This window comes from Streptomyces sp. NPDC002671, from assembly GCF_053592475.1.
On the sequence record NZ_JBSFVU010000008.1, the window covers coordinates 56,399 to 111,895 of the forward strand.

Here is a 55,497-nt window from a genome sequence, read left to right on the forward strand (position 1 = left end):
CCTAGATCTCGCCCCGCAGTTTGGCGAGCGCCTCGGCGAGGATCGCCTCGCCGTCCGCGTCGCTGCGCCGCTCCCGTACGTACGCGAGGTGCGTCTTGTACGGCTCGGTGCGCGGCGGGTCCGGCGGGTTGTCCTGGTCCTGACCGGCCGGGAAGCCGCAGCGCGGGCAGTCCCAGGTGTCGGGGACCTGCGCGTCGCTGGCGAAGCTCGGCTGCGTCTCGTGCCCGTTGGAGCACCAGAAGGAGACGCGCAGCCGGGGCGCGGACTCGCCGCGCTCGGCCTCGCCCATCGGCCCCGCCCCGACCCGGCTTCCTCGGATCGCGTTGCCACTTGCCACGGTGTAACTCCCTGCGTGATGGTGCCGCGAAGCGAGTCGGCGTTTCGCTTCGTTGCGAGCGCCTCAGTCTACGTAAGGCCCAACGCGCGTCCAGTGATTGGAGTTACAGGCCCCATACCTAGACGCAAGCCCCATGATAGGCCGCGCTCAGGAGCGCGTACCGAACATGGGGCCTTACGTACGGAATGTATGTGCTTGTGCGACGCAGTTCAGCTGTTCGTCTTCATCAGCAGGCCGAGGATGACGATGCAGGCGAACCAGAGCAGACCGATCACGATGGTGATCCGGTCGAGGTTACGCTCGGCGACAGAGGAGCCGCCGACGGACGACTGCATGCCGCCGCCGAACATGTCGGAGAGGCCGCCGCCCTTCCCCTTGTGCATCAGCACCAGCAGCATCAGCAGCAGGCTGAAGACGATCAGGGCGATCGAGAACCCCAAAACCACGGCTGGACCAACTTCCTCGGATTCGGATGGACGACGGGGGCACAGCACCACGGCTGTGCCCCCGCAAGGGTACGACGTATCGCCGCTACCGCCTACTCACGGACGGGTTCACTGATCGCGGAAACGCACGATCTTGACGAACTCGTCGGCGTCGAGCGAGGCACCGCCGACCAGAGCGCCGTCGATGTCGGCCTGTGCCATGATCTCGGCGACGTTGCCGGCCTTGACGGAGCCGCCGTACTGGACGCGGACCTTGTCGGCCACGTCCTGCGAGTACAGCTCGGCGATCTTGCCGCGGATGGCGGCGCAGACCTCCTGGGCCTCCGCGGCGCCGCAGACCTCGCCGGTGCCGATGGCCCACACGGGCTCGTAGGCGATCACGAGTGTCTCGACCTGCTCGGCCGGGACGTCCTTCAGGGCGCCCTCGACCTGGGCGAGGCTGTGGGCGACGTGGTTGCCCGCCTGGCGGACGTGCAGCTCCTCGCCGACGCACAGGATCGGGGTGAGGCCGTGCTTGTAGGCGGCCTTGACCTTGGCGTTGACGAGTTCGTCGGTCTCGTCGTGGTACTGGCGGCGCTCGGAGTGGCCGATGGCCACGTACGTGCACCGCAGCTTGGCCAGCATCAGGCCGGAGATCTCTCCGGTGTAGGCGCCGGAGTCGTACGCCGAGAGGTCCTGGGCGCCGTACTTGATCTTGAGCTTGTCGCCGTCGACCAGGGTCTGCACGGAGCGCAGGTCGGTGAAGGGCGGCAGGACGGCGACCTCGACGGCCTCGTAGTCCTTGTCGGCCAGGGCGAAGGCGAGCTTCTGGACGTGCGCGATGGCCTCGAGGTGGTTGAGGTTCATCTTCCAGTTGCCCGCCATCAGCGGCGTGCGCGTGCTCATCTAGGTCAGTCCTCCAGTGCGGCGAGGCCGGGGAGCGTCTTGCCCTCGAGGTATTCGAGGGAGGCGCCACCGCCGGTCGAGATGTGGCCGAACGCGTTCTCGTCGAAACCGAGCGTACGCACGGCCGCGGCGGAGTCACCGCCGCCGACGACGGTGAAACCGTTCGAGTCGACGAGGGCCTGGGCGATCGCCTTGGTGCCCTCGGCGTAGTCGGGGTGTTCGAAGACGCCCATGGGACCGTTCCAGAAGACGGTCTCGGCGTCCGCGAGCTTCGAGGCGTAGAGCTTGCGGGTCTCCGGGCCGATGTCCAGGCCCTCCTGGTCGGCAGGGATGGCGTCCGCGGCGACGGTGGTGGGGTTCGCCGGGGTCTTCCCCTTGAGGTCCGGGAACTCCGCGGAGACCAGGACGTCGACGGGGAGGAGCAGCTCCACACCGCTCTTCTCGGCGCGCTCCATGTACTCGGTGACGGTCGGGATCTGGTCCTCCTGGAGGAGGGAGATGCCGACCTCGTAGCCCTTGGCCTTGAGGAAGGTGTAGGCCATGCCGCCGCCGATGAGGAGGCGGTCGGCCTTGCCGAGCAGCTGGTCGATGACGGCGAGCTTGTCGGAGACCTTGGCGCCGCCGAGCGCGACGACGTAGGGGCGCTTGACGTCCTCGGTGAGCTTCTTCAGGACGCCGACCTCGGTGGCGATGAGGTATCCGGCGTAGTGCGGCAGGCGGGCCGGGAGGTCGTAGACGGAGGCGTGCTTGCGGTGCACCGCGCCGAAGCCGTCGCCGACGTAGACGTCCGCGAGGGCGGCCAGCTGGTCGGCGAACTCGCCGCGCTCGGTGTCGTCCTTGGAGGTCTCGCCGGGGTTGAAGCGCAGGTTCTCGACGACCGCGACCTGGCCGGGCTGGAGGCCGTTGACGGCGTCGTGGGCGGCGGGGCCGACGGTGTCCTGGGCGAACGCGACCGGCGCGCCGAGGAGCTCGCCGAGCCGCTCGGCGGCGGGCAGCAGCGAGAAGGACGGGTCCGGTGCACCGTTGGGACGGCCCAGGTGCGAGGCGACGACCACCTTGGCGCCCGCGTCGGCGAGGGCCTTCACGGTCGGCAGGACGGCGCGGATGCGGCCGTCGTCGGTAATGACGCCGTCGGCGAGCGGGACGTTGAGGTCGGCACGGACGAAGACCCGCTTGCCGTCCACGCCCGCGGAGAGAAGTTCGTCGATGGTCTTCATGTCAGGGGACTCCTGTGGAGGGCTCTTGATCCTACGGGGCCTGATCTTCGCAGGTCGGCCGGGGGGGTCTGTACGCACGTCAGGGCCCGGACAGCGCGACGTTGCGCTGCCCGAGCCCTGCATTCACGCATCAGCCGGCCTGCTGCGGCCGATCAGAGCTGGTTGCCGACGAAGACCGTCAGGTCCACGAGGCGGTTGGAGTAGCCCCACTCGTTGTCGTACCAGCCGATGACCTTCACGTTCTTGCCCTCCTGGACCATGGTCAGGGAGGAGTCGAAGGTGCAGGACGCCGGGGCGTTGACGATGTCGGAGGAGACGATCGGGTCCTCGGTGTAGTCGAGGAGGCCCTTGAGCTCGCCCTCGGCGGCCTTCTGGAAGGCGGCGTTGACCTCTTCCTTGGTGACCTCGCGACCGAGCTCGACGACGAGGTCGGTGACCGAGCCGGTCGGGACCGGCACGCGCATGGCGAGGCCGTCCAGCTTGCCCTTGAGCTGCGGCAGGACCAGGGCGGTGGCCTTGGCGGCACCGGTGGTGGTCGGGATGATGTTCTCGGCGGCGGCACGGGCGCGGCGCAGGTCCTTGTGCGGGAAGTCAAGGATGCGCTGGTCGTTCGTGTACGCGTGCACCGTGGTCATCAGACCCTTGACGATGCCGAAGTTCTCGTCCAGGACCTTCGCCATCGGCGCCACGCAGTTGGTGGTGCAGGAGGCGTTGGAGATGACGTGGTGGTTCGCCGGGTCGTACTTGTCCTGGTTGACGCCCATCACGATGGTGATGTCCTCGTCCTTGGCCGGAGCCGAGATGAGGACCTTCTTGGCGCCGCCGGCGATGTGCTTCGCGGCGTCGGCCTTGTTGGTGAAGATGCCGGTCGACTCGATGACGATGTCGACGCCCAGCTCGCCCCAGGGGATGTCGGCCGGGTTGCGCTCGGAGAGCACCTTGATGGTGTGGCCGTCGACGGTGATGGTGTCGGCGGTGTGGGAGACCTCCTGCTTCAGGCGGCCCAGGATCGTGTCGTACTTGAGCAGGTGAGCCGTGGTCGCGGTGTCACCCAGGTCGTTGACAGCCACAACCTCGATGTCCGCACCCTGCTCCAAGAGCGCCCGGAAGTAGTTACGCCCGATGCGGCCGAAGCCGTTGATGCCTACGCGGATCGTCACGAACCGATCTCCTCGTTGGTACGCCGGCCATGCGGTGCCGGCGAGCTCTATTTGGGATGTCCCCGACCACCCACGACCCTACCTCTCTGGGGCCCCCTTGGTGACATCCAGATGCCGCATACAAGGGCAGGGGGTCCGTACCCGCCGGTAGGGGTACGGACCCCCTCGGATCGGGGGTTGTTTCACTCGCTTTTGTCAGGAAATGACGGGCGTCGTTGACCGTCTTTTCACTCGTTCGTGAGCGGGTCGGCTCACCTGATCAGTGCCCTTTCCGCGCACCGTTGAGAGGGGGTTGCGCTCACCTGTCGAGTGAGGCGAGCGCCTTCCTCATCAGGGCGGCCCGATCGGCCGCCGACGGCACCTGTTCCAGGCCAAAACCGAGCAGCACGGTGTCGTCCGTGGTGACCGCTCCGTAGGTCCGGAAGAGGGTTCCGGTGCGCGTCCAGTCCTTCAGTACGGCCGGGCTGCCCGCGGGCGGTCCGGCGACGCTCCAGGGGCCCAGGGACGTCTCGAAGCCCTCGGTCTCCTTCGCGGCGGCGCCGACGACGAGCGAGGCGTCGTCGGCGAGGACGCCGTGCCCGCCGGTGCCCGGGTCGGTGATGTAGCTGATCGAGAGCTCGACGGACTTCCCGGCGTACGCGCTCAGGTCGAAGCTCACCTGCTGCCAGCCGCCGGAGCTGCCGGTGAGGCTGTTCCACGAGCCGGTGGTGCCGGTCGCGGTGCAGGCGTTGCCCGCGAGCGTCAGGTAGTGCTTGAGCCAGGGGTGTTCGCCGATCAGGAACCCGGCCCCGCAATCCTCCGGTACGGCCGTCCGGGTGGCGCCGCCGGCCTCCGGGAGGGTCGTCCAGTCGTCGGCGCCCACGGTGTGTGCCTCGATCACCGCGTGGTCGTAGCCCGGCTCGGTGTCCCACAGCAGCCGTGTGCTCAGGGCGGGCCTGTCGGCGGCGCTGACACCGGTGAGGTCGATGGTGCGGGTGAGGCGCTTGTAGGCGTCGTCGGTGTGCACGGCCGCGGCCATGTAGGAGCCGGTGTAGGGCCCGTACGGGTTGACCGTCCCGGCGAACTGTCCCGCGCCCGCGCTCTTGAACTGCGGGTACGTGGCCGCGGGCAGCGCCTCGGAGGTGACGCCGTAGGTGCCGGCCCGGTCCAGCGGGTTGCCGGGCGCGTCGCCGAGGGCGCCGGTGTAGCCGTCAAGGTTGCCGGAGCCGGTGAAGCCGGTGGCTCCCTTGGTCGACGTGCGGGAGTAGGCGCCCAGGTAGTACTGGCTGAAGTCGTCCGACAGGGTGCCGCCGCCGAGGTCGACGCTGCCGCCGGCCAGCTCGCCGGCCTCGATCAGCCGGCCGCCCTCGTTGAGGAAGGCGCGCAGCTGGAGCTGGGTGGTGTTGCCCGGGCCGTTCGCGCCCGAGTAGTGCACGACGGTGGTGAAGTGCTTCAGCACGCCGAGCGCGTCCGGGGCGCCCTGGGTGGCGACGTCCCACACGATGGCCTTGCGGCCCGACGCCCTGAGCGCGTCCACGTACGCCTGCGCCTGCGTGGCCGCCGCGCCCTCCTCGGCGACGACGAGGGTGTCGGCCTTCGGCCGCTCGGCGACGGTGTACGTGAAGTGGGAACTGGCGAGCTTCCTGCCGCTCCTGGTCTCCCCGGTGAACCACACCTCGACCTTGTCGCCGGGTGCGCCGCCTTGGACCTTGGCGCGGTACTCGTCGAAGTAGAGGTTGTCCTTGCCGCCGTAGGTCTCGCCGCCCTTCCAGTGCCTGAGGGCCTGGTCGTGCGTACGGCCGCCGTTGACGCGGTACCTGAGCTCCTTGTCGCGGACCGCCTTGCGGACGACGACGGAGACCTCCTGGTCGGCACCCCGGGAGTACGAGGTGGAGAACGTGGCCGGGGTGAAGTCGGCGGCGCTCAGGCCGACCGAGGAGACCGGCCGGTCGGGGTGGGCGGCGCTCTCGGCGACGGACAGCGCGAACGGGATGTTCTTCTCGAACTCCTGCTGGATCAGCTTCTCGTCGTCGGGGAAGTTGAAGACCGACTGGCAGTCGTCGGCGTTCCAGGCGTCGTTCGGGTCGAGGTCCGACGCGGTCTCGCAGGTCGACATCTCGGGGGTGAACATCGCCATGCCGTTGACGTTCGAGGCATGGCCGTCCGCCTCGCCGTTGGTGGTGTACAGCTCCGACGAGACCTGCGAACGGTAGCCGGGGATGGCCGGGTTGTCGGGGGTGCCGGCGAGCGCCTTGTAGAGCACGTCGTCGGGGGTCGGGGTGGCCACCTGCCAGCCGACTCCGTAGAGGAGGAGTTCGGCGGCGGAGTGGTAGTTGACGCCGTACCGGAAGCCGATGCGCTTCTCGAAGCTGTCGAGAGCCTGCGTCTCGGGCTCGGACTCGGGGCTCGCGCCGCGGTAGGTCTGGCTGGTGGGGTTGGGGGACGAACCCTCGTCGTCGTAGCCCCACTTGTAGGCGAAGTTGCGGTTGAGGTCGACGCCGTCACCCGTGCCGATGACACCGTCGCCGTTGACGTCGCGCAGGTTCTTGCGCCACAGGCGGGTGGTGGAGTCCTTGAACGTGTAGTCGTAGCCGTCCGGGTTGGCCGAGATGACGAACCACAGCTCGGTCGAGTCGACGATCTGCTTGATCCGCCGGTCCGTCGTGTAGTGGTCCAGGTAGTGGTGCATCAGCCGCCGGGTCATCTCCGGCGTGATCCACTCGCGCGCGTGCTGGTTGGACACGTACAGCACGGAAGGCTTGGAGCCGTCCCTCGACCTCTTCGCGCCCCTGGTCACCTTGAGCGCGAGGATGTCCTGGCCGTTGACGGTCTTTCCGATGGACTCGACCTTGGTGAGGCCGGGGTGGGCCTGGGCGGTCGCGAGGATCTCCTGTTCGAGTCCGCCGCTTCCGCTGTAGGGCCGGAACACGCCCTGGGAGGCGCCCTCGACGCGCGCCGCGGCCTTCGCCGAGAGGGTGTGCTCGGTGAGGCCGACGCCCTGCTTCCTGAGCTGCTCGGCCTGCCGGTCGGTCAGATAGACCTCGACGGTGGTCTTTTTACCCGCGGCCACCTGCTCGCCGAGTTCCTGGCCGTCCTGCCCGGCCTTGAGGAGCAGCGGTAGCTGCTTCTGGGTGATGTCGGCGCGGAAGACCTTGACCTCGGCTCCGTCGTCACCGGCGGACCTGGCCGGACTTCCGTTCTGCGCCTGGGCGATGGGTGCAAGGCTCGCTCCGCCGAGCAGGAGCGCGCCGACAGCGAGGATCGATCTCGCTCTGTGTCTCATGAACCCCCCTAGCCGTGGTCCGCCGCAGCGGCGAACTTCTGCCAGGCTCATGACAGTTCATGATCGAGTCAAGAGCGCCTCATTGAGACGCAAACGGGAGTTCGCCCGGCTATGCGAACGCCGGTGCCGACGTCCCAAGTGGGCGTCGGCACCGGCGTGTTGAGAGAGTGCGGGTCAGCCGGCCAGGTTGTCCGCCAGCTCCTCCGAGAGGTTGGCCTCCGTGCCCGGGATGCCCAGGTCGGCGGCGCGCTTGTCGGCCATGGCCAGCAGCCGGCGGATCCGGCCCGCGACCGCGTCCTTGGTGAGCGGCGGGTCGGCGAGCGCGCCCAGCTCCTCCAGGGAGGCCTGCTTGTGCTCCATGCGCAGCCGGCCGGCGGCGGCGAGGTGCTCGGGCACCTCGTCGCCGAGGATCTCCAGGGCCCGCTGCACCCGGGCACCGGCGGCCACGGCGGCACGGGCCGAACGGCGCAGGTTGGCGTCGTCGAAGTTGGCGAGCCGGTTGGCGGTGGCCCGCACCTCGCGGCGCATCCGGCGCTCCTCCCAGGCCAGCACGGACTCGTGCGCGCCGAGCCGGGTGAGCAGCGCGCCGATCGCGTCGCCGTCGCGGACGACCACCCGGTCCACGGTGCGCACCTCGCGGGCCTTCGCGGCGATGGACAGCCGACGGGCGGCACCGACCAGCGCGAGCGCGGCCTCCGGGCCGGGGCAGGTCACCTCCAGCGAGGAGGAGCGGCCCGGCTCGGTCAGCGAGCCGTGCGCCAGGAAGGCGCCCCGCCAGGCCGCCTCCGCGTCACAGGTGGCCCCCGAGACCACCTGCGGGGGCAGACCGCGGATCGGGCGTCCCCGGCCGTCGACCAGACCGGTCTGCCGGGCCAGCTGGTCACCGCCCGCGACCACACGCACGACATAGCGCGAGCCGCGGCGCAGCCCGCCGGGCGCCATCACGATCAGCTCCGAGCTGTGGCCGAAGATCTCCAGGATGTCCCGCTTGAGGCGGCGGGCCGCCATCGCAGTGTCCAGCTCCGCCTCGATCACGATGCGCCCGCTGACCAGGTGAAGGCCGCCGGCGAACCGCAGAATGGCGGAGACCTCCGCCTTCCTGCAGCAGGTCCGGGTGACGGGGAGCCGGGAGATCTCATCCTTCACCGCTGCCGTCATCGCCATGGGCCGATCCTTCCATGCATCCGAAAAATACGGTCGTACGCGGCGGCCAACAGCTCCGGGTCGTGCCGGGGTGAACCGTCGGGCCGGGCCACCGGGGCCAGCTCGACCGCGGCTTCGAGCCGCTTGGCGGCCTCGGTGAGCGAATCGCGGTCGGGCACGGCAGCCTCGTCGGCCAGCACCACGTCCAGGGCGAGTTTAGGGGCGTGTCGCCCCAAAACCTCCAAATGACGCTGCGGGGAGAAGCCCTCGGTTTCTCCCGGCTGCGGCGCGAGGTTCAGGGAGAGGACCTTGCGTGCCTTGGTCTGGGTGAGGGCGTCCAGCAGCTCGGGTACGAGCAGGTGCGGGATCACGGAGGAGAACCAGGAGCCGGGGCCGAGCACCACCCAGTCCGCGTCCAGGACCGCGGCGACGGCCTCCGGGACGGCGGGCGGGTCGTTCGGGACCAGGTGCACCGACTGCACCTCGCCGGGCGTGAGCGCCACGGTCGCCTGCCCGCGCACCGTGTCGACGTCGTCCGGGCGCTCCGGGTCGTGCCCCCTGACCAAGGCCTGCAGCTCCAGGGGCACGGCGGACATGGGCAGCACCCGCCCGTGCGCGCCGAGCAGCTTGCCGACCAGGTCCAGGGCCTGGACGTGGTCGCCGAGCTGCTCCCACAGGGCGACGATCAGCAGGTTGCCGACCGCGTGCCCGTTGATCTCGCCCTGGGACTGGAAGCGGTGCTGGATGACCCGGGCCCAGGTCTGGCCCCAGTCGTCGTCGCCGCACAGCGCGGCCAGCGCCTTGCGCAGGTCGCCGGGCGGCAGCACGCCCAGCTCGTCGCGCAGGCGCCCGCTGGAGCCGCCGTCGTCGGCCACGGTGACGACGGCGGTGAGGTCGCCGGTGATCCGGCGCAGCGCGGCGAGCGAGGCGGACAGGCCCATGCCGCCGCCGAGGGCGACGACCTTGGGCTGTGCGCCGCGGCGGCGCGGCCGGGCGCCGCGGGGCTCGGCCGCGGCGCGGCCCGCGCGCCCCTCCGGCACAACTCGGCGCAGCCGGCTCAGCCGCCGTGTACGTTCCGTCATTCCCGTCCCATGTCCCGGTGCACGATCACCGTCTCCACGCCTTCGGCCGCGAGGCGCGCGGCGAGCTTCTCCGACACCGCGACCGAGCGGTGCTTGCCACCCGTGCAGCCGATGGCGATGGTCACATACCGCTTGCCCTCACGCCGGTAGCCGGCCGCGACGAGCCTGAGCAGCTCGGCGTACCGGTCGAGGAACTCCTTGGCGCCGGGCTGGTTGAAGACGTAGGCGGAGACCTCCTCGTTGAGCCCGGTGAACGGGCGCAGCTCCGGCACCCAGTGCGGGTTGGGCAGGAACCGCATGTCCGCGACCAGGTCGGCGTCGACCGGCAGGCCGTACTTGAAGCCGAAGGACATCACGGTGGCCCGCAGCTCGGGCTCCTCCTCGCCAGCGAACTGGGCGTCCATCTTCGCGCGCAGCTCGTGCACGTTGAGGCTGGAGGTGTCGATCACCAGGTCGGCGTCGCCGCGCAGCTCCCGCAGCAGCTCGCGCTCGGCGGCGATGCCGTCCACGATGCGGCCGTCGCCCTGGAGCGGGTGCGGGCGGCGCACCGACTCGAAGCGGCGCACCAGGGCCTCGTCGGAGGACTCCAGGAAGACGATGCGCCGGGTGACGCCCCGGGTGTCGAGGTCGGCGAGGGACTCGCGCAGGTTGTCGAAGAACCGCCGGCCGCGTACGTCGACGACGACCGCGATCCGCGCCACGTTGCCCTGGGAGCGGGCGCCCAGCTCCACCATGGTGGGGATGAGGGCGGGCGGGAGGTTGTCCACGACGAACCAGCCGAGGTCCTCCAGGCACTTCGCGGCCGTCGACCGGCCCGCTCCGGACATGCCGGAGATGATCACCAGTTCGGGGATGGCCGCCTCGGGGGCGCCGGCCGGTGTGGTGTCCGTACTCACCTGTGCTCCGTCTTCCTGGGGCGCCTGCTCCGGCGTCCCCACGACCGCCTGTTCTCGGTCCGCTGTCGGCTGTGCGTCGTGCTCGGTCATGTCTCCTGCCCCCGTCGTTCGTCCGGGTGGCCCGCAGTCACGGGCTCCCCCGAGGAATCCCCCGTCGTATCGGGTTCCTCGTCTTCAATGATCTCTCCGGTCGCCGTGTTCACGGCGGGTGCGGCCGGGACCGCCCGGGCGAGGGCCGCGGCGATGGTCTCGGCCGTCTTCCTGCCTATCCCGGGCACTTCCTGGATCTGCTCGATTGTGGCGGACCGGAGCTTCTTCACCGAACCGAAATGCTTGACGAGCGCCTGTTTGCGGGTCTCGCCGAGGCCGGGCACGTCGTCCAGGGGACTGGCACGGAAGCGCTTGGCCCGCTTCGTGCGCTGGTAGGTGATCGCGAAGCGGTGGGCCTCGTCACGGACGCGCTGGAGCAGGTACAGGCCCTCGCTGGTGCGGGGCAGCACCACCGGGTCGTCCTCCCCTGGCACCCAGACCTCCTCCAGGCGCTTGGCGAGGCCGCAGACGGCGATGTCGTCGATCCCCAGTTCGTCCAGGGCTCGCTGGGCGGCAGCGACCTGCGGCTGGCCGCCGTCGACCACGACGAGCTGGGGCGGATACGCGAACTTCCTGGGGCGGCCGTCGTCGTCCTTGAGGCCGTTCCCGAGGCCGCCCTCGGTCTCGGCCTCGTCCTCGACCCACTCGCCGGTCTTCTCCTTCTCGGCCAGGTAGCGCCGGAAGCGGCGGGTGATCACCTCGTGCATGGAGCGCACGTCGTCCTGCCCCGCGAAGCCCCGGATCTGGAAGCGGCGGTACTCGCTCTTGCGCTGCAGCCCGTCCTCGAAGACGACCATGGAGGCGACCACGTCGTCACCCTGGAGGTGCGAGATGTCGTAGCACTCGATCCTGAGCGGGGCACTGTCCAGGTCGAGGGCTTCGGCGATCTCCTCCAGGGCGCGCGAGCGCGTGGTCAGGTCGGAGGCACGCTTGGTCTTGTGCAGGGCGAGCGCCTGCTGGGCGTTGCGCTGCACGGTCTCCATGAGCGCCTTCTTGTCGCCGCGCTGCGGGATGCGCAGCGACACGTTCGCGCCGCGGCGGTCGGTCAGCCACTCCTGCACCGGCAGGGCCGGCTCGGGCAGCGCCGGGACCAGGACCTCCTTGGGCACCGCGTCCCCGGTCTCCTCGCCGTACAGCTGCTGCAGCGCGTGCTCGACCAGGGCGCCGGTGGTGACCTCCTCGACCTTGTCGGTCACCCAGCCGCGCTGGCCGCGCACCCGGCCGCCGCGCACATGGAAGATCTGCACGGCCGCCTCCAGCTCGTCCTCGGCGACGGCGATGAGGTCGGCGTCGGTCGCGTCGGCGAGCACGACCGCGTTCTTCTCCATGGCCTTCCTCAGGGCCTCGATGTCGTCCCGCAGGCGCGCGGCCCGCTCGTACTCCATCTCCTCGGCCGACTCCATCATCTGCTTCTCCAGACGGCGGAGGTACGTGCCGGTGCGCCCGGCCATGAAGTCGCAGAACTCCTCGGCCAGATCCCGGTGGTCCTCGGGGGAGATCCGGCCGACGCAGGGGGCGGAGCACTTGCCGATGTAGCCCAGCAGGCAGGGCCGGCCGGTGCGGGCGGCGTTCTTGAAGACACCGGCCGAGCAGGTGCGCACCGGGAAGACGCGCAGCAGCAGGTCCACGGTGTCCCGGATGGCCCACGCGTGCCCGTACGGCCCGAAGTACCGGACGCCCTTCTTCTTGTGACCGCGCATCACCTGCACGCGCGGGAACTCCTCGTTCATCGTCACCGCGAGGTACGGGTAGCTCTTGTCGTCGCGGTACTTGACGTTGAACCGGGGGTCGTACTCCTTGATCCAGGAGTACTCCAGCTGGAGCGCCTCGACCTCCGTGGACACCACGGTCCACTCCACGGACGCGGCGGTGGTCACCATCGTCCGGGTGCGCGGGTGCAGGTTCGCCAGGTCCTGGAAGTAGTTCGCCAGGCGCTGGCGCAGGCTTTTCGCCTTTCCGACGTAGATCACCCGGCGGTGCTCGTCACGGAACCTGTACACCCCGGGAGAGTCCGGGATCTCTCCCGGCCTGGGGCGGTAGCTGGAGGGGTCGGCCATGTCTCACACCCTACTGGCGAGCACCGACACCGCGTCGGGCCTGTGGACAACGCCCGCACCCGTACGGCTCAGGACCCCCGTGCCCTGCGGGATCCGCCCGCGGCACACCGCGCCCGGCGGGCGGGCGCCGACCCCGGCGATCATGGTCGCTGCTCGGCCACGCGCGCGCCGCGGCCGAGTCCGAGGTGTTGTCGGGGTCTGGTCAACACGCTTCAATGCGGGGGAACTCGAGGCCGTGCACACGGCGTACGCCTACCGCGTGCGTCCGCACGGGCGCTGCCGGCGCCGACGGGGAGGCCCCGGGGGACCCGCGCCGAACGGTCTGACCAGCCGTTGTGACAACTCACAGAAAGGCCCCTGTGCATGCTGCACGCCACAGAGCACGCGGACGTCCCCACCGCGGATCTGGACACGGTTCTGCGGGGCGGCCCCTTCCACGTGGCGCTGCGCGCCGCGATCGCCGCCCGCGGACTGCCCCTCCAGCGCGTGCAGCACCATCTGTCGCGCCACGGGGTCAAGGTCGGCGTGACCAGCCTGAGTTACTGGCAGCAGGGCGCCCGCCGCCCGCAGCGCCCCGAGTCGCTGCGGGCCGTCCGGGCGCTGGAGGAGATCCTCCAGCTGCCGGACGAGTCACTGATCCGCCTGCTCGCCGAGTCCGGCAGCCGCGCCTCCGACGGCCACCCGGCGGCCCACTCGTACCGCTCGGTGATCGAGGCCTCCGACGTCCTGAACCGGCTCCAGACCGAGCTGGGCTGGTCCCTCGACGGCGGTCTGCACACCCTGGGGCAGCACGAACTCGTCCGGATCGGCGCGCGGCGCCGGCTGATGGGCCGCGAGTCCCACCACATCGTGCGGGCCCACCACGACGGCGTCGACCGCTTCGTCGCCGTCCACCACGGCGACCCCGGCTGCAGCCCGCGCGACATGCGCGTCCGGGCCCTGGAGAACTGCCGCACCGGCCGTGTCCGCTGGGACCAGGACACAGGTGTACTGGTGGCCGAGCTGCTCTTCGGCACCCGGCTGCGCGCCGGCGACACCTTCCTCTTCCGGTACGCCGTCGAGGACGGCACCGCCGGGGACTCGCGCGAGTACGTCCACCGGTGCGGATCCCCCGGCGGCCAGTACGCGCTCCAGGTGTGCTTCGACGCGACGGCTTTGCCGGCGCGCTGCCACCGCTTCACCCAGCACTCGCCGGCGGCTCCGCGCAGCGGCCGGCAGGAACTGCCCGTCAGCGGGCCGCACCACAGCGTCCACGTGGTCGAGCCGCGGATCCGGCCGGGCGTCGTCGGTATCACCTGGGACTGGGAGTAAGCCACCTGGGACTGGGAGCGAGGGTCCCTCGGCACCGCCCGCCGGTCGGCTTCCCCGCCCGCCGAGCGGTGCGGTCGGGCGCGTCAGGCGCCGGGTCCGGCGATGATCCTGCCGTTCGCGGCCTTCACCGGAAGCGCGTTCAACGGCTCGGTGGCCGGCGCCTGCACCACCTTGCCGGTCACGGCGTCGAACTGACTGCCGTGGCAGGGGCAGATCAGGGTCGTCCCGTCGAGCTTGTTGATGGCACACCCCGCGTGCGTGCAGATCGTGCTGTACGCCTTGAGCGCACCGCTCCCGTCCCGGCTGACCACCACGTTGTGGTCCCGGAAGAGCTTGGCGCCGCCCTTCCCGACCTCGCTCTCGGCCCCGAGGTCGACGGGCGCGGTCGGGGTCGGCGCGGCCTGGCCGCCGTAGCCCGGCCCCGCACAGGCGGCCAGGCCGAGCCCGGCCACCGGCACCACGGCGGCTCCTCGAAGAACGGTACGGCGGCTCGCGGACGCGGGGGCGGACATCTGGATCTCCACTGGTCAGGGGACGTGCAGGCCGACGATACCCGGGCAGGAGGTCGGCGCCTGGAGGGGGGCGGCCGGGCTCCCAAGGAAAGGCCGCTCGGGCGCGTGAACGCTTGCGCAGGCGTTTGCGCGGGTTCCGTGGATGGGATACCTTCCCGGCCCGCCCGGACGGTGCGTCTGCCGTGCGCGTTCGTGCACCGCACGTCCTGTGGCCGCCCGGCGCGAACCGGACCGTCCACGCTGCCCGAGAAGGGAACCGTCCCGTGATCGTCGTCGCCGGTGAGGCACTGATCGACCTGGTACCGCAGGGCCCCGGTGCCCTGGCCGGCCTGAAACCAGCGCTCGGCGGCGGCCCGTACAACACCGCCGTGGCTCTCGGCCGTCTCGGCTCTCCCACCTCCTTCCGCTCCCGCACCTCGTACGACGCCTTCGGTGAGGCGCTGCTGGACGGGCTGCGGCGGGCGGGGGTGGACGTGTCGCGCGTGCAGCGCGGCCCGGAGCCGACCACTCTCGCCGTCGCCACCCTCGACGCCGGGGGTTCGGCCGCCTACTCCTTCTATGTCGACGGCACCGCCGACCGCCTGTTCACCGCGCCCGCCGGTCTCCCCGCGGCCACACGCGCGGTGTCCTTCGGCACCTGCTCGCTCGTCCTGGAACCTGGGGCGAGCGCCTACGAGGAGCTGATGCGGACCGCGGCCGGGCAGGGCCTGTTCACCGCGCTCGACCCCAACATCCGGGCGGGACTGATCCCGGACGCGGACGCCTACCGGGCGCGTTTCGAGAGCTGGCTGCCCTCGGTCACGCTGCTGAAGCTCTCCGCGGAGGACGCCGCGTGGCTGGGCGGCACCCCGCGTGAGTGGCTGGCCGCCGGACCGGCGGCCGTGGTGGTCACCCGGGGCGGCGACGGCCTGACCGTCTTCACCCGGGACGGGGCGGAGTATTCCGTGCCCGGTGAGAAGGTCGAGGTCGTGGACACCATCGGCGCCGGTGACACGGTGAACGCGGCCCTGTTGCACGGGCTGTCCGCCCTGGACGCGCTGTCTCCGGCGGCACTCGCCATCCTGGGCCGGGACGGCTGGACGCGGCTGCTGCGGTTCGCTGCACGCGCGGCGGCGATCACCTGCTCGCGGGCGGGGGCGGAGCCGCCGTACGCGGCCGAGTTGTGCGAGCTGTGAGCGAGGCCGGCGCGTACCGGTCTCCTCTCTGGTCTTGTCAAGGTTCGGCTGAACCCGCGGTCGGTGGGACCGGCGGACCGCAGGGCCAGGGTGGCTGTTGATGGAACGAGCGGCGCCCCGCGGGAAGTTCCCGCGGGGCGCCGGATTTTTGATGTCGTGTCAGGACTGTCAGGAGATGGCCTGAATCACCCTCAGGCCTTGCGGGCCCGCGTCGTCTTATTCGCGGGTGTCGTCTTCTTCGTGATCGCGGTGGCCTTCTTGGTCGCCGTGTTGTTGGCCTTGGCCGTCACCGTCTTCTTTGCCGTCGACCTGGCCGCGGCCGTCTTCCTGGCCGCCGTGGCCCGCGGCGCCCGGACCGGCTCCGCGTCGCTGATGCGGTCGGCGCCGAGGATCTCGCGCAGGAACTTGCCGGTGTGGCTGGCCGGCACCCCGGCGATCTCCTCGGGCGTGCCCTCGGCGATCACGAGGCCGCCGCCGGCGCCGCCTTCGGGGCCCATGTCGACGATCCAGTCGGCGGTCTTGATCACGTCGAGGTTGTGCTCGATGACGATCACCGAGTTGCCCTTGTCGACCAGACCGGAGAGCACCTTCAGCAGCTTGCTGATGTCCTCGAAGTGCAGACCGGTGGTCGGCTCGTCCAGGACGTAGACCGTGCGTCCGGTGGAGCGCTTCTGCAGTTCGCTGGCGAGCTTGACGCGCTGCGCCTCACCGCCGGACAGGGTGGTCGCGGACTGGCCGAGCCGGACGTAGCCGAGGCCGACGTCCTTCAGCGTCCTCAGGTGCCGGGAGATGGCCGGGACGGCCTCGAAGAAGTCCGTGGCCTCCTCGATCGGCATGTTCAGCACGTCGGCGATGGACTTGCCCTTGTAGTGGACCTCCAGGGTCTCCCGGTTGTACCGGGCGCCGTGGCAGACCTCGCACGGGACGTAGACGTCCGGGAGGAAGTTCATCTCGATCTTGATGGTGCCGTCGCCCGCGCAGTTCTCGCAGCGCCCGCCCTTGACGTTGAAGGAGAAGCGGCCGGGCAGGTACCCGCGGACCTTCGCCTCGGTCGTCTCGGCGAACAGCTTGCGGATGTGATCGAAGACGCCGGTGTACGTCGCCGGGTTGGACCGCGGGGTGCGGCCGATGGGCGACTGGTCGACGTGCACGACCTTGTCGACGAGGTCGTCGCCGTCGACGCGCGTGTGCCGCCCGGGGACGTTCCGCGCGCCGTTCAGCTCGCGGGCCAGGTGCGTGTAGAGGATGTCGTTGACCAGCGTCGACTTGCCGGATCCGGAGACGCCCGTGACGGCCGTGAAGACGCCGAGCGGGAAGGACACGTCGATGTCCTGAAGGTTGTTCTCGCGGGCGCCGTGCACGGTGAGCTGCCGGGACAGGTCGCGGGGGCGCCGTATGTCCGGGACGGGGATCGACTTGCGGCCGGACAGGTACTGCCCCGTCTGCGACTCGGCGTTGGCGAGCAGCTCCTTCAGGGAGCCGCTGTGCACGACCTTGCCGCCGTGCTCACCGGCGCCGGGGCCGATGTCCACGATCCAGTCGGCGACCTTGATGGTGTCCTCGTCGTGCTCCACGACGATGAGCGTGTTGCCCATGTCGCGCAGCCGGACCAGGGTCTCGATCAGCCGGTGATTGTCGCGCTGGTGCAGGCCGATGGACGGCTCGTCCAGGACGTACAGGACGCCGACGAGACCGGAGCCGATCTGGGTGGCCAGCCGGATGCGCTGGGCCTCGCCGCCGGAGAGGGTGCCGGCCGCACGGTTGAGCGAGAGGTAGTCGAGGCCGACGTCGACCAGGAAGCGCAGCCGCTCGTTGACCTCCTTCAGCACGCGCTCGGCGATCTTCTTGTCGCGGGCGTTCAGCTTCAGCTCGCCCAGGAAGTCCGCGCAGTCGCTGATCGACATCCCGGAGACCTCGGCGATCGACTTCTCCATGATCGTGACCGCGAGGACGATCGGCTTCAGGCGCGTGCCCTCACAGGAGGGGCAGGGCACCTCGCGCATGTAGCCCTCGAAGCGCTCGCGGCTGGCGTCGCTCTCGGCCTCGCTGTGCCGGCGCTTGACGAAGGGCACCGCGCCCTCGAAGGGCGTGGTGTACACGCGCTCGCGGCCGTACCGGTTGCGGTAGCGGACCTCGATCTGGGTCTTGTGGCCGTAGAGCAGGGCCTTCTTGGCGCGCTGCGGCAGGCCCGCGAAGGGGATGTCCGTACGGAAGCCGAGGGCGTCGGCGAGGGCACCGATCAGGCGGCCGAAGTAGTCCTTGGTGTGGCCGTGCGACCAGGGGTGGATGGCGCCCTCGTCGAGGGACTTCTCCTCGTCCGGGACGATCAGCTCGGGGTCCACCTCCATGCGCGTGCCGATGCCGGTGCACTCGGGGCAGGCGCCGAAGGGCGAGTTGAAGGAGAAGGAGCGCGGCTCCAGCTCCTCGAAGGACAGGTCGTCGTACGGGCAGTACAGGTGCTCCGAGTACATGCGTTCGCGCTCGGGGTCGTCCTCGGGGAGGTCCACGAAGTCGAGCACGACCATGCCGCCGGACAGACCGAGGGCGGTCTCCACGGAGTCGGTGAGGCGGCGCTTGGCGGAGTCCTTCACCGTCAGGCGGTCGATGACCACCTCGATGGTGTGCTTCTCCTGCTTCTTCAGCGTCGGCGGGTCGGAGAGCTGGATGGTCTCGCCGTCCACTCGCGCGCGGGAGTAGCCCTTGGTCTGGAGGTCCGCGAAGAGGTCCACGAACTCGCCCTTGCGCTCGCGCACCAGCGGCGACAGCACCTGGAAGCGGCTCCCCTCCGGCAGCTCCAGGACCTTGTCCACGATGGCCTGCGGCGACTGGCGCGAGATCGGACGGCCGCACTCGGGGCAGTGCGGCTTGCCGATGCGCGCGAAGAGCAGGCGCAGGTAGTCGTAGACCTCGGTGATCGTGCCGACCGTCGAGCGCGGGTTGCGCGAGGTCGACTTCTGGTCGATGGAGACAGCGGGCGACAGGCCCTCGATGAAATCGACGTCCGGCTTGTCCATCTGGCCGAGGAACTGCCGGGCGTAGGAGGACAGCGACTCCACGTAGCGGCGCTGGCCCTCCGCGAAGATCGTGTCGAAGGCCAGGGAGGACTTGCCCGACCCCGACAGGCCCGTGAAGACGATGAGCGAGTCGCGCGGCAGGTCGAGCGAGACATTCTTGAGGTTGTGCTCGCGCGCGCCACGGACGATGAGACGGTCGGCCACGCCGGTCCGCACCTTTCTTGAGAGAAGTGACAGGGGCGGGGCCCCCGTGCTTCTTCAGACTAGGGGGAGCCACTGACAACGCCGGTCGGATTTCCCGGTTGCATAACAACCCCCGGCCATCCAGCATGCCCGACGCCGCTCTCGACGATATAGCACGCGCATTCGATTTGAGGGCAGGGTTCACCACCTTCACCCAAAGGTGTGGCGGGGCTAGGGTCGGGCTCATGATTGATCACGCTCATGACCTGGCCTGTGTACGTGACGCGACCGATCGGCTGCTCACCGCCGCCGGCAAACTGGACAACGCGTCGCTCGCCGCGCCGTCACGGCTTCCGGGCTGGAGCCGCGGGCATCTCCTCGCGCACATCGCCCGCAACGCCGACGCCCTGGTGAACGTACTCGAGGGCCGTCCCATGTACCCGAGCGGCGAGGCACGGGACGCCGACATCGAGCGGGACGCCCCGCGCCCCCTCGACGTCCAGCTCACGGACGTGCGCGAGAGCGCGGACCGCTTCCAGGAGGCGGGAGCCGCGCCCGCGGACTGGACGCGCACGGTGGAGCTGCGCAACGGGGTGACGGACTCCGCGGCCCGGATTCCCTTCCGGCGCTGGGTCGAGGTCGACCTGCACCACGTCGACCTCGGAGTGGGGTACGAGCTGGAAGACCTCCCCGAAGAATTCACAGAACGGGAGATCGACTTCCTGGCGCAGCGGTTCTCCGGGCTCCCCGACGTCCCGGCGACCCGCGTCACGGACGGCACGCGCGCGTGGAGCACGGGACGCGAGGCGGCCGAGCCCGAGGTCACCGTCAGCGGCCGGTCGGCGGACCTGCTGGGCTGGCTCTCCGGGCGGCGCGACGGAGTGGAGCTTCAGGTGCGGGGCGGCACGCTCCCGAAGCTGCCCCCTCTGTAGGCCGTTGACGGTCCGCCGGGCCCTCCCCCGCTATAGGCTGACCGCCATGACGTACAGCGGAGAGGTCAAGGTCGGCGGACCCGCACAGGTCCACGAGCTGAGCGACCTGATGATCACCAAGATCGCGGTCGGCCCGATGGACAACAACGCCTATCTGCTGCGCTGCCGGGCCACGGACGAGCAGCTCCTGATCGACGCCGCCAACGAGGCGGGGACGCTCCTGGCCATGATCGGTGACGACGGCATCGCGTCCGTCGTCACCACGCACCAGCACGGCGACCACTGGCAGGCGCTGGCCGAGGTCGTCGCCGCCACGGGCGCGCGCACCTACGCGGGCCGCGAGGACGCCGCCGGGATCCCGGTGCCCACCGACGTCCTGGTCGACGACGGCGACACCATCCGCGTGGGGCGCGTGGAACTCACCGCGCGCCACCTCGTCGGGCACACCCCGGGTTCCATCGCGCTGGTGTACGACGACCCGCACGGCCACGCGCACGTCTTCACCGGCGACTGCCTCTTCCCGGGCGGGGTCGGCAACACGCGCAAGGATCCGCAGGCGTTCGCGAGCCTGATCCACGACGTCGAGACCAAGATCTTCGACGTACTGCCGGACGAGACCTGGGTCTACCCCGGGCACGGCAACGACACGACCCTGGGCGCGGAGCGACCGCATCTTCCGGAGTGGCACGCGCGCGGGTGGTGATGCGCCGGGCGCCGCACGGCCCCGCGCCCCGTGTGAACGTTTCGCACGCGCCGGACGCGTGTGCGCGCTCCCGGCCGGTGGTGACGCGCGGTCAACTGGTAGCGGCCCCGTACAGGATGACGGCTCCTGCGCGGTAGGGCCGCCGGCCTTCTCACCCCGCCCTCGGCCGGCGGCCCGGGCCGAAGGGCGCTGCGGGGCGGGGGTTACGCGCCGGCCTGCGCCGCGCCCAGCAGGGCCGCGACGCGCTCCACGCCGAACACGTACCCCTGCACCCCGCAGCCCGCGATGACACCGTCGGCGCGCAGCGAGACGTACGAGTGGTGCCGGAACGACTCACGCTGGTGGATGTTGGAGATGTGCACCTCCAGCACGGGCATGCCGTCGCAGGTGTTGAGTGCGTCCAGAATCGCGACCGACGTGTGGGAGTAGGCGCCGGGGTTGATGACGATCCCGCAGTGGCCGAGCCGTGCCTCGTGGATCCAGTCGACCAGCTCACCCTCGTGGTTGGACTGCCGGAAGTCGACCGTGCCGCCGTGCACAGCCGCCGCCTTGGCGCACGTCGCCTCGACGTCGGCGAGCGTGTCCTTGCCGTAGATCTCGGGCTGACGCTGGCCGAGCAGGTTCAGGTTGGGCCCGTTGAGGATCATGATCGGGGCGGTGGCCAGGGTGCGGGGCACGGTTCCTCCGGTCCGTTCGGGGCGGTACGCCGACGACCGCCGCTCGACCCCGGTTTATCACGGCGTGCACGGCGGCCGTCGGGCCGTGTGCGCGGGTCGCATCGGCGTGCGCTCCCGTCCCGCTGATCACCTCCGCGCGCCCCCGTAACCCGTGATCACTGCGGGTAGTTGATGCAGCATGCACGTTGCACGCGCCGTAAGAGCCCCGTCCATGCTGCGACTCGCAGCCGCTTCCCTCGCCGGCACGGCGATCGAGTTCTATGACTTCTTCGTCTACGGGACAGCGGCGGCCCTGGTCCTGGGGCCCCTGTTCTTCCCGACGTTCTCGCCGCTGGCAGGGACGCTGGCGGCGTTCGGGACGTTCGGTGTGGGCTTCGTGGCCCGGCCGCTGGGTTCGGTGCTGTTCGGGCATCTCGGGGACCGGCGCGGCAGGCGGCCGGTGCTGGTCGCCTCCCTGCTGCTGACCGGCGCCTCGACGGTCGCGGTCGGCTGTGTGCCGTCGTACGGGACGCTCGGTGTGGCCGCTCCCCTGCTGCTGCTCCTGCTGCGCTTTCTGCAGGGGCTCGGGCTCGGCGGCGAGTGGGGCGGGGCGGTGCTGCTGACCGCCGAGCACGCGCCCGCGGGGCGGCGGGCCCTGTGGACGAGCATCCCTCAAGTGGGGCCGCCCCTCGGCTTCGTGCTCGCCAACGGGGTGATGCTCGCGCTGTCGGCGGCGCTGTCCGACGCGCAGTTCGCGGCCTGGGGGTGGCGCGTGCCGTTCTGGGTGGCGGGCGTGCTGGCCGTCGCCGGGCTGTGGCTGCGCTCGTCGCTCACGGAGAGTCCCCGGTTCCTGGAGATCGACGACCACGCGCGCGTGCCGATCGCCGAGGTCCTACGGCACCAGTGGCGGCTGGTGCTGCTGACGGCCGGGGCGATGGCCGCCGCGTACGCGGTGTTCTACGCGGTGACGACGTGGTCGCTGTCGTATGCGACGGAACGGCTCGGCGTGAGCCGTACGGTCATGCTGACCTGCGTCCTGGCGGCCGTGGTGGTGAACGGCGTACTCACCCCCGTCATGGCCCTCCTCGGCGACCGCTACGGGCGCCGTCCGATGTGCCTGACGGGGTGCGTCGCGTCCGCCCTGTGGATGCTGCCGATGGTCGCGCTCCTGTCGACGGGCGAGCCCCTGCTGATGTTCCTCGGCATCCTGGGGTCGCTGATCTCCTTCCTCACGGTGTTCGCGGTGATCGCCGCGTATCTGCCGGAGCTGTACGAGGCACGGGTGCGCTGCACGGGCGCGGCGGTGAGCTACAACCTCGGCGGGGTCGTCGGTGGCGCGCTCACCCCGATCGTGGCCACGACGCTCGCCCACCACGGCGGACGCGTCCCCTGGGGGGTGGGCGTGTATCTGACGGGGATCTCGCTGCTGAGCCTGGCCTGCTTCGCGCTGCTGCCGGAGACGCGGCCGGTGCCCGCAGGGGCGGCGGTGGAGCCGGCCACGGGCTGACCGGGCGGGGTCAGGGGTTGATCGCCAGTTCCAGGTAGGCCGCGAAGATCACCAGGTGGACACCGCCCTGCAGGGGCGTGGCCCGGCCTGGCACCACGGTCAGGGAGGCCACCACCACGGTCAGCGCGAGCAGCAGCATGTGGGTCGAGCCGAGGCCGAGCACGAGCGGCCCGGACAGCCAGACGGAGGCGAGGGCGACCGCGGGGATGGTCAGGCCGATGCTGGCCATCGCCGAACCGAGCGCGAGGTTGAGGCTGGTCTGCACCCGGTCGCGGCGGGCCGAGCGCAGCGCGGCGATCGTCTCAGGGAGCAGCACCAGCAGGGCGATGATCACACCGACGACAGCCTGGTGCAGACCTGCCGCCTCCACGCCCGACTCGATGGTGGGCGACACGCCCTTGGCCAGGCCGACCACGCCGACGAGGGCCAGACCGAGCAGGCCGAGGCTGATCCAGGCGGCACGCGCGGACGGGGGCGCGGCGTGGCTCTCGGCGGTGACCACCTCGCCCTGCCGGGTGATCGGCAGGAAGTAGTCGCGGTGCCGCACGGTCTGGGTGGCGACGAACAGGCCGTAGAGGATCAGTGAGGACAGCGCGGCGAAGGTCAGCTGGATGCTGGAGAACTCGGGACCCGGCTTGCTGGTGGTGAAGGTCGGCAGCATCAGGCTGAGCGTGGCCAGGGTCGCCACGGTCGCCAGGGCGGCGCCGGTGCCCTCGGGGTTGAAGACCGCGATGCCGTGTCGCAGGGAGGCCACGAGGAGACAGAGGCCGAGGATGCCGTTGCAGGTGATCATCACGGCGGCGAAGACGGTGTCTCTGGCCAGGGTGGAACTCTTGGCTCCGCCGTCTGCCATGAGGGTGACGATCAGAGCCACCTCGATGATCGTGACGGCGATGGCGAGGACCAGCGAGCCGAACGGTTCGCCGACGCGGTGGGCGATCACTTCGGCGTGGTGCACCGCTGCGAGGACGGACCCGGCGAGCACCAGGGTCACCAGCGCGACGACCGCTCCGGGCAGGTCCCGGCCCCAGGTGAAGACCAGCAGGACCACCGCGAGCACCGGCACGAGGAGCGTCCATTGGCGGGTGAGAGACCGTAGCCGAGTGATCATGCGGCGATGGTCGCAGAGGCGTACAGGGTTCGCATTCCGTTCTTTTCGGTTACCTCTCGTCCTTTGCGGTGCGGGGCCCGGCGCCGGCGCGACCGGGCTCCCGCGGTTCGAGGGCGGCCATCCGCTCGGAGCACTTGGCCGTCTCGGGGTCGGCGCTGTTCTGCATGGCCTCCTCGTGGGAGTTGAACTCGATCAGGCGTCGATGGCGTTCTTCGGAGCGTCTTCGCTCTCCACGTGCGCCGCCTGCGCGGCGGCCTGCTTCCGGGAGGCCATCAGGCTGGTGATCGTGGTGACGATCAGGACCGCGCAGATGACGCCGAGCGAGACCGGGATGCTGATCTCGGGGACTTGGACACCGGACTCGTGCAGCGCGTGCAGCACGAGCTTGACGCCGATGAAGCCGAGGATGGCCGACAGACCGTACGAGAGGTGGACCAGCTTCTTCAGCAGGCCGCCTATGAGGAAGTACAGCTGGCGCAGTCCCATCAGGGCGAAGGCGTTGGCGGTGAAGACGATGTACGGGTCCTGGGTCAGGCCGAAGATCGCGGGGATGGAGTCCAGGGCGAACAGGACGTCCGTCGTACCGATGGCGAGCATCACGACGAGCATCGGGGTCATGACCCGCTTGCCGTTCTGACGGATCCACAGCTTGGTGCCGTGGTACCGGTCCGCCACGCCGAACTTGCGCTCGGCGGCCTTCAACAGCCTGTTCTCCTCGAACTCCTCGTCCTCCTCGTCGGCCCGGGCCTCCTGGACGAGCTTCCAGGCGGTCCAGACAAGGAAGGCGCCGAAGAGGTAGAACACCCACGAGAAGCTGCCGAGGATCGCGGCACCCGCGGCGATGAACACGGCCCGCAGGACCAGGGCTATGAGGACGCCGACGAGCAGGACCCGTTGCTGGTACCGCGCGGGCACCGCGAACTTGGCCATGATCAGGACGAAGACGAAGAGGTTGTCGACGCTCAGCGACTTCTCGGTGATGAAGCCTGCGAAGAACTCTCCGGCCGGCTGCCCGCCGCCGAAGACGAGCAGTCCGAGGCCGAAGAGACCGGCCAGGGCGATCCAGACGACGGTCCAGATCCCGGCTTCCCTGATCGACACTTCGTGCGGCTTGCGGCCGAAGAAGAAGTCGACGGCGATCAGGGCGGCCAGGCCCAGGACGGTGAGGACCCACAGGGTCGGAGAGACTTCCACTGCACCTCCGGCATGACGGGACGGCGAACACATGAGCGTTGTCGCTGCCGGAGGTCTCTTCCGCCCGGGACGGGCCGGCGCCCCGGGACCTGAACAGGTCCGTACTGACGGGTGCGCCGCAGTCAGGGAGTACTCCCCTCCGCACGGAAGACAGTACCCCATTCACCAAGCGCTGGTAAAGACATTAGTAAAAGAAAGACCAAACGCCCTGTTCAGATGCGCTTTACCTTTACTTGGTCCTGGTCCTGGCCACCTCGGTGAGCACGTGCTGGAGGACCTGGCTGCCGGGCGGTACGAGCGCGGGCTCGTACGTCCAGGCGTGACCGACCCAGGGGTCGGCGAGGTGGTCGTCGGGCACGGGCGTGAGCCGCATCAGCGAACGCCACAGCGGGTCGAGCAAGGGGCCGTAGGCGGCGGCGTCCTCGCGGTCCGCGACCATCAGCAGGTGGACGCCGACGGCCGGCCCCTCGTCGGCGAGGTAGCGCAGCTGCGTCACGGCCCGGTCGTCGAAGCCGTGCGGGAAGTCGTTGACGATCAGCAGCTGCCGGGCGAGGTCGACATCGGGGGGCAGCGACTCGGGAGCGCCGCCGCGCACCGCCATCTGCAGCAGGTCGACTCGCCGCGTGAGTCCCTCCAGCACGTCCGCCACGCCCCTGGCCCCGCTCGCGGGCGGGACGGCGAGCGTCTCCGTGCCCGTCAGCGGCAGGAGCGCCCGGGCTCCCGCGCCGGCCGGGTCGATGACCTGCACGGCGAACTCCCCGGCCGGGTGCACGGCGAGCAGCCGGGCCGCGAGCGCCACCGCCGTCTCCATGGCCAGCTGCCGCAGCTGGGCGGAGTCCCGGAAGGTCTCGTCGGCTGCCGCGGTAGGCCCGCTGTCGATCCACAGGCCCCGTTCCAACGGCAGCCTCACCAGCAGCGGGATGCGCAGCGGCTCGCTCTCGGGAAGGTGGAGATCACCGACTCGCACGGCCATCGCGGGCTCGGACGGCACCTGGTAGCCGTGCCAGACAGGGTTGTCCCACCGGGCGTACGCCGGCGGGAGCGCGGGCTCGACGACCTCGGACTCGGCGGTCAGCTGGGCGAGGTCACGGTCGAGGGCGGCTCTCGCCTGGTCGACCAGCTCGGCGCGCCGCGCCTGGGCCTCCTCGCGCGCGGCCCCGCCCGCCGTGCCGATCCGGCCGCGCAGGTCGCCGAGGAGCTGGTCCAGCTCCTTCTCCATGCGGGAGTCGGCGAAGTCGACGGCGCTGCGGTACGCGGCCGTGGAGCGGGCCAGGTCCTCGAACATCCCCCACACCTGGTTGTACAGCCGCTCCTCCATCGACCAGCCCACCGCGTCCCCGGCGACAGGCTGCGCGGGCTCCCCGTCGGCGGCCGGGGGCGCCGTGGGGGCGGGCGGTGGCGGGGAGGTGTGCGTACGACGGCGGGGGTGGGTGTAGTCGATCGGGCCGCCGGGGTCCTGACCTCCGTCGGGGGTCCGGGCGGTGTGCGGGGGGCGCGCGTCGTACGGGTGCTGGGTCTCGTACGACAGCGGCTCCCCCGTCGCGGACGCCGAGGTGTCCTGCGGCGGGGGCGCCGGGGCCGTTGTCGCGCGGGCCAGGCTGCGGGCCACGGACTCCTGGATGCCGGCCGCCAGTTCGTCGGCCTCGCGCACGCCGTGGTCGGCCAGGAGCGCGGCCAGGCCGCCGTCGTACCCCTGGCCCACCGCGCGCACCTTCCAGGCGCCCTGGCGGCGGTACAGCTCCACGGCGACGACGGCCGACTCGGCGTCGAGGCCGGTGAGGGTGTAGCCGACGAGTTCGGTGCCGTCGGCTTCGGTGAGCGTGGTGTGCGGGGCGGCGACGGCGCCGAACCGGAGTGGGCCTCCCGTCGCCGCCGGGAGGGCGAGGAACACGTCGACCCGGTGCACCGCTTCGGGCAGGGCGGCCAGGTCGACGGCCAGGCGGTGCTCGGCGGCGGCCTGCCGGGACACCTCGAGACCGGGCTGGGCGGGGGCGCCGGGGTGGACGACCCACTGGGGGCCGTGCACCGTGCCGTTCTCGTCGCCGAGCGTCGCTCCGGCCAGGACCGGCGCACCGGACGTGATCCGGATCTCCAGCCGGGTCGGGGGCAGCGGATGGTTCTGCCCTCGCGCCAGTTCGGCCGTCATCGCCCTCGCCCCCGTGTGTCGTGATGTCGTGCGTGTTTCGCCGGTTGAGCGGGCGGGCCTACAGGTGCGGCAGGATCGCCGGCATCAGGTCCTGGAACGTACGGCCGTTGGCCGGGGTGCCCAGTGCGGTCATGGTCCAGCCCGAGCCCGCGCGGTGCACCTTCGCCATGATCTGCGCGGTGTACTCGCCGCCGCCCGCCAGGGTGTAGCGGGCGAGTTCCTGGCCGTTGGTCTCGTCCACGAGGCGGCAGAACGCGTTCTGCACCTCCTGGAAGGTCTGGCCCGTGAAGGAGTTCACGGTGAAGACGATCTGGTCGATGTGGACCGGGACGCGCTGCAGGTCCACGAGGATCGCCTCGTCGTCGCCGCCCTGGCCCACGCCGCCGACCAGGTTGTCGCCGGTGTGGCGCACGGAGCCGTCGTCGCTCACGAGGTGGCGGAAGAAGACGACGTCGACCGGCTGCTTCTCCGCGAACAGCACCGCCGAGGCGTCCAGGTCGATCTCGCGCGTGCGCGAGCCGAACAGGCCGCGCCGCTTCGCCGCCTGCCAGCCGAGCCCCATGCGGACCGCCGTCAGGGTGCCTCCGTCCTTCTTCTCCAGACTGATGGCCTGACCCTTGGTCAAGTTGACGGACACGGCCGCTTCCCCTTTCGGTGTTCCCCTGTTGCCGCACAGTGTGCGGTTGTTCAGAACCCTACGCAGGGGCACTGACAGCGCCGAACCCCGGCCCGCGCTTTGTGTCGGTGTTGCAACACTTGGCGCGTATGCCGAGGTCCGGCACAGTGCCGACGGCTCAGGCGAGGCCCGCCTCCCGCATCTGGCGCAGTTCCTTCTTCATCTCGGAGACCTCGTCGCGCAGCCGGGCCGCGATCTCGAACTGCAGCTCCGCCGCGGCGGCGCGCATACGCTCCGTCATCTCCTCGATCTGCTCGGCGAGTTCGGCCGCCGGGCGGTCGGTCGGCACCGCGGCAGCCGCCTTGCCCTTGGCGGACTTGGCGGTCTTGCCGGCCTTCGCGCCCTTGGCCGCCTTGTCGCCGAGCGACGGGACGGGTGCCTTGGCGCCCTTGCCGTCCTTCAGCTTGCGGTAGCCGGAGCCGAGGAGCTGTTCGGTGTCGACCTCCTCGCGGGCGATCTGCGCGACGATGTCGTTGATCTTCTTGCGCAGCGGCTGCGGGTCGATGCCGTTCGCCTTGTTGTACGCGACCTGCTTCTCCCGGCGGCGGTTGGTCTCCTCGATGGCCTTCTCCATCGCCGGGGTGATCTTGTCGGCGTACATGTGGACCTGGCCGGAGACGTTGCGCGCCGCGCGGCCGATGGTCTGGATCAGGGAGGTGCCGGAGCGCAGGAAGCCCTCCTTGTCGGCGTCGAGGATCGCCACCAGGGAGACCTCGGGCAGGTCGAGGCCCTCGCGCAGGAGGTTGATGCCGACGAGGACGTCGAACTCGCCGGAGCGCAGCTCGCGCAGCAGCTCGACACGGCGCAGGGTGTCCACGTCGCTGTGCAGGTAGCGCACCTGGATGCCGAGTTCCAGGAAGTAGTCGGTGAGGTCCTCGGCCATCTTCTTGGTGAGCGTGGTGACCAGGACGCGCTCGTCCTTCTCGGTGCGCTTGCGGATCTCGTGCACCAGGTCGTCGATCTGGCCCTCGGTGGGCTTGACCACGACCTCCGGGTCGACCAGGCCGGTCGGGCGGATGATCTGCTCCACGACGCCGTCGCCACGGGACAGCTCGTAGGTGCCGGGGGTCGCCGACAGGTAGACGGTCTGCCCGATGCGCTCCTGGAACTCCTCCCACTTCAGCGGCCGGTTGTCGAGCGCGGAGGGCAGGCGGAAGCCGTGCTCCACGAGGGTGCGCTTGCGGGAGGCGTCGCCCTCGTACATGGCGCCGATCTGCGGGACGGTCACGTGCGACTCGTCGATGACGAGCAGGAAGTCGTCCGGGAAGTAGTCCAGCAGGGTGTTGGGCGGGGAGCCGGGCGAGCGACCGTCGAAGTGCATCGAGTAGTTCTCCACACCGGAGCAGGTGCCGATCTGGCGGAGCATCTCGATGTCGTACGTGGTGCGCATCCGCAGGCGCTGGGCCTCCAGGAGCTTGCCCTGCTTCTCCAGCTCGGCCAGGCGCTCCCCCAGCTCCTTCTCGATGTCGTTGACGGCCCGCTCCATGCGCTCGGGGCCTGCGACGTAGTGGGAGGCGGGGAAGACGTACAGCTGCTGGTCGTCGCTGATGATCTCGCCCGTGAGCGGGTGCAGCGTGGACAGCGCCTCGATCTCGTCGCCGAACATCTCGATGCGGACGGCCAGCTCCTCGTAGACCGGGAAGATCTCGATGGTGTCGCCGCGGACCCGGAAGGTGCCGCGGGTGAAGGCCATGTCGTTGCGCGTGTACTGGATGTCGACGAAGCGGCGCAGCAGCTCGTCGCGGTCGATCTCGTCGCCGACGCGCAGGGGGACCATCCGGTCCACGTACTCCTGCGGAGTACCGAGGCCGTAGATGCAGGAGACGGAGGCGACCACGATGACGTCGCGCCGGGTGATCAGCGAGTTCGTCGCCGAGTGGCGCAGCCGCTCGACCTCCTCGTTGATCGAGGAGTCCTTCTCGATGTAGGTGTCCGACTGCGGGACGTAGGCCTCGGGCTGGTAGTAGTCGTAGTACGAGACGAAGTATTCGACCGCGTTGTTCGGAAGAAGCTCGCGGAACTCGTTGGCCAGCTGGGCGGCCAGCGTCTTGTTCGGCGCCATGACGAGCGTGGGGCGCTGGAGCTTCTCGATCATCCACGCCGTGGTGGCGGACTTGCCGGTGCCGGTCGCGCCGAGCAGGACGACGTCCTTCTCACCGGCCCCGATGCGCTTGGCCAGCTCGGCGATGGCCGCCGGCTGGTCGCCGCTGGGCTGGTAGGGGCTGACGACCTCGAAGGGCGCCACCGTGCGTTCGATCTGGGAAACGGGCCGCATGGAATCAACCGTACGACCCCGCACTGACAACCGGCCCGGATCAGCACTTTTACGGGGTGCGGGAGCCCTCGTGCTCGGGCCGGGCGGCCCGTCCGGCGGCGGGATGGGGCGGGCGGCGGTCCAGGTGGGAGGCGACGGCGGCGGCCGGGACGCCCGGCTTGTGCTCGACGGGCGTCCAGTCGGGCCGGCCCATGACCATCCGCGGGTCGAGCATCACGACGACGCCGGCGACGAGCAGGAAGGCGAGCGGGCCGATCAGCATCGGCGCGAGCACCGAGGCCTCGGACGCCCCGCCGGTGGCACTCGGGGTGCCGTGCAGGTGGACGCTGAGGGCAGCCATGCCGGTGTAGTGCATGCCGCTGACCGCCAGGCCCATGACCAGGCTCGCTCCCACGCTCCACAGGAAGCCACGGACACGTCCCGCGGCCCACAGCGCGGTGGTGGCGGCCACGACCGCTATGACGACGGACGCGACGACGGTCAGCGTGTTGTAGCTGAACCGCCCGTCGAACTCCATTCCGGCCATGCCGAGATAGTGCATCGAGGCGACGCCCAGACCGGTGATCGTGCCGCCGGTGAAGAGCGGGGTGCCGGTGGCGCCCCGGTAGCCGACGATGAAGATCCCGACGCCCACCATGACGATGGCGAGGCCGAGGCTCGCGTAGGTGATCCCCTCGTCGTAGTGGATCGGCGTCTCCTTGATGGTGAAGCCCATCATGGCGACGAAGTGCATGGTCCATATGCCGGAGCCGATCGCGGCCGAGCCGAGGGCCAGCCAGGCGGGCCGCCGGGAGTGCGTGACCAGCAGGGACCGGGTGGTGCAGCGCAGGCCGAGGGCACCGCCGAGGCAGGCCATCACATAGGCCACCAGCGGGGTGACGGCCCCGTAGCTGAATCCGTCGACCGTGCCATGCATGCGCGGCTGCCCCTCCGCCTCTCGCGTCCCGGAATACCTGAATATGCCCCCGTCCCAGGACCGCACGGGCGGTCAGGGTTGTCGCAGAGAGTATGACCCCCACCGGAATGGTCGAACGAAATTCCGGTAAAGAAACACGCCCCTGCCCCAGTTGTGCGGGACCGGTGAGCACGTGGGAACCCTTCGGTTCCATGTGTGGCCATCGTGCGCCCGGACGGGGTTCACCCACTGCTGTCAATATGTAGCTGTACGTGTTCGCTCGACGCGAGGAGGACGCATGTACGCGCGCGCAGCCGCCACTATGGTCGCCGCGGTCCTGGGCACGGTCGTCCTGCAGACTCCCGCCTCGGACGCCGGCAAGACCCCCGCCCCGCACGCCCGTCCGGGCAGGACGGGCGAACCCACCGTGATCGCCCACAGGGGCGCCTCCGCCTACGCTCCCGAGAACACCCTGGCCTCCATCGACAAGGCGGCGCAGCTCGGCTTCTCGTGGGTCGAGAACGACGTCCAGCGCACCAAGGACGGGCAACTGGTCGTCATCCACGACGACAGCCTGCAGCGCACCACGAACGTCGAGGACGTCTTCCCCGGCCGGGCGCCCTGGAAGGTGAAGGACTTCACCGCGGCCGAGATCGCCCGGCTGGACGCGGGCAGCTGGTTCTCCCCCGCGTACGCGGGCACGCGCGTGCCGACACTGAAGCAGTACATGCGCCGGGTCGAGCACAACCACGAGAAGCTGCTCCTGGAGATCAAGAATCCGAAGCTGTACCCGGGCATCGAGCAGCAGACCCTGAAGCTCCTGGGCGACGAGGGCTGGCTGGACCGGGAGCACCTCGGCCGGCTGATCGTGCAGAGTTTCAGCGCGGACACCCTGCGGATCGTCCACGAGCTGCGGCCCGCCGTCACCACCGGCTACCTCGGCAGGCCGTCCGTGGAACAGCTGCACCGGTACGCGCACTTCACCGACCTGATCAATCCCTCGTACCAGTCGATCTCCCTCGGCTACGTCGCGACCGTGCACACCTTCAAGGGGGTGCACCGCAGGCCGCTCGAAGTGTTCTCGTGGACGGTGAACGACGCGGCAACGGCCCGGAAGGTCGCGCGCTACGGCGTCGACGGGATCATCACGAACAAGCCGGACCTCGTGCGGTCGGCCCTCCGCAGACGCTGAGCCCGCGGACGGGCGGCGGCCGGACGGGCGTTGTCAGTGGCGGGTCGTACCGTGGGCGCATGGACAGCCATGGGCAGGACGAGCAGCGGGTGGTGTGGGCCGTCGTGGACAGCGGCATCGGCCCGCTGATGCTGGCGGCGACCCGCGAGGGACTGGTCAACGTGATCTTCCACGCCACGGACGCGGTGCGCGACCGGGCCCTGGAGCGGCTCGCGGCCCGGCTGGGCAGCCAGCCGGCCGAGGATCCCGGCTCGCCGCTGCTGGCCGAGGCGATACGCCAGCTCGAGGCGTACTTCACGGGCGAGCGTCACGACTTCGACCTGCCGCTGGACTGGTCACTGATCTCCGGCTTCAACCGGCAGGTGCTGCGTGAGCTGGCGTCCGGCGTGCCGTACGGCACGGTGGTGGGCTACGGCGATCTCGCCGGACGGGTCGGGCAGCCGGGCGGGGCGCAGGCGGTGGGCGCGGCCATGGGCGCCAATCCACTGCCGGTCGTCGTGCCGTGCCACCGCGTCGTGGAGAGCGACGGCGGCATCGGCGGCTTCGGAGGCGGACTGGAGACCAAGCGGAAGCTGCTCGCGCTGGAGGGCGTGCTGCCCGAGCCGCTGTTCTGACCGCGCCCGGACTCGGCTACGCGTAGTGCCGGGCCTCGAAGACGTTGCCGTCGGGGTCCCGGAAGTAGAAGCTGCGCGGGGCCTTGCCCCGGGCGCCGTACGAGTCGTGGCCGATGTCGGACATGGGCACACCCTGTTCCGTCAGCCGGGCGCGCAGGGCGGCGAAGGCGTCCGACGGCAGGGACAGGCAGATGTGGTTGACGGGGTGGCCCGCGCTGTCGGCCGAACCGGGGAGCATCTTCATGTGCTCCGCGAAGGTGCGCGGGGCGAGGTCGAGGATGGTTTCCTCGTTGACGCGGACGGAGGGGAAGGTGACCTTGCCGGCGACGTACTCGTCGAGGCGCAGCGGCTCCAGGCCGACGGCCTTTTCGTAGAAGCCGGCCGCGGCGACGGGATCGGTCACCCACAGGACGACGTGGTCGAGACGCGTGATGTTGTCCTTCATGCCGCCCAGGCTGGTGGCCTCCCCCACAGGGCGCAAGCGTTTACGCGGGCGTGGCGCCCGCCAGGGATCAGGGAAGGACCGACTGACAGGAGGCGGGCACGTGGTGCTGGTGGTGTCGGAAGAAGTCCGGGAAGCGATCGACTCCGGGCGGCCCGTGGTGGCCCTTGAGTCCACGATCATCGCGCACGGGCTGCCCCGGCCGCGCAATCTGCGGGTGGCGCTGGAGCTGGAGGACCTGGTGCGGCGAGAGGGCGCCGTGCCCGCGACCATCGCCGTGCTCGACGGGCGCCCCCATGTCGGCCTGGACAAGGAACAGGTGGAGCGGGTCGCGAACGAGGACGGCATCCGCAAGCTGGGCCACCGCGACCTGCCGCTCGCCGTGGCGGCGGGGGCGAGCGGGGCGACCACGGTGTCGGCGACGGCGCAGCTGGCCGCGCTCGCGGGTGTCCGGGTGTTCGCCACGGGCGGGCTCGGCGGTGTGCACCGGCAGTGGACGGTGACGCAGGACGAGTCGGCCGACCTGGGCCTGCTGGCGCGCACCCGGATCACGGTGGTGTGCGCGGGCGTGAAGTCGATCCTCGATGTGCCGGCGACCCTGCAGCGTCTGGAGACGCTCGGCGTGGCCGTCGCCGGGTACGGCACGGACCGGTTCCCCGGCTTCTACCTGTCCGACTCGGGGCATCCGGTCGACTGGACGCTGCACAGCCCGGAGCAGGTCGCAGCGGTCATGCGGGCGCAGGACACGCTCGACGCGCCCGGGTCGGCGCTGATCGTCGCCAACCCCGTCCCGGAGGCCGAGCAGCTCGATCCCGGGCTGCACGCCCGCGTGCTCGCCGACGCGCTGCACGCCTGCGAGGAGGAAGGGGTCACCGGCCAGGCGGTCACGCCGTTCCTGCTCGACTATCTGGTCCGGCACACGGACGGGGCCTCGCTGAGCGCCAATCTGGCGGCGGTGCGCGGCAATGTGCGCCTGGCGGCCCGGATCTCCGCGGCGTGGACCAGGCCGTGACCGCCGGCCCGGCGGGGGCGCTACTGGTTGTCGGTGACGTCGTCACGGACGTGGTCGCCCGGCACCGCGGTCCGCTCGCGGCCGGTACCGACACGGCCGCCGTGGTGCGGACGCTGCCCGGCGGGGCGGGGGCCAACGTGGCCTGCTGGGCCGCTCACGCGGGCTGTGCGGACGTACGGCTGCTGGGGCGGGTGGGCGCGGACGCGGCCGGCTGGCACGAGCGGGAGCTGGTGGCTGCCGGGGTGCGGCCCCGGCTGGTGATCGACCAGGAGGCGGCCACCGGGACGGTCGTCTGCCTCGTCGACACGGGCGCGGCGGCCGAGCGCACGTTCCTCACCGACAGCGGAGCGTCCCTGCGGCTCGAACCCGCCGACTGGACGGACGCGTTGCTCGACGGGGTCGCCCGGCTGCACCTGTCGGGGTACCTGCTGTTCACGGAGTCGAGCCGGGCCCTCGCGGCGATGGCGCTCGCGGCGGCACGCGCGCGTGGCGTACCGGTGAGCCTGGATCCGGCGTCGGCGGGCTTCCTGATGGAGCTGGGGGTGGACCGTTTCCTGGCGTTCGCGGACGGGCTGGACGTGCTGCTGCCCAGCCGGGACGAGGCGTGTCCGCTGACCGGCCTTTCCGATCCGGCGGACGCGGCGGCCAAGTTGAGTCGCCTGGTACCGCTGGTGGTGGTCAAGTCGGGGGCGGACGGGGCCGTGGTGGCCCGCGCGGGGACCGTGCTCGCCCGGGTACCCGCCGTGCCCGCGGCGCCCCGGGACACCACGGGCGCGGGCGACGCTTTCACCGGCGCGTTCCTCGCCGCCCTGGCCGCGGGCGCGGACCCGGTCGAGGCGGCGGCACGGGGCTGCCGGGCGGGGGCCCAGGCGGTGGAACGGGTGGGGGGCAGACCACCCTGCCGGAGTGCGGGGACCGATGCTGGGGCCGGTACTGGCTGACGCCTCCATGGGCCGTAGCCGGGACGGATGCCGTACCCGTCCCGGGGCCGGCGCGGGTGCCGATGCTGAGGCCGCTGCCGGCTGACGCCCCCCTGAACCGGAGCGGGGGCGGATGCCGTACCCGAGCCAGCGCCCGGAAAGATGCCGATGCTCAGTCCGGGGCCGATGCCGGCACGGATGCCAGCGCCAGCTGACGCCTCCCTGACCAGAGCGGCGGCTCGGCCTGGTCACGGGCGCGCTCCGCCAGGGCCCCTCTTCACGGCCTAGCCCTTGCGCCCCCACGCCGAGATCATCGGTGCGGTGGCCAGGTCCATGCCGCCGGACTCAACGTTGGCCAGGTGCTGGTCGATGTCCTCGTCGGTGGCCAGCCCCGCGGTGACGAGCTGGTCGCGGATCTGGCGGACCGTGGCGGCCTCCAGGGCGGCACAGGCGGGTGAGGTCACCGGGAAGTACGCGTCGGCCGCCACCCCGCGCAGTCCGGCCTCGCGGAGCAGGCGCGGGAGCTTGCGGCCGTACGACAGGTCGACGCCGCGGTCGGCGAGCAGCTGGCGGAAGCCCTGGCGCAGCCGGTTGGCGAGCCGCTGCTCGGGGCCGTGCTCGTCGGGGCAGAGAAGGGGTTGCAGGGCGGGGTCGGCGTCCTCGATCAGCAGCCGTCCGCCGGGCCGCAGCGCCTTGATCATGGAAAGCAACGCCCGGTCCCGGTCCGGGACATGGACGAGGACCAGCCGGGCGTGCACCAGGTCGAAACCCTCCCCCGGCGGCTCCTCGGCGCCCACGTCGTGGACGAGGACCTCGACCGGGGGCCGGGCCGCGGCGGCGACCTGTGAGGTGTCGATGTCGGTGGCGACGACCTTGCCGGTCGGGCCGACCTTCTTGGCGAGCCAGGACACCACGGAGGTGCCGCCCGCCCCGACTTCCCAGCAGCGCCAGCCGGCTCCGACCTCGAACCCTTCGAGGTGCCGGAAGGTGACGGGGTCGAAGAGCGTGGCGAAGGCGTCGAAGCGCTCCCCCGCCTGCGTCTGCCGATTGTCCAGGAGATAGCCGTCGGATCGCGTCATGCCGCGATCATTCCAGTTGACTTGCCTGTCCGGGGTGGTCGACGCTCCGTCCGCAGCCGGGTACGGCCTCTGTCCACAGGCCGGAACCAAGCGGAACGCGTTGTTCCCACAGGCTTACCCGCATCTTGCGCCGGACTGGCAGACTGCCAGGCAAGTCGCGGAAGCGTTGCGCGAGGAGATCCACACGAGGAGATCCAGATGTCCATGGCTGGAAATCTGCGGAAGGTCACAGGGCTCGACAGGGTCGGCAGGCTGCGCCGGATGGCGCGGCTGGCCCAGCGCCGGCCCCGCGTCGACCTGAGCCATCCCGCCAGGTCTCCGCTGGGCTCCTCGGTGGTGAACTGCGTGACCTACCAGGACGGCGTGCGCGTGCCGGAATCCACCGACCTGATGGACGGCCTGGAGCTGGTCCGCAAGAGCCGCGAGGGGTTCGTCTGGCTGGGGCTGCACGAACCGACGGACCGCGAGTTCGCCGGCATCGCAGAACTGTTCGACCTGCATCCGCTGGCGGTGGAGGACGCGGTCGAGGCGCATCAGCGGCCGAAGCTGGAGCGTTACGGCGAGACGCTCTTCGCGGTGTTCAAGACGGTCTGCTACGTGGAGCACGAGCAACTGACGTCGACCAGCGAGGTGGTGGACACCGGCGAGATCATGGTGTTCGTCGGCCAGGACTTCGTCATCACGGTGCGGCACGGTCGGCACGGCTCACTGGGCCCGCTGCGCGAGGAACTCGAGGCGGATCCGCAGCAACTGGCCAAGGGGCCGGCGGCGGTGCTGCACGCGATCGCCGACCACGTGGTCGACGACTACCTGAACGTCACGGACGCGGTGCAGGCCGACATCGACCAGGTCGAGACGGACGTGTTCTCGGAGAACGGCGCGCGGACCGACCCCGGACGCATCTACCAGCTGAAGCGTGAACTGCTGGAGCTGAAGCGGGCGGTGGTGCCGCTGGCCCGCCCCGTCGAGGATCTGGCCACCCGGCCGATACGGGTGGTCGATCCGGAGATACAGGCCTACTTCCGGGATGTGTTCGACCATCTGATGCGAGCGAAGGAGCAGATCGCCGCGTTCGACGAACTCCTCAACTCCATCCTGCAGGCGCACCTCGCGCAGGTGACGGTCACGCAGAACGAGGACATGCGGAAGATCACGGCCTGGGCGGCGGTGATCGCCGTACCGACGATGGTGTGCGGCGTGTACGGCATGAACTTCGACCACATGCCGGAGCTGCACTGGCGGTTCGGCTATCCGCTGGTGATGGGCGTGATGGCGGTGGCGTGTCTGGTGCTGTACCGGGGCTTCAGGCGCAACGGCTGGCTCTGACCGACGCACCCGGCGGACGGGCTGATCAGCCGCTCCAGGCGGGATGCCGTGGGTCGTCGGCGCGGACGAGGACGTCGGCCGTCGCGGCGGGGTCGGTCTCGGTCGCGTAGCGCTCGAAGGCCGGGAGCATCCAGTGGTCGGCCTCGGGGGTACGGCGGCGCAGGGCCGCCGGGGAGAGGAGGACATGGACGGTCAGGTCGAAGGGGAACCAGTGCCGAAGAAGGAGGGGGCCGTGGACCAACAGGACTCCACCGGGCGGGAGTTGGACGTAGGGGCTGCGGGTGGCGCGGTCGGTGGCCGCGTCCCAGAGGTCGGGCAGGACGCGCCCGTCGCCTCCGGGCTCGAGCGGGCCGAAGACCTCGCGCCACAGGGCGCCCGTGTCGAACCAGCCGCCGTAATACGACTCGGCGTCGCGCCGCCCGTGTTCCAGGCGGAGTGAGGCGGGGCGCAGGAAACCCTCGGTGCCGACGACCAGCGAGGGCCGGCCGCGCACACGCAGCGCCTCCCCGACACGCTCGGCGAGGTCTCCCGGGCGGGCGGCCGGGGCGCCGTCGAAGCCGACGCGCGGCCAGGCACCGCCGTCGGCAGGCGCCAGACCGGCCAGCCGGTCGGCGAGCAGGTCGGCGAGCCGGTCCCAGGTGATCGCTTCGAGTCGCACAGGGCCCATCATGCCGGGTGGCGGTAGGGCGGAAGAGGAGGTGTCGGGGCGGCGACGGGGAAAGTAGCGGGCATGGCGCTTCCCATAACTCCCCGCCCTGCCGACGGACTTGTCGTCATCCAGCCCCTGAAGGCCAAGCGGTGTACCGCATGCCGGCGTGGGCCGCTGTCGCTGCTCGTGCTGGAGGACGGAGCGCCGCGCTGCCTGGACTGCGTGGACCTCGGGCACCTGGTGTTCCTGCCGCGCGGTGACACGGCGCTGACCCGCCGGTCGCGGGAGGAGAGCGCGCTGTCGGCGGTGGTGGTGCGGTTCAACCGGCGGCAGAGCCGGTACGAGCGGCAGGGCGTGCTCGTGGAGGAGGCGGCACTGGCCCGGGCCGAGACGCGGTGCCTGGCGGACGCGGAGGCCCGGCGCCGGCGGCGAGCGCGGGACGCGAGGTGCCGGGCGGCCGAGGACGAGCGGTTCGTGGTGGCGTTCGCGGCCGAGATACTGCGGCTGTTTCCCGGTTGCCCGGCCGAGCGGGCCCGGGCGATCGCGGCGCACGCGTCCGTGCGGGGCAGCGGGCGGGTCGGGCGCAGCGCGGCCGGGCGGGCACTGACGGAGGGGGCGGTGATCTCGGCCGTCGTGGCGGCCGTACGGCATGTGGACACACCGTACGACCAGCTGCTGATGAGCGGGCTGCACCGGTACGAGGCGCGGCGGCGGATCGCACCGGCCGTGGAGGACGTGCTGCGGGCCTGGCAGGACGGCGGGGAGCGGCTGGGCGCCTGAGGCATCGGCCGGGGCACCGAGCGCCGAGGGGTGCCGAGCGCCGAGGGGTGGCAGCAGCCGTCCGTCGGGGATGGTCGGCGAGGATGACCTCAGGCATCCCGGCCGGCCCGCGCACCCCGTGCACCCCCGGGCCCGCGTGTGCCGTCGTCACCGACGCCGCTGCCCGGCCCCGGCAGAAAGCGCTGTCCGGCCGCTCTGCGCTGCCGTCGTCGCGGACGTATCGTGGCCGGAAGAGTGGCGCCCGATGGCGGCGCACGGCCCGTCGTACACCCAGTACCTCCGGTACGCGTACGCGAGGAAGACGACCATGGCCGATCCCAAGGGGTTCATGACCACGCCGCGCCAGGAGTGGCCGCGGCGGCCCGTCGAGGAGCGGGTGCGGGACTGGGACGAGGTGTACGTCCCGGGGGCGCTGCTGCCCATCATCAGCAAGCAGGCGGACCGCTGCATGGACTGCGGCGTCCCGTTCTGTCACGACGCGTGCCCGCTGGGCAATCTCATCCCCGAGTGGAACGACCTGGTGTCGCGGGAGGACTGGCGGGCCGCGAGCGACCGGCTGCACGCGACGAACAACTTCCCCGAGTTCACCGGCCGCCTGTGTCCGGCGCCCTGCGAGGCGGGGTGCGTGCTGGCGATCAACCAGCCGGCCGTCACGATCAAGAACGTCGAGTGCGCGATCGCCGACCGGGCGTGGGAGGAGGGTTTCACCCCGCCGCTGCCTCCCGAGCGGCTGTCGGGCAGGACGGTCGCGGTGATCGGCTCCGGGCCCGCCGGGCTCGCGGCGGCGCAGCAGCTGACCCGGGCGGGGCACACGGTCGCGGTGTACGAGAGGGACGACCGGATCGGCGGTCTGATGCGGTACGGCATCCCCGAGTTCAAGATGGAGAAACGGCATCTGGAGCGGCGGGTCGCACAGATGCGGGCGGAGGGGACCAGATTCCGCGCGTCGACGACGGTCGGACGGGATGTGTCGGCGTCCGGCCTGCGCAGCCGGTACGACGCCATGGTGATCGCCACGGGGGCCACGGCATGGCGGGAACTTCCGGTGCCCGGCCGGGAGTTGGACGGGATACACCAGGCCATGGAGTACCTGCCGCTGGCCAACCGGGTGTGCGAGGGGGATCTGGAGGTCTCGCCGCTGTCCGCCGCCGGCAAGCATGTCGTGATCGTCGGGGGCGGGGACACCGGGGCGGACTGTCTGGGGACGGCGGTGCGCGAGGGGGCGGCGTCCGTGACCCAGCTGGACATCTACGCCCAGCCGGGTGCCGAGCGCGACGAGGAGGCCGAGCCCTGGCCGACGTACCCGAAGGTCTACCGGCTGTCGGCGGCGCACGAGGAGGCGCGGGACCTGCGGACGGCTCCGGCGGCGGATGCGGACGCGCGGCTGTTCGCGGCGTCCACGCTCCGCTTCACCGGGGACGCGGCCGGGCATGTGCAAGCGTTGCACCTCGTCGAGGTCGACGAGCGGCGGCAGACGGTGCCGGGTACGGAGCGGATGCTGCCCGCCGATCTCGTGCTGCTCGCCCTCGGTTTCTCCGGGCCCGACCAGGAGGACGGGCTCATCGGGCAGTTGGGCCTGCGTCTGGAGCCGCGCGGCACGATCGCCCGGGACGACGGCTACGCGACCAACGTCCCCGGCGTGTTCGCCGCCGGGGACGCGGGGCGCGGGCAGTCTCTGATCGTGTGGGCGATCGCGGAGGGGCGGGCGGTCGCCGCGGCCGTCGACCGCCATCTGACGGGGAGTTCGCGGCTGCCGGCGCCGGTCTCTCCGAGGGACCGGCCGATGGTGGTGTGAGGCCTCGGCCGGCCGGCGCCGCACCGAGCCCCCAGCCCGCGCGAGGCCTGCTCAGCGGCGGCGTTCGTCCGTGCCCGCCACCTTGGCCGTGGCCAGGGCCAGCCGGTTCCAGGTGTTGATCGTGAAGATCAGGGCGAGTACCTGGGCCAGTTCCTCGTCCTCGAACTGGGTGGCGGCCTCCACGTAGACGTCGTCCGGGACGCCTCCGTCGGCGACGAGGGTGACCGCCTCGGTCAGGGCCAGTGCCGCCTGTTCCCGCGGGGTGAAGAAGTGCCGCGCCTCGCGCCACACGGCGACCATGTGCAGCCGGTCCTCGCTCTCGCCGGCCTTGCGGGCGTCGTTGGTGTGCATGTGGAGGCAGTAGGCGCAGTGGTTGAGGAGCGAGGCGCGGATCTGGATCAGCTCGACCAGCGCGGGGTCGAGGCCCGCCCGGGAGGCGGCGTCGAAGCCGATGAGGGCGCGGAAGACCTTCGGAGCGGTCCTGGCGAAGTCCAGGCGGCTGCGGGCGGCCTCGGCCGCGGCGATCCCCGCGGAGGTGTCGACCGCCGTGCCGGAGGCGAGCGCGGTCGTCGGCTGGGTGGTGTTCGCCGTCGTGTTGGCCGTCGTGTTCGTCGTCGTGTTCGTCGTCATGTCCCCCAACCTATGCAGTCGAAAGACCTGCCGTAGGGTGCAATTTCGTGACGGAATCATGGGTCAATTCCGCGGAGCGGATCGGTGCCGATCTGCATCTGGAGCTGTCGGGACCGGGTGGGCGGCGGGCCGCGCTGATCCGGGCGCTGCGGGAGGCGGTGCGCGGCGGGCGGCTGGCGCCGGGCACACGGCTGCCGCCGTACCGTTCGCTCGCCGCCGACCTCGGCTTGGCCCGCAACACGGTGGCCGACGCGTACGCGGAGCTGGTCGCGGAGGGCTGGCTGACCGCCCGCCAGGGCTCGGGCACCCGGGTCGCGATGGGGGTACCTCCCGCGCCTTCCGGGCAGCGGGGGAGGGCCGTGCCGTTGCCGCGGGCCGGGCGTGTGCCCGTGAAGACTCCCGCACGCGCGCGTGAGCCGCGGCACGATCTGCGCCAGGGCACGCCGGACGCCTCGGCGTTCCCCCGGTCGGCCTGGGCGGCCTCCTACCGCAGGGCGCTGCGGGCGGCGCCCAACGAGGCGTTCGGGCCGGGGGATCCCGCCGGACGCCGGGAGTTGCGGGAGGCGCTCACGGAGTACCTGGCACGCGCGCGAGGGGTACGTACCGCGCCGGACCGGATCGTGATCTGCTCCGGCTTCGCGCACGCCCTGCGGCTGCTGTTCGGGCCACCGGGCGGACCCGGAGGCGGCGCAGGCGACGGCGGCGGCAGCGGTGGCGTGCTGCGCGGTCCGCTGGCCGTCGAGTCGTACGGGCTGGGCTTCCACCGAGGGCTGCTCGCGGCGGCCGGCGTGCGGACCGTGCCGCTGCCGCTGGACGAACACGGCGCTCGCGTGGCGGAGTTGGGGCGGGAGCGGGCCGTACTGCTCACGCCCGCACACCAGTTCCCGACCGGCGGCCCGCTGCACCCGGAGCGCCGGGCGGCGGTGATCGACTGGGCACGCGCGCGCGGGGCGGTGGTGCTGGAGGACGACTACGACGGCGAGTTCCGCTACGACCGACGGCCCGTCGGCGCACTTCAGGGCCTCGATCCCGAGCGGGTGATCCACATCGGCTCGGTCAGCAAGAGCCTGTCACCGGCGCTGCGGCTGGGCTGGATGGTGCTGCCGGAGCGGTACGTCGGCCCCGCGCTCGCCGCGAAGGGCGAGCGGGAGGCGTGGGCGAGCGTGCCGGACCAGCTCGCCCTCGCGGACTTCATCGGCTCCGGGTCGTACGACCGTCATGTGCGGCGGATGCGGCAGCACTACCGGCGCCGCCGCGACCGGCTGGTCGAGGCGCTCGCCGCGCACGCGCCGCACATCGAGGTGACCGGTGTCGCCGCCGGGCTGCATGCGGTGCTGCGGCTGCCGCCCGGCACCGAACGGTCTGCGGTCAAGGCCGCCGTCTGGCAGGGCGTCGCGCTCGACGGCCTCGCCGCGTTCCGGCATCCGGAGGCGGCGACGGCGGCGGCCGACGGGCTGGTGGTGGGGTACGCGACGCCCGCGGAACACGCCTACGGGGCGGCCGTTGAGGCCCTGTGCGGGGTGCTGCCGCCGCCCGGATGACGGCCGGGAAGGATCAGGAGGAACAAGGATCAGGAGGAACAAGGTGGGGCTGGGCAACAGAAGGCCGGATCAAGGAAGTTGAGCAAGTAATAAAAGGGCACGGGTCGGTCACGTGAGCAGGAAGTCCGCCTCACCCGCCTTCGCGCCCTCGATGAAGGCGGTCATCTCGTCCGTGGTGTAGATCAGCGCGGGGCCGTCCGGGTCGGTGGACTGGCGTACGGCGATCCGTCCGTCGGACAGCTTCATCGCCTCCAGACAGTTGCCGCCGTTGCCGCCGCTCCAGGGCTTGTGCCACCCCTCGCTTCCCAACTCCCGTGCTGGCATGCCGTTGTAGACGCGACCGCGCGGCGTGATGCGATCCATTCACAGCTCCTTGCGGAGATCCCGGAGGATCTCCTTCGTGCGTTGTGCCGTGGCGGCCTGCGCCGCCATGCGGTCCATGACCTCCAGGTGGGTCCCCACCTCGGAGCGCGCGTCCAGGTAGACGGCGCCGGTCAGGTACTCGCTGTAGACCATGTCCGGGAGTTCCGACATGGCGAACCGGAACAGCACGAAGGGCCCGTACGTCCCCGGGTGCGGCCCGTTGGCGAACGGGGCGACCTGGAGCGTCACATGGGGCAGCTTCGTAGCCTCCAGCAACCTGTCGATCTGCGCGCGCATCACCTCCGGGCCGCCGACGGGGCGGCGCAGGGCGGTCTCGTCCATCACCACCCAGAAGCGGGGGGCGTCGGGCCGGGTGAGCAGGTCCTGGCGTTGCATGCGCAGCGCGACGTGGCGCTCGATGTCGTCCGGGCTCGTCTGCCCGATGGCACCGGACTTGAGCACTCCGCGCGCGTAGTCCTCGGTCTGCAGCAGCCCGGGGACGAAGTGCGGCTCGTAGGAGCGGATGAGGCTGGCCGCGCCCTCCAGGCTGACGTACATGGAGAACCAGCCCGGCAGGATGTCGTGGAACCGCTGCCACCAGCCGGGCTTGTTGGCCTCCTCGGCGAGCTGCACGAAGACGTCGGTCTCGTCATCGGGCACGCCGTAGGCCTTCAGCAGCAGCTGCAGGTACGGGATCTTGAGGGCGACCTCGGCCATCTCCATACGGCGGACGGTGGCGGGGGCGACACGGAGGACACGGGCGGCCTCCTCGCGCTTGAGACCGGCGCGTTCCCGCAGGTCCAGCAGGCGTCGGCCAAGGACGACCTGACCCACGGTCGGCGCGGACCGCGGCTCGCTCACGCTCCCACCTCCACCGAAGGAAACCCGAAGTCCCGCAGAGGATCCCGCAACGGATCCCGACTGCCCTACGACAGCACAGCCCTACGACAGCCCTACGGCGCCATTCGAAGATTCGTTCGAAGATCCGGACGGATCAGCGACTATCCCAATTGGCGCCGTTCGACGTGCTGTTGCGAGCAGTGTGCCACGGCCACTGACCGAGTCACACTGCACTCTGCAATTTTCAGAGTGACACTTGCCAAGTGTTCGCGGCGGGGCGATAGTGGCAAGCGTGATTCCGTCCGCGCCCTTAGGAACAGACGCCGCCGCAGACCGCCTCGGTCTCGGTGCCACCACGGGAGCAGCCCCTGGCCGGGGCGCTGCCGGGCGCCGGTTCCGCTTCGAGCTGGCCGCTCATCCGGGTTCCCCCGCACAGGCGAGACGCCTGACGCGTGCCAGGCTGACGGGCTGGTCGGTGTGCGCGGACACCTGCGACAGCGCGGCTCTGGTCATATCCGAGCTGGTCACCAACGCGATCGTGCACACCGCGAGCAGTCGCGTCGTGTGCGAGCTGCACGACCACGACGACACGGTGCGCATAGCCGTGCACGACGAGGGCTGCGCGCCGGGCGATCCGCACCCGTCCCCGCAGCGGCCCGACGACGAGCGCGGGCGCGGCCTGCTGCTCGTCGACGCCCTGTGCGAGGCCTGGGGTGCCCAGGAACACGGTCCCGGGCTGCTGGTCTGGGCCGAGCTACCCCACCAGACCGACGCGGCCTCCGGCACCGCCGGACCGCGCAACGACCTGGGCTGGGGCGCCCGGCCCAAGCCGAGCCCCTCGCACGACCCGGGCCGCTCACACGAGCCGAGCCCTTCGCACGGCTCCCGCGAGGACGGGCCGATCCCGGTCCAGCGCCGGACACCCCCGCAGCAGCGCGGCGGATGGGAACCGAAGCAGCACAGCGCATAGGAGCTGCCGTGAACAGCACCATCGGCCCCGGCCGCCCGCACCACAGCTCCGCCACCGCCTCCGCTTTCGGAGTCGGCGCGTATCACGCCACCGGTCCGCACCTCGCGACGACCCCGGGCCTCGGCGCGCCCCACATCAGCGATGTCGCCCCGCGCCTCACCACGGGTTCCGACCGGCCGCTCGGCCTGGACACGCTGGTACGTCTGAAGCGCCGGCAACCCGCTCCGGCCCCGGCCGCACCCGCAGCCATGACCGCGAACACGGCCAAGAACGCCACCACGAACACAGCCACGACGCGCCGGCTGCCGCTGCCCGAGGGCATGACGGTCCCGCTCGGCTGCGACGCCGTGGCCGTACCGGACCGCCTCGGCCCGCTCGTCGCCCCACAGCTGCCGCGCCTGGGCTGCGTGTACACCGACGGCGCCCGCTGGTGGTGGATCGTTCCGGCCGACTCCGACGACGCCCTCCCCTGGCCGGCCCCGGCCCACTACGCCCCCGGCGCGCTGGTCCCCGGCACCGCCCGCCTCATCCACCGCCCGGAGGGCACGGTCCCGTACACCCCGCCGATCCCCCTGTACCTGGCCCTGTGCCGGGTGACGGGCACGACCCCGGACTGGTCCCGGGCCGTCTCGGCGTAGCCGCCCCGGCCCCCGCACTCCCGGCTCTACGCGGAGCTGTACGCGGAGCTGTACGCGCTCCAGGCGGAGCAGTTCACGGCGCGGGCACCAGTCCCCCGCCCTCGCCACCCCGCACGATGACCAGGAACGTGTCCGTCGCGAGGTCCATCACGACCTCGGCGGGCAGGCCTTCCAGACGCCGCGCGTGCGCGAACTCCTCCGCGGGCCACGATCCTCGCGGACCGCCGGCGGGAAAGCGCTCGAGCACTGTTCGCCCGTTCACCATCCTGCACCTCCAGAAAGCGTCCTGTTGTCAGGAGTTAACGCCCTGGAGCAGGGAAGCGCCTCGCCCAGTGACGGGACTGAGACATGACCGACACCACTTCGGCACGCTCCGCACAGGGAACGGAACCGTCAGCATTCGTACTCGTCATTCGTACTCGTCATGCAGCCGCAGCCGGTCGCTGCCCACGGGCCTGCGCCCGAGCGGCGTGAGGTCGAGCAGGCCGGCGATCGTGCTGAGGCGGTCCAGGCCGTCGTCGTACACCGAGTAGGTGTGGAAGACCCGGTCGCGATCCCGCAGGAAGCAGCTGACACCCGGCCGCTCGACCAGTTCCCCGCCCAGGTCCACGGTCACCTCGAAGTCGAGGTTGAAGTCGCTGTGGCACGACGAGTACCAGGGCACCGCCCAGCCCATCCGCGACTTGAACGGCAGGATCCGGGTGAACGACGCCCGGGACACGGCCGCGAACGAGGTGTGCCGGGCCCGCAGGTGCGCGAGGTGGCCGACCTGGTCGAGGAAGGCCGAGCAGCCCGGGCAGCCCGCCCCCCCACTCCGGCGCGAACATGGAGTGGTGGACGACGAGTTGGGACCGCTCCTCGAAGAGGTCGAGGAAGGTGGCCTTGCCGTCGCAGCCCTCGAAGACGTACTCCGGGTCGACCTCGACCATGGGCAGTCTTCGCCGCTCGGCGCCCAGTTGCTCGTACGCCTTGCTGACCGCCTCCTCCTTGTGCAGCAGTTCCTCGCGCGCCGCGCGCCACTGCTCGCGCGAGACGATCTCCGGAAGCGACATGGGCCCTCCTGTCCGACGGTCGTTCCGGGTGGTGACCGCCAGCAGGAGCGGAACTCGTCGGAATACGGCGGCCGATTCCAAGAATTTTTCAGGCGCCTCTCGGCCACGGCCCGCGCACCGACTCACTACGTCCTCAGTACGTCACCGGCAGCGCCACCAGCCCACGGGCCCGCAGCGATCGGCGCCAACGCAACTCGCCCTCCGCGAGCGCCAGATCGGGGAACCGCTCCAGCAGGGCGGCCAGCGCGATCTCCGTCTCGGCGCGGGCCAGGGGTGCGCCCAGGCAGTAATGGATGCCGTGCCCGAGGGCGAGCTGGCCGGCGGCATCGCGGCCGAGGTCGAGGCGGTCGGGGCCGGGGAAGCGCTCGGGATCGCGGTCGGCGGCGGACAGGGAGACCCAGACCGTCTCGCCCGCCGGGATGGTCACCCCTGCGATCGTCACGTCCTCGACCGGGAACCGGCGCATGGCGAGCAGCATGGGGCCCTCGTAACGGGCCAACTCCTCGACTGCGGCAGGAAGTCGCTCCGGCTCCTTGCGCAGGGCGGCGAGCTGGTCGGGGTGTTGCAGGAGGGCGAGCACGGCGTTGCCGATGAGCTGGACCGTGTTCTCGTACCCGGCGAAAAGGATGAGGAAGGCGAGGGACATCAGCTCGTCCTCGGTGAGCCGGTCGCCCTCGTCGCGTACGGCGATCAGGTCGCTGAGCAGGTCGTCCCCGGGCTCCCTGCGCTTGGCCGCGAGGAGCCGGGTGAGGAAGCCGAGCATGGCCGCCATCGCCTCCTTGACGGCGTGCGGGCGGGCCGGGTCGGGGGCCGTGAGGACGTCGGTCCACTGCCGGAAGTCCAGCCGGTCCCCCTCCGGGATGCCCAGCAGGTCGCAGATGACGGTGATCGGCAGCGGCGCGGCATAGGAGGCGACCAGATCGGTGCTGCCGTGCGTGCCGAGGGCGTCGAGGAGCCGGTCCGCGGTACGCCGGATGGGTGTGCGGAGCTGCTGGATTCGGCGCGGGGTGAAGGCGCGGCCGACCAGGCGCCGGATGCGGGTGTGGTCCGGCGGGTCCATGTTGAGGAGGTTGGCATCGAGGGCGGGTGGCAGCGAGAGGCCCTTGTACGTACCGGCCCCGCTCCGTTTGTCCAGGGAGAGGCGGGGGTCGGCGAGGGCGGCACGGACGTCCTCGTACCGGGTGACGAGCCAGGCGGGGGTGCCGTCCGGTCCGGTGACGCGGTGCACGGGCGCGGTCTCACGCAGGCGCCGGTAGACGTCGTAGGGATGGTCGATGAGGCCGTCGGCGAGGTCCATGCCGGGCAGCCTACGCGGGCTCCGCTCCAACTCCCTTACGACCGACGGCACATCGGCGGTGGCGGCGAGGTCGTGGACCGGCGAGCGGAAAATCGGGTGCGGACCGGCGGCCGGGGTGCGGATCATCAGGAGGTTGGCCCTTGCCACGTCCCGATGGCCTGTCGGCCCACGTCCCGATGCCCCGATTCCCCGATCCGAGGAGCCGCCATGATCCGTCGAGTGAACGCGCCCGGCCTCTTCCCGCCGCCCACCTATGCGCACGCATCCGTCGTGGAGGCGGGCACGAAGCTCGCGTTCCTGGGAGGAGCCGTACCGCTCGACGCCGAGGGCACGCTGGCCGGGGCCGGCGACCCGCTGCGGCAGGCCGAGCAGGTCATCGCGAACCTCCGGGAGCAACTGCAGGCCGTCGGCAGCGACTTGGAACACGTCGTCGCCACCGATGTGTACGTGGTGAGCACCGATCCCGCCGTACTGGCCGCGGTGTGGAAGGTCGTCGAGGCCTCGGGGCTGAGCCTCGGCCCGCATTCGTCCACGCTGCTCGGTGTGGCCTGCCTCGGGTACCCCGGCCAGCTGGTGGAGATCACGGCGACGGCCGTGGTGCCGGAGGAGGCCGGCGCGACGGCCGGGGGGACAGTCGAGGGGACGGCCGGGGGGACAGTCGAGGGGACGGTCGGCATCCGGCGGGCGGGGTCTACGGACGCGCGCGCCGCCGCCGACACCTGGTTGCGGTCCTTCGCCGCCGCGCTGCCGACGGTGGTCCGGCCGCACTCCGACGACGAGGTGCGGGACTACTTCCGGGACGTGGTGATCCCGCTGCGGGAGACGTGGGTCGCGGAGGCGGCCGGAGGCGAGATCGTGGGCCTGATGGTCCTGGAGGGGGAGTCGCTGTCCCAGCTGTATCTGGCCCCGGGGTGGCGGGGCCGTGGGCTCGGTGACCGGTTCGTCGCCCTCGCCAAGGAGCGCAGCCCCGGTGGCCTCACCCTGTGGACCTTCCAGGTCAACAAGCCCGCCCACCGCTTCTACGAGCGGCACGGCTTCACCGCGGTGGAGTTCACCGACGGCAGCGGCAACGAGGAGCGGGAGCCGGACGTGCGCTACGTGTGGCGCCCCTGAGGCGTCCGGCACGCCCCAGCGTCCGGCACCCGCGGTGTCCGGCACCCGCGGTGTCCGGCACCCGCCGAGGCACCCGCCTGCGCGCAGCTGCACCCCCTACGGCAGCCCGGCCGCGTCCGCCGCCGTGCGCAGCACCTCGCGCAGCATCTCCGGGGTGAGCCTGCCGGTGAAGGTGTTGCGCTGGCTGACGTGGAAGCAGCCGAAGAGGTCGAGGCGGAGACCGGGGCGGTCCAGGGCGACCCGGGTGCCGTGGGCGAAGGCTGGGCGGGGGCGCGGGACGGTCCAGCCCGCCTCGGCGAGCGCGGGCAGCGCGGCCTGCCAGCCGAAGGCGCCGAGCACCACGGCCGCCCTGAGCGTCGGGCACAGCAGCTTCAGTTCCTCGACCAGCCAGGGGCGGCAGGTGTCGCGCTCACCGGGGGTCGGCTTGTTGGCAGGCGGGGCGCAGTGCACGGGCGCGGTGACACGGACGCCGTACAGCTCCAGGCCGTCGTCCGCGCTGACCGAGGTGGGCTGCGAGGCGAGCCCCACGTCGTACAGCGCCTGGTAGAGCACGTCTCCGGAGCGGTCACCGGTGAACATGCGGCCGGTGCGGTTGCCGCCGTGCGCGGCGGGCGCCAGCCCGATGATCACCAGACGGGCGTCGGCGGGCCCGAAGCCGGGCACCGGCCGCCCCCAGTACGTCCAGTCGGCGAACGCGGCCCGCTTGGTCCGGGCCACCTCCTCGCGCCAGGCGACGAGCCGGGTACAGGCCCGGCACTCGGCGACACGCCGGTCGAGCCGAGCGAGGGCACAGCTGTCGTCCATGGGGCCACGGTATGCCCGCTCCGGCCTGGCGAAGGTTCCCCCGTAGTTCTCGTGTTCCCTGACCGGGGACGGGCGCGGCACCCCCGGAAAACGCCTCCGGCTCGCCCGCCCCGGGGCGCTAGGGTCGGGGCATGGCTTCCGAGGATGCGGACGAGAACGTGAACCGTGACACCGGCGGACGGGGCGAGACGGCCCCCGCCCGGGATGCCGAGAACCCCGGCGCCGCCGCTGCCCAGCCGCTCGACCCCGAGGTCGCCGCCGCGGTGGCCGCCGCCGAGGCCGCCGGGCCGGCCAACGGCGAGACGGTACGGATCGACAGCTGGATCTGGGCCGTACGCCTGATCAAGACGCGTTCCCTGGGCGCCACCGCCTGCCGTGGCGGGCACGTCCACGTCAACGGCGAGCGGGTGAAGCCCGCCTACTCCGTGCGCGTCGGCGACGAGGTCCGCCTGCGGCACGAGGGCCGGGAACGCGTCGTGATCGTCAAGCGCCTGATCCGCAAGCGGGTCGGCGCCCCCGTGGCCGTCCAGTGCTACATCGACAACTCCCCGCCGCCCCCGCCCCGCCAGGCCACGGCCCCGGCCGGCCTGCGCGACCGCGGCACGGGCCGCCCCACCAAGCGCGACCGCCGCGAACTGGAACGCCTCCGGGGCCTCGCCGGGCCGGGCGGGTTCGGTGGGCTCGGTGGACCTGGAGGGCCGGGAGGACCCGGAGGGCTGGGGGGACCCGGAGGGCCCGGCGGACCCGGCGCCCGACCCCGGAGCCGCTGACCTGGGGCCCCCAGCCGATCTTGTCGAAGGACTCGACGGCCGACGGATGCGCGATCAGCTTGGGCAGCGCACTCGCAATGCCGAAGAACAGGGCGAGCAGCACCTGCACACCACGCAGAGCGATGGCGGCAAAGCGACGCCTCGCGGGCGCGGAAGCGGCGGAGGAGGCGACGGGGGCAGTGGTCTCGGACATCAGGGTCTCCTGGGTGATGCGAACTCGCTTGCTGTCACCGAGATAGACCGGCCCCGCCCCTAAAACTCATCGCCACCCACGCGATCCTTGCGCAGGCCATGAGGCCTACCCACTCCAGCCCCCTACCCCGCCACCGGCACCGCCTTCACCCAGATCCCGTCCGGGGTCAGGTACTCGGCCACCTCCAGTCCCGCTTCCGCGAGTGCCGCTTCGAACTGGTCCCGGTTCAGGAGGCGGGACCGGAAGGTCTGGGTCCAGACCGCGTCGGGGAAGACGTACTCGGCGAGGACGGAGTTCACGCCGTCGCCGACCGGCTCCGCCGAGACGATCCGCATGGTGAAGCCCGGGTCGACGCGCTCCCTCGGCACGTTGGTGTGGTAGTCGGCGCCCTCCCGCTGGATGAGCACGCAGCCGCCCTCCGCCACGTGCCTGACGCAGGTGCGCAGCAGGCCCCGGCGCACCTCGACGTCGGCGGCGTGGACGAGGAACGACGCGAGCATCACCACGTCGAACTTCTCGTCCAGATCGAGATGCTCGATGGGGCCGCATATCGTGCGCGCCCCGCGGACACGGGCGAGCATCTCCGCGGACTCGTCCACGGCCGTGACCGTGAAGCCGCGTTCCAGCAGGGGGTGGGTCACCCTGCCCACTCCGCTGCCCAGTTCCAGGATGTGCGCCCCGGCCGGTACCGCCGCGGCGATGACGTCCGGTTCGTCGCGCACCGGCAGTCGCGAGTACAGCTCGACCGCGCAGCCGTCCGGGGTGATCGCACCGGGTCCTGTTCCGCTGTGTCCCTCACGCATTTTGATCGTCATGCCGGCACAACGGCCGGGCGTCGTACGGCCGTTCCCTGCTCGCCGTAGTTCACTCGTTCGAGGGTTTCGCCGGTGCTGCGGGAACTTTCCGGCCAGCTTCTTCCCGGCCATGACGACCGCGCTTGATGGACGTCTGCGGTGAAGAGTACGTTTTTAGGAGGAACGGTGATCCTATGCGTACGGGCAGTGAACCGGCGACCGCGCGCAGTGCCCTGCGAGCGCGGTTCTGGCTGAGCGTGTGGGGGCTGATCTGGGCGATCTTCGGCACGGCGCTGTTCGCGCTGCTCGGGCGCCCCGGCTGGGCGGCGGCCTTCGGGATGCTGTGGCTGGTGATCACCATCGACCTGACGATGATCGTCCGGCATATCCGGGAGGGCCCGCACTATCAGCCCGGCCCCGACGTACCGCCGTACTGGCCGCCGGAGAGCCGCCCGCCGCGCCTGCCACCGGGCGGCGGTCCGCCCTATCCGCAGCAGCAGCCGTACCCGCAGCAGCCTCCCCGTCGGCGGCAGCCGCCGCCCGGTCACCCGTGAGGGGCGGGGCCGGCCTCACGCGTCGAAGCGCGCGGCCTTCAGGTAGTCGGGGTTGGGGTCGAGCGCGGCGGCCAGCCGGAAGTGGCGGATGGCATGGTCGGGGCGGCCTTGGCGTTCGTAGGTGCGGGCGAGCGCGAAGTGGGCGAAGGCGTTGTCCGGCTCGCGTTCCAGCACGATGGTGAATTCCAGCTCGGCGGGGCGCAGTTGCGCGGCGGCGAAGAAGGCACGCGCGCGCAGCAGGCGGGCGGCGGTGTTCTCGGGGTGCGCGGCGATGACTTCGTCGAGCAGCTTCACCGCGCCCCGCGGGTCCCGCGCGTTGAGCAGTTGCTCGGCGGCGCGGAAGTCGATGACATGCGTCTCCGGGGTTCGTCCGATCGGACCGCTGGTCTCGGGCACGGCAGAGTCCTTCCCTCTCTCCGGCGGTTCAACGCCCGGACGGGGGACCGCTATTCCGCGCCGCCGGCTGCCGCCCGCCGCACGAGGTCGTCCCACACCTGCGCCACGCGCTTTCTGAGTTCGTCCAGGGGTACGTCGTTGTCGATCACGATGTCCGCGATCTCCCGGCGCTGCTCGCGGGTCGCCTGCGCGGCCATACGCGCACGTGCGTCGTCCTCGGTCATGCCGCGCAGTCGTACGAGCCGGTCGAGCTGGGTCTCGGGGCTCGCGTCCACGACGACCACGACGTCGTACAGCGGCGCCAGGCGGTTCTCGGTGAGGAGCGGGACGTCGTGGACCACCACGGCGTCGCCGGCGGCGGCGCTCTCCAGTTCGCGGGAGCGGGCGCCCACCAGGGGGTGGACGATCGAGTTGAGAACGGCGAGCTTGTCGGGGTCGGCGAAGACGATGGAGCCGAGCCGGGGGCGGTCGAGGCTGCCGTCGGCGGCGAGGACGTCCTCGCCGAATGCCTCGACCACCGCCGCCAGGCCGGGTGTTCCGGGCGCGACGACCTCGCGCGCGATGCGGTCGGCGTCGATCAGTACGGCGCCGTGCTCCACGAACAGCCGCGACACCTCGCTCTTGCCGGCGCCGATTCCACCGGTGAGGCCCACTTTCAGCATGAGCGGAAGCTTAGGGCCTGCCCCTGACGGCGGAATCGGCGGAGGTCAGTTGTCGCCCTCGCGTTCCGCCAGGAAGCGCTCGAACTCCAGCCCGATCTCGTCGGCCGAGGGGATGTCGACCGGTTCGGCGAGCATGTTGCCGCGGGTCTCGGCGCCGGCGGCGGCGTCGTACTGGTGCTCCAGGCCCTGGACGAGCGCGGTCAACTCCTCGTCGCCCTCCTGGATCTGCCGGTCGATCTCGGTCTGCGTGCGGTGCGCCTCTGCGCGCAGGGAGTGCGCGATGCCGGGCAGGACCAGGCCGGTGGCGGCCGTGATGGCCTCCAGGACGGTCAGGGCCGCGTCCGGGTACGGGGAGCGGGCGATGTAGTGCGGGACGTGCGCGGCGACACCCAGGACGTCGTGTCCGGCCTCCATGAGGCGGTACTCCACGAGCGACTCGGCGCTGCCCGGCACCTGGGCCTCGTCGAAGGGGCTGCGGTGGCCGGGGACGAGGTCGGTGCGGTTGCCGTGCGGGGTCAGGCCCACGGGGCGGGTGTGCGGGACGCCCATGGGGATGCCGTGGAAGTTCACGGACAGGCGGACGCCGAGCCTCTCCACGATCTGCTGTACGGCCGCGGCGAACCGCTCCCATTCGACGTCCGGTTCGGGGCCGGAGAGCAGCAGGAAGGGGGCGCCGGTGGTGTCCTGGACGAGCCGGACCTCGATGGCGGGGTCCTCGTACTCCGTCCAGCGGTCCCGCTTGAAGGTCAGCAGCGGGCGGCGGGCCCGGTAGTCCACGAGCCGGTCGTGGTCGAAGCGGGCCACGACCTGGTGGGGCAGCGAGTCGAGGAGCCGGTCGACGATCTGGTCGCCGGTCTCGCCCGCGTCGATGTATCCGTCGAAGTGGTAGAGCATGACAAGTCCGGCCGACTCCTGGGCGAGCGCCATGTCGACGACGGCGAGGCCCTTCGGCTCCCATGCGTACAAACCCTGCGGATCAAGCACTGTGACCGCTCCTCCTCGTGTTCCTCATCGACAACACGCCCTGGAGCAGGGGCATTCCCGCGACGCGCCGCTGATCAGCGATCTCACGAAGAGGATACGAACGAACGCGCGGGCAAGTGCAACTCCGGGGACGCGCCACCGGAGGAGAGCCGAAGGAGCCCCGGAAAACGCCTGAGGGGCCGCACCTCGAAAGGTACGGCCCCTCAGAGCCGGTTATCGGCTAAGCCTCAGCGGCAGAGCTCAGCTCTGGCCGCCGGCCAGCTTCTCGCGCAGAGCGGCAAGCGCCTCGTCCGAGGCCAGCGCGCCGGAGGTGTCCGCGCCCTCGGAGGAGTACGAACCGCCGGTCGCGGCCGGAGCCGCAGCCTCGCCACCCTCGGCCGCAGCAGCGGCGTCGGCCTCGCGGGACTTGATGACCTGCTGCTGGTGCTGCTCGAAGCGCTGCTGCGCCTCGGCGTACTGGCGCTCCCACTCCTCGCGCTGCTTCTCGTAGCCCTCGAGCCAGTCGTTGGTCTCGGGGTCGAAGCCCTCGGGGTAGATGTAGTTGCCCTGGTCGTCGTAGGACGCGGCCATGCCGTACAGGGTCGGGTCGAACTCGACCGAGGCCGGGTCGGCACCGAAGGACTCGTTGGCCTGCTTCAGCGAGAGGCTGATGCGGCGACGCTCGAGGTCGATGTCGATGACCTTGACGAAGATCTCGTCGTTGACCTGGACGACCTGCTCCGGGATCTCCACGTGGCGCTCGGCCAGCTCGGAGATGTGGACCAGACCCTCGATGCCCTCGTCCACGCGGACGAACGCACCGAACGGAACCAGCTTCGTGACCTTACCGGGCACGACCTGGCCGATCTGGTGGGTGCGGGCGAACTGCTGCCACGGGTCTTCCTGGGTCGCCTTCAGCGACAGGGAGACGCGCTCGCGGTCCATGTCGACGTCGAGGACCTCGACGGTGACTTCCTGGCCGACCTCGACAACCTCGGACGGGTGGTCGATGTGCTTCCAGGACAGCTCGGAGACGTGGACCAGACCGTCGACGCCACCCAGGTCCACGAAGGCACCGAAGTTGACGATCGAGGAGACCACACCGGAACGGACCTGACCCTTCTGGAGGGTCGTGAGGAACGTCTGGCGGACCTCGGACTGGGTCTGCTCCAGCCAGGCACGGCGGGACAGGACCACGTTGTTGCGGTTCTTGTCCAGCTCGATGATCTTGGCCTCGAGCTCC

The 55,497-nt window shown here is 71.2% G+C and carries 52 protein-coding genes and 3 pseudogenes (1 of these 55 running past the window's edge); 19 read left to right on the top strand and 36 right to left on the bottom strand.

The features are described 5' to 3' along the window. Position 1: 1 nt before the first annotated feature. The 11 genes from ACWD35_RS14155 to ACWD35_RS14205 form a co-directional block, all read right to left on the bottom strand. On the bottom strand, positions 2–289 hold the full coding sequence (locus ACWD35_RS14155; RefSeq protein WP_067232139.1) for an RNA polymerase-binding protein RbpA: 288 nt from the start codon (positions 287–289) through the stop codon (positions 2–4). Positions 290–546: 257 nt separating this feature from the next. Beyond that, positions 547–783: a preprotein translocase subunit SecG gene (secG, locus tag ACWD35_RS14160; RefSeq protein ID WP_451351731.1), complete on the bottom strand. Its 237-nt coding sequence runs from the start codon at positions 781–783 to the stop codon at positions 547–549. Positions 784–891: 108 nt separating this feature from the next. Then, positions 892–1,668 carry a triose-phosphate isomerase gene (tpiA, locus tag ACWD35_RS14165; RefSeq protein WP_451351480.1) on the bottom strand — a complete coding sequence of 259 codons (777 nt, stop codon included), beginning with the start codon at positions 1,666–1,668 and terminating at the stop codon, positions 892–894. A 5-nt stretch (positions 1,669–1,673) separates the two neighbouring features. Then, the gene (locus tag ACWD35_RS14170) at positions 1,674–2,885 is read right to left on the bottom strand and encodes a phosphoglycerate kinase (protein ID WP_451351481.1); all 1,212 of its coding nucleotides are present in this window, start codon (positions 2,883–2,885) and stop codon (positions 1,674–1,676) included. 152 nt (positions 2,886–3,037) lie between these two features. Continuing rightward, the gene (gap, locus tag ACWD35_RS14175) at positions 3,038–4,045 is read right to left on the bottom strand and encodes a type I glyceraldehyde-3-phosphate dehydrogenase (RefSeq protein WP_451351482.1); all 1,008 of its coding nucleotides are present in this window, start codon (positions 4,043–4,045) and stop codon (positions 3,038–3,040) included. A 298-nt stretch (positions 4,046–4,343) separates the two neighbouring features. Then, entirely contained in the window at positions 4,344–7,307 is a 2,964-nt protein-coding gene (locus ACWD35_RS14180) for a M14 family zinc carboxypeptidase (RefSeq protein ID WP_451351483.1), read from the bottom strand. 174 nt (positions 7,308–7,481) lie between these two features. Beyond that, on the bottom strand, positions 7,482–8,471 hold the full coding sequence (gene whiA / locus ACWD35_RS14185) for a DNA-binding protein WhiA (protein ID WP_031166139.1): 990 nt from the start codon (positions 8,469–8,471) through the stop codon (positions 7,482–7,484). After that, positions 8,462–9,532, bottom strand: coding sequence for a gluconeogenesis factor YvcK family protein (locus ACWD35_RS14190; RefSeq protein WP_451351484.1), 1,071 nt, complete (start codon positions 9,530–9,532; stop codon positions 8,462–8,464). Before ACWD35_RS14190 ends, whiA begins: the two co-directional genes overlap by 10 nt. After that, positions 9,529–10,518 (bottom strand): RNase adapter RapZ, encoded by a 990-nt coding sequence (gene rapZ, locus ACWD35_RS14195; RefSeq protein WP_451351485.1) that lies wholly within the window; start codon positions 10,516–10,518, stop codon positions 9,529–9,531. Before rapZ ends, ACWD35_RS14190 begins: the two co-directional genes overlap by 4 nt. Beyond that, positions 10,515–12,575: an excinuclease ABC subunit UvrC gene (gene uvrC / locus ACWD35_RS14200; protein WP_451351486.1), complete on the bottom strand. Its 2,061-nt coding sequence runs from the start codon at positions 12,573–12,575 to the stop codon at positions 10,515–10,517. The genes rapZ and uvrC overlap by 4 nt, the downstream gene beginning before the upstream one ends. A gap of 3 nt (positions 12,576–12,578) precedes the next feature. Next, positions 12,579–12,719 (bottom strand): hypothetical protein, encoded by a 141-nt coding sequence (locus tag ACWD35_RS14205; RefSeq protein ID WP_451351487.1) that lies wholly within the window; start codon positions 12,717–12,719, stop codon positions 12,579–12,581. A gap of 219 nt (positions 12,720–12,938) precedes the next feature. Between ACWD35_RS14205 and ACWD35_RS14210 the strand changes: the two genes are divergently transcribed. Then, positions 12,939–13,886, top strand: coding sequence for a hypothetical protein (locus ACWD35_RS14210; protein ID WP_451351488.1), 948 nt, complete (start codon positions 12,939–12,941; stop codon positions 13,884–13,886). 83 nt (positions 13,887–13,969) lie between these two features. Here ACWD35_RS14210 and ACWD35_RS14215 read toward each other — a convergent pair whose 3' ends face one another. Continuing rightward, entirely contained in the window at positions 13,970–14,398 is a 429-nt protein-coding gene (locus tag ACWD35_RS14215) for a QcrA and Rieske domain-containing protein (protein WP_451351489.1), read from the bottom strand. A gap of 263 nt (positions 14,399–14,661) precedes the next feature. Here ACWD35_RS14215 and ACWD35_RS14220 point away from each other — a divergent pair, with 263 nt between their 5' ends. Further along, positions 14,662–15,573 (top strand): carbohydrate kinase family protein, encoded by a 912-nt coding sequence (locus ACWD35_RS14220; RefSeq protein WP_451351490.1) that lies wholly within the window; start codon positions 14,662–14,664, stop codon positions 15,571–15,573. Positions 15,574–15,764: 191 nt separating this feature from the next. Here the strand turns inward: ACWD35_RS14220 and uvrA are convergent, their stop codons facing one another. After that, on the bottom strand, positions 15,765–18,791 hold the full coding sequence (gene uvrA, locus ACWD35_RS14225) for an excinuclease ABC subunit UvrA (protein ID WP_451351491.1): 3,027 nt from the start codon (positions 18,789–18,791) through the stop codon (positions 15,765–15,767). Between the two features lie 224 nt (positions 18,792–19,015). Here uvrA and ACWD35_RS14230 point away from each other — a divergent pair, with 224 nt between their 5' ends. Both ACWD35_RS14230 and ACWD35_RS14235 read left to right on the top strand, forming a co-directional pair. Continuing rightward, entirely contained in the window at positions 19,016–19,702 is a 687-nt protein-coding gene (locus ACWD35_RS14230; protein WP_451351492.1) for a maleylpyruvate isomerase family mycothiol-dependent enzyme, read from the top strand. Between the two features lie 46 nt (positions 19,703–19,748). After that, positions 19,749–20,405, top strand: a complete 657-nt coding sequence (locus ACWD35_RS14235; protein ID WP_451351493.1) for an MBL fold metallo-hydrolase — start codon at positions 19,749–19,751, stop codon at positions 20,403–20,405. A gap of 203 nt (positions 20,406–20,608) precedes the next feature. On the opposite strand, the gene aroQ is transcribed toward ACWD35_RS14235, so the two are convergent. Next, on the bottom strand, positions 20,609–21,082 hold the full coding sequence (aroQ, locus tag ACWD35_RS14240; RefSeq protein ID WP_451351494.1) for a type II 3-dehydroquinate dehydratase: 474 nt from the start codon (positions 21,080–21,082) through the stop codon (positions 20,609–20,611). A 211-nt stretch (positions 21,083–21,293) separates the two neighbouring features. Here aroQ and ACWD35_RS14245 point away from each other — a divergent pair, with 211 nt between their 5' ends. After that, complete coding sequence (locus ACWD35_RS14245; protein ID WP_451351495.1) at positions 21,294–22,568, top strand: MFS transporter; 1,275 nt, start codon at positions 21,294–21,296, stop codon at positions 22,566–22,568. Between the two features lie 10 nt (positions 22,569–22,578). On the opposite strand, the gene ACWD35_RS14250 is transcribed toward ACWD35_RS14245, so the two are convergent. The 6 genes from ACWD35_RS14250 to ACWD35_RS14275 form a co-directional block, all read right to left on the bottom strand. Next, positions 22,579–23,679 carry a calcium:proton antiporter gene (locus tag ACWD35_RS14250; protein WP_451351496.1) on the bottom strand — a complete coding sequence of 367 codons (1,101 nt, stop codon included), beginning with the start codon at positions 23,677–23,679 and terminating at the stop codon, positions 22,579–22,581. A 192-nt stretch (positions 23,680–23,871) separates the two neighbouring features. Next, positions 23,872–24,873, bottom strand: a complete 1,002-nt coding sequence (locus ACWD35_RS14255; protein ID WP_451351497.1) for a TerC family protein — start codon at positions 24,871–24,873, stop codon at positions 23,872–23,874. A 229-nt stretch (positions 24,874–25,102) separates the two neighbouring features. After that, complete coding sequence (locus ACWD35_RS14260; protein ID WP_451351498.1) at positions 25,103–27,019, bottom strand: TerD family protein; 1,917 nt, start codon at positions 27,017–27,019, stop codon at positions 25,103–25,105. Positions 27,020–27,077: 58 nt separating this feature from the next. Further along, on the bottom strand, positions 27,078–27,656 hold the full coding sequence (locus ACWD35_RS14265) for a TerD family protein (RefSeq protein ID WP_451351499.1): 579 nt from the start codon (positions 27,654–27,656) through the stop codon (positions 27,078–27,080). Between the two features lie 157 nt (positions 27,657–27,813). Further along, complete coding sequence (gene uvrB, locus ACWD35_RS14270; RefSeq protein WP_451351500.1) at positions 27,814–29,970, bottom strand: excinuclease ABC subunit UvrB; 2,157 nt, start codon at positions 29,968–29,970, stop codon at positions 27,814–27,816. 49 nt (positions 29,971–30,019) lie between these two features. Next, the gene (locus ACWD35_RS14275) at positions 30,020–30,886 is read right to left on the bottom strand and encodes an MHYT domain-containing protein (RefSeq protein WP_451351501.1); all 867 of its coding nucleotides are present in this window, start codon (positions 30,884–30,886) and stop codon (positions 30,020–30,022) included. Positions 30,887–31,163: 277 nt separating this feature from the next. Here ACWD35_RS14275 and ACWD35_RS14280 point away from each other — a divergent pair, with 277 nt between their 5' ends. Both ACWD35_RS14280 and ACWD35_RS14285 read left to right on the top strand, forming a co-directional pair. After that, positions 31,164–32,057 (top strand): glycerophosphodiester phosphodiesterase, encoded by an 894-nt coding sequence (locus tag ACWD35_RS14280; RefSeq protein WP_451351502.1) that lies wholly within the window; start codon positions 31,164–31,166, stop codon positions 32,055–32,057. Positions 32,058–32,116: 59 nt separating this feature from the next. Then, positions 32,117–32,671: a methylated-DNA--[protein]-cysteine S-methyltransferase gene (locus ACWD35_RS14285; protein ID WP_451351503.1), complete on the top strand. Its 555-nt coding sequence runs from the start codon at positions 32,117–32,119 to the stop codon at positions 32,669–32,671. A gap of 16 nt (positions 32,672–32,687) precedes the next feature. Here the strand turns inward: ACWD35_RS14285 and ACWD35_RS14290 are convergent, their stop codons facing one another. Next, positions 32,688–33,116 (bottom strand): VOC family protein, encoded by a 429-nt coding sequence (locus ACWD35_RS14290; protein WP_451351504.1) that lies wholly within the window; start codon positions 33,114–33,116, stop codon positions 32,688–32,690. Positions 33,117–33,216: 100 nt separating this feature from the next. Between ACWD35_RS14290 and ACWD35_RS14295 the strand changes: the two genes are divergently transcribed. After that, positions 33,217–34,125, top strand: coding sequence for a pseudouridine-5'-phosphate glycosidase (locus ACWD35_RS14295; RefSeq protein WP_451351505.1), 909 nt, complete (start codon positions 33,217–33,219; stop codon positions 34,123–34,125). Then, positions 34,122–35,066 carry a carbohydrate kinase family protein gene (locus ACWD35_RS14300; protein WP_451351506.1) on the top strand — a complete coding sequence of 315 codons (945 nt, stop codon included), beginning with the start codon at positions 34,122–34,124 and terminating at the stop codon, positions 35,064–35,066. Before ACWD35_RS14295 ends, ACWD35_RS14300 begins: the two co-directional genes overlap by 4 nt. Positions 35,067–35,329: 263 nt before the next feature. On the opposite strand, the gene ACWD35_RS14305 is transcribed toward ACWD35_RS14300, so the two are convergent. Beyond that, a complete protein-coding gene (locus ACWD35_RS14305) occupies positions 35,330–36,124 on the bottom strand; it encodes a methyltransferase (protein ID WP_451351507.1) in 795 nt (264 codons plus the stop codon). 198 nt (positions 36,125–36,322) lie between these two features. Here ACWD35_RS14305 and corA point away from each other — a divergent pair, with 198 nt between their 5' ends. Beyond that, positions 36,323–37,450 carry a magnesium/cobalt transporter CorA gene (gene corA / locus ACWD35_RS14310; RefSeq protein WP_451351508.1) on the top strand — a complete coding sequence of 376 codons (1,128 nt, stop codon included), beginning with the start codon at positions 36,323–36,325 and terminating at the stop codon, positions 37,448–37,450. Positions 37,451–37,475: 25 nt separating this feature from the next. Here corA and ACWD35_RS14315 read toward each other — a convergent pair whose 3' ends face one another. Further along, a complete protein-coding gene (locus ACWD35_RS14315; RefSeq protein ID WP_451351732.1) occupies positions 37,476–38,117 on the bottom strand; it encodes a uridine kinase in 642 nt (213 codons plus the stop codon). Positions 38,118–38,180: 63 nt separating this feature from the next. Here ACWD35_RS14315 and ACWD35_RS14320 point away from each other — a divergent pair, with 63 nt between their 5' ends. Together ACWD35_RS14320 and ACWD35_RS14325 are read left to right on the top strand one after the other, a co-directional pair. Beyond that, a complete protein-coding gene (locus tag ACWD35_RS14320) occupies positions 38,181–38,879 on the top strand; it encodes a DUF2293 domain-containing protein (protein WP_451351509.1) in 699 nt (232 codons plus the stop codon). A 307-nt stretch (positions 38,880–39,186) separates the two neighbouring features. Continuing rightward, positions 39,187–40,674 (top strand): glutamate synthase subunit beta, encoded by a 1,488-nt coding sequence (locus ACWD35_RS14325; RefSeq protein WP_451351733.1) that lies wholly within the window; start codon positions 39,187–39,189, stop codon positions 40,672–40,674. 51 nt (positions 40,675–40,725) lie between these two features. Here ACWD35_RS14325 and ACWD35_RS14330 read toward each other — a convergent pair whose 3' ends face one another. Then, complete coding sequence (locus tag ACWD35_RS14330; RefSeq protein ID WP_451351510.1) at positions 40,726–41,304, bottom strand: carboxymuconolactone decarboxylase family protein; 579 nt, start codon at positions 41,302–41,304, stop codon at positions 40,726–40,728. 47 nt (positions 41,305–41,351) lie between these two features. Between ACWD35_RS14330 and pdxR the strand changes: the two genes are divergently transcribed. After that, positions 41,352–42,845, top strand: a complete 1,494-nt coding sequence (gene pdxR, locus ACWD35_RS14335) for a MocR-like pyridoxine biosynthesis transcription factor PdxR (protein WP_451351511.1) — start codon at positions 41,352–41,354, stop codon at positions 42,843–42,845. Between the two features lie 108 nt (positions 42,846–42,953). On the opposite strand, the gene ACWD35_RS14340 is transcribed toward pdxR, so the two are convergent. Next, positions 42,954–43,208 (bottom strand): DUF397 domain-containing protein, encoded by a 255-nt coding sequence (locus ACWD35_RS14340; protein ID WP_451351512.1) that lies wholly within the window; start codon positions 43,206–43,208, stop codon positions 42,954–42,956. After that, entirely contained in the window at positions 43,209–44,069 is an 861-nt protein-coding gene (locus ACWD35_RS14345) for a helix-turn-helix domain-containing protein (RefSeq protein WP_451351513.1), read from the bottom strand. Between the two features lie 262 nt (positions 44,070–44,331). Between ACWD35_RS14345 and ACWD35_RS14350 the strand changes: the two genes are divergently transcribed. Both ACWD35_RS14350 and ACWD35_RS14355 read left to right on the top strand, forming a co-directional pair. Further along, positions 44,332–45,018 carry an ATP-binding protein gene (locus ACWD35_RS14350; protein ID WP_451351514.1) on the top strand — a complete coding sequence of 229 codons (687 nt, stop codon included), beginning with the start codon at positions 44,332–44,334 and terminating at the stop codon, positions 45,016–45,018. A gap of 248 nt (positions 45,019–45,266) precedes the next feature. Then, positions 45,267–45,656: a hypothetical protein gene (locus ACWD35_RS14355; RefSeq protein WP_451351734.1), complete on the top strand. Its 390-nt coding sequence runs from the start codon at positions 45,267–45,269 to the stop codon at positions 45,654–45,656. A gap of 73 nt (positions 45,657–45,729) precedes the next feature. Here the strand turns inward: ACWD35_RS14355 and ACWD35_RS14360 are convergent, their stop codons facing one another. From ACWD35_RS14360 to ACWD35_RS14370, 3 genes and pseudogenes are all read right to left on the bottom strand, one after another. Then, positions 45,730–45,921: a hypothetical protein gene (locus ACWD35_RS14360; RefSeq protein ID WP_451351515.1), complete on the bottom strand. Its 192-nt coding sequence runs from the start codon at positions 45,919–45,921 to the stop codon at positions 45,730–45,732. 144 nt (positions 45,922–46,065) lie between these two features. Beyond that, positions 46,066–46,708: pseudogene (locus ACWD35_RS14365) on the bottom strand (DUF899 domain-containing protein). A 133-nt stretch (positions 46,709–46,841) separates the two neighbouring features. Continuing rightward, positions 46,842–48,005: a cytochrome P450 family protein gene (locus ACWD35_RS14370; RefSeq protein ID WP_451351735.1), complete on the bottom strand. Its 1,164-nt coding sequence runs from the start codon at positions 48,003–48,005 to the stop codon at positions 46,842–46,844. 207 nt (positions 48,006–48,212) lie between these two features. On the opposite strand from ACWD35_RS14370, the pseudogene ACWD35_RS14375 reads away from it, so the two are divergent. Then, positions 48,213–48,617 (top strand): annotated as a pseudogene (locus ACWD35_RS14375) (RidA family protein); the annotation flags it as partial. 63 nt (positions 48,618–48,680) lie between these two features. Further along, complete coding sequence (locus ACWD35_RS14380) at positions 48,681–49,118, top strand: GNAT family N-acetyltransferase (protein ID WP_451351736.1); 438 nt, start codon at positions 48,681–48,683, stop codon at positions 49,116–49,118. A gap of 96 nt (positions 49,119–49,214) precedes the next feature. Here ACWD35_RS14380 and ACWD35_RS14385 read toward each other — a convergent pair whose 3' ends face one another. After that, a complete protein-coding gene (locus ACWD35_RS14385; RefSeq protein WP_451351516.1) occupies positions 49,215–49,922 on the bottom strand; it encodes a uracil-DNA glycosylase in 708 nt (235 codons plus the stop codon). Positions 49,923–50,053: 131 nt separating this feature from the next. Between ACWD35_RS14385 and ACWD35_RS14390 the strand changes: the two genes are divergently transcribed. Next, the gene (locus tag ACWD35_RS14390) at positions 50,054–50,692 is read left to right on the top strand and encodes an RNA-binding S4 domain-containing protein (protein WP_451351517.1); all 639 of its coding nucleotides are present in this window, start codon (positions 50,054–50,056) and stop codon (positions 50,690–50,692) included. Positions 50,693–50,699: 7 nt separating this feature from the next. On the opposite strand, the pseudogene ACWD35_RS14395 reads toward ACWD35_RS14390, so the two are convergent. Both ACWD35_RS14395 and ACWD35_RS14400 read right to left on the bottom strand, forming a co-directional pair. Then, a pseudogene (locus tag ACWD35_RS14395) lies at positions 50,700–50,885 on the bottom strand (DoxX family protein); the annotation flags it as partial. A gap of 122 nt (positions 50,886–51,007) precedes the next feature. Beyond that, complete coding sequence (locus tag ACWD35_RS14400; RefSeq protein WP_451351518.1) at positions 51,008–51,688, bottom strand: class I SAM-dependent methyltransferase; 681 nt, start codon at positions 51,686–51,688, stop codon at positions 51,008–51,010. A gap of 185 nt (positions 51,689–51,873) precedes the next feature. Between ACWD35_RS14400 and ACWD35_RS14405 the strand changes: the two genes are divergently transcribed. Continuing rightward, positions 51,874–52,233 (top strand): DUF6343 family protein, encoded by a 360-nt coding sequence (locus ACWD35_RS14405; protein ID WP_451351519.1) that lies wholly within the window; start codon positions 51,874–51,876, stop codon positions 52,231–52,233. A gap of 15 nt (positions 52,234–52,248) precedes the next feature. Here ACWD35_RS14405 and ACWD35_RS14410 read toward each other — a convergent pair whose 3' ends face one another. The 4 genes from ACWD35_RS14410 to rpsA form a co-directional block, all read right to left on the bottom strand. Next, positions 52,249–52,629 (bottom strand): tetratricopeptide repeat protein, encoded by a 381-nt coding sequence (locus tag ACWD35_RS14410; protein ID WP_451351520.1) that lies wholly within the window; start codon positions 52,627–52,629, stop codon positions 52,249–52,251. Between the two features lie 50 nt (positions 52,630–52,679). After that, the gene (gene coaE, locus ACWD35_RS14415) at positions 52,680–53,291 is read right to left on the bottom strand and encodes a dephospho-CoA kinase (protein ID WP_451351521.1); all 612 of its coding nucleotides are present in this window, start codon (positions 53,289–53,291) and stop codon (positions 52,680–52,682) included. A gap of 45 nt (positions 53,292–53,336) precedes the next feature. Further along, a complete protein-coding gene (locus ACWD35_RS14420) occupies positions 53,337–54,275 on the bottom strand; it encodes a PAC2 family protein (protein WP_451351522.1) in 939 nt (312 codons plus the stop codon). A gap of 240 nt (positions 54,276–54,515) precedes the next feature. Further along, a protein-coding gene (gene rpsA / locus ACWD35_RS14425) for a 30S ribosomal protein S1 (RefSeq protein ID WP_067042841.1) crosses the window boundary here: on the bottom strand, positions 54,516–55,497 show its 3' portion. 509 nt of this gene lie beyond the right edge of the window; only the last 982 of its 1,491 coding nucleotides appear in the window; its start codon lies beyond the right edge, outside the window; its stop codon occupies positions 54,516–54,518.

Excerpts from the sequence above, each read along its gene's own strand:
- ACWD35_RS14170 (WP_451351481.1), bottom strand. The coding sequence starts at position 2,885 with ATGAAGACCATCGACGAACTTCTCTCCGCGGGCGTGGACGGCAAGCGG.
- ACWD35_RS14250 (WP_451351496.1), bottom strand. The coding sequence starts at position 23,679 with ATGATCACTCGGCTACGGTCTCTCACCCGCCAATGGACGCTCCTCGTG.
- uvrB (WP_451351500.1), bottom strand. The coding sequence starts at position 29,970 with ATGCGGCCCGTTTCCCAGATCGAACGCACGGTGGCGCCCTTCGAGGTC.
- ACWD35_RS14190 (WP_451351484.1), bottom strand. The coding sequence starts at position 9,532 with ATGACGGAACGTACACGGCGGCTGAGCCGGCTGCGCCGAGTTGTGCCG.
- ACWD35_RS14360 (WP_451351515.1), bottom strand. The coding sequence starts at position 45,921 with ATGGTGAACGGGCGAACAGTGCTCGAGCGCTTTCCCGCCGGCGGTCCG.
- ACWD35_RS14405 (WP_451351519.1), top strand. The coding sequence starts at position 51,874 with ATGCGTACGGGCAGTGAACCGGCGACCGCGCGCAGTGCCCTGCGAGCG.
- coaE (WP_451351521.1), bottom strand. The coding sequence starts at position 53,291 with ATGCTGAAAGTGGGCCTCACCGGTGGAATCGGCGCCGGCAAGAGCGAG.
- ACWD35_RS14315 (WP_451351732.1), bottom strand. The coding sequence starts at position 38,117 with ATGGGCCCTGTGCGACTCGAAGCGATCACCTGGGACCGGCTCGCCGAC.
- ACWD35_RS14400 (WP_451351518.1), bottom strand. The coding sequence starts at position 51,688 with ATGCGTGAGGGACACAGCGGAACAGGACCCGGTGCGATCACCCCGGAC.
- ACWD35_RS14355 (WP_451351734.1), top strand. The coding sequence starts at position 45,267 with ATGACCGCGAACACGGCCAAGAACGCCACCACGAACACAGCCACGACG.
- ACWD35_RS14230 (WP_451351492.1), top strand. The coding sequence starts at position 19,016 with ATGATTGATCACGCTCATGACCTGGCCTGTGTACGTGACGCGACCGAT.
- ACWD35_RS14390 (WP_451351517.1), top strand. The coding sequence starts at position 50,054 with ATGGCTTCCGAGGATGCGGACGAGAACGTGAACCGTGACACCGGCGGA.
- rapZ (WP_451351485.1), bottom strand. The coding sequence starts at position 10,518 with ATGACCGAGCACGACGCACAGCCGACAGCGGACCGAGAACAGGCGGTC.
- tpiA (WP_451351480.1), bottom strand. The coding sequence starts at position 1,668 with ATGAGCACGCGCACGCCGCTGATGGCGGGCAACTGGAAGATGAACCTC.
- ACWD35_RS14260 (WP_451351498.1), bottom strand. The coding sequence starts at position 27,019 with ATGACGGCCGAACTGGCGCGAGGGCAGAACCATCCGCTGCCCCCGACC.
- ACWD35_RS14320 (WP_451351509.1), top strand. The coding sequence starts at position 38,181 with ATGGCGCTTCCCATAACTCCCCGCCCTGCCGACGGACTTGTCGTCATC.
- ACWD35_RS14215 (WP_451351489.1), bottom strand. The coding sequence starts at position 14,398 with ATGTCCGCCCCCGCGTCCGCGAGCCGCCGTACCGTTCTTCGAGGAGCC.
- ACWD35_RS14210 (WP_451351488.1), top strand. The coding sequence starts at position 12,939 with ATGCTGCACGCCACAGAGCACGCGGACGTCCCCACCGCGGATCTGGAC.
- uvrC (WP_451351486.1), bottom strand. The coding sequence starts at position 12,575 with ATGGCCGACCCCTCCAGCTACCGCCCCAGGCCGGGAGAGATCCCGGAC.
- ACWD35_RS14155 (WP_067232139.1), bottom strand. The coding sequence starts at position 289 with ATGGGCGAGGCCGAGCGCGGCGAGTCCGCGCCCCGGCTGCGCGTCTCC.
- ACWD35_RS14340 (WP_451351512.1), bottom strand. The coding sequence starts at position 43,208 with ATGGATCGCATCACGCCGCGCGGTCGCGTCTACAACGGCATGCCAGCA.
- whiA (WP_031166139.1), bottom strand. The coding sequence starts at position 8,471 with ATGGCGATGACGGCAGCGGTGAAGGATGAGATCTCCCGGCTCCCCGTC.
- ACWD35_RS14280 (WP_451351502.1), top strand. The coding sequence starts at position 31,164 with ATGTACGCGCGCGCAGCCGCCACTATGGTCGCCGCGGTCCTGGGCACG.
- ACWD35_RS14245 (WP_451351495.1), top strand. The coding sequence starts at position 21,294 with ATGCTGCGACTCGCAGCCGCTTCCCTCGCCGGCACGGCGATCGAGTTC.
- ACWD35_RS14385 (WP_451351516.1), bottom strand. The coding sequence starts at position 49,922 with ATGGACGACAGCTGTGCCCTCGCTCGGCTCGACCGGCGTGTCGCCGAG.
- ACWD35_RS14305 (WP_451351507.1), bottom strand. The coding sequence starts at position 36,124 with ATGACGCGATCCGACGGCTATCTCCTGGACAATCGGCAGACGCAGGCG.
- corA (WP_451351508.1), top strand. The coding sequence starts at position 36,323 with ATGTCCATGGCTGGAAATCTGCGGAAGGTCACAGGGCTCGACAGGGTC.
- ACWD35_RS14285 (WP_451351503.1), top strand. The coding sequence starts at position 32,117 with ATGGACAGCCATGGGCAGGACGAGCAGCGGGTGGTGTGGGCCGTCGTG.
- ACWD35_RS14235 (WP_451351493.1), top strand. The coding sequence starts at position 19,749 with ATGACGTACAGCGGAGAGGTCAAGGTCGGCGGACCCGCACAGGTCCAC.
- ACWD35_RS14205 (WP_451351487.1), bottom strand. The coding sequence starts at position 12,719 with ATGATCGCCGGGGTCGGCGCCCGCCCGCCGGGCGCGGTGTGCCGCGGG.
- ACWD35_RS14180 (WP_451351483.1), bottom strand. The coding sequence starts at position 7,307 with ATGAGACACAGAGCGAGATCGATCCTCGCTGTCGGCGCGCTCCTGCTC.
- ACWD35_RS14325 (WP_451351733.1), top strand. The coding sequence starts at position 39,187 with ATGGCCGATCCCAAGGGGTTCATGACCACGCCGCGCCAGGAGTGGCCG.
- ACWD35_RS14275 (WP_451351501.1), bottom strand. The coding sequence starts at position 30,886 with ATGCATGGCACGGTCGACGGATTCAGCTACGGGGCCGTCACCCCGCTG.
- ACWD35_RS14290 (WP_451351504.1), bottom strand. The coding sequence starts at position 33,116 with ATGAAGGACAACATCACGCGTCTCGACCACGTCGTCCTGTGGGTGACC.
- ACWD35_RS14330 (WP_451351510.1), bottom strand. The coding sequence starts at position 41,304 with ATGACGACGAACACGACGACGAACACGACGGCCAACACGACGGCGAAC.
- ACWD35_RS14370 (WP_451351735.1), bottom strand. The coding sequence starts at position 48,005 with ATGGACCTCGCCGACGGCCTCATCGACCATCCCTACGACGTCTACCGG.